General features: G+C 61.1%; 57 protein-coding genes and 1 tRNA gene (1 of these 58 running past the window's edge). 8 read left to right on the top strand and 50 right to left on the bottom strand.

Annotated features, from left to right (window positions below):
* The 41 genes from B3M58_RS03675 to B3M58_RS03475 form a co-directional block, all read right to left on the bottom strand.
* Nucleotides 1–1,059, bottom strand: the 5' portion of a protein-coding gene (locus tag B3M58_RS03675) for a sensor histidine kinase (protein WP_296217213.1). The gene continues 396 nt to the left of window position 1, outside the view; the window shows 1,059 of its 1,455 coding nt (coding positions 1–1,059); it begins with the start codon at nt 1,057–1,059; its stop codon lies off the left edge, out of view.
* 50 nt (nt 1,060–1,109) lie between these two features.
* The gene (gene flhB, locus B3M58_RS03670; protein WP_296217212.1) at nt 1,110–2,243 is read right to left on the bottom strand and encodes a flagellar biosynthesis protein FlhB; all 1,134 of its coding nucleotides are present in this window, start codon (nt 2,241–2,243) and stop codon (nt 1,110–1,112) included.
* A gap of 2 nt (nt 2,244–2,245) precedes the next feature.
* Complete coding sequence (gene fliR / locus B3M58_RS03665) at nt 2,246–3,022, bottom strand: flagellar biosynthetic protein FliR (protein WP_296217211.1); 777 nt, start codon at nt 3,020–3,022, stop codon at nt 2,246–2,248.
* 1 nt (nt 3,023) lies between these two features.
* Nucleotides 3,024–3,293, bottom strand: a complete 270-nt coding sequence (fliQ, locus tag B3M58_RS03660; protein ID WP_296217210.1) for a flagellar biosynthesis protein FliQ — start codon at nt 3,291–3,293, stop codon at nt 3,024–3,026.
* Nucleotides 3,294–3,295: 2 nt separating this feature from the next.
* A complete protein-coding gene (fliP, locus tag B3M58_RS03655) occupies nt 3,296–4,051 on the bottom strand; it encodes a flagellar type III secretion system pore protein FliP (RefSeq protein ID WP_296217209.1) in 756 nt (251 codons plus the stop codon).
* Nucleotides 4,051–4,482 (bottom strand): flagellar biosynthetic protein FliO, encoded by a 432-nt coding sequence (gene fliO / locus B3M58_RS03650; RefSeq protein WP_296217208.1) that lies wholly within the window; start codon nt 4,480–4,482, stop codon nt 4,051–4,053. The genes fliP and fliO overlap by 1 nt, the downstream gene beginning before the upstream one ends.
* A 20-nt stretch (nt 4,483–4,502) precedes the next feature.
* Complete coding sequence (fliN, locus tag B3M58_RS03645; protein ID WP_296217207.1) at nt 4,503–4,973, bottom strand: flagellar motor switch protein FliN; 471 nt, start codon at nt 4,971–4,973, stop codon at nt 4,503–4,505.
* A gap of 42 nt (nt 4,974–5,015) precedes the next feature.
* Nucleotides 5,016–5,987 (bottom strand): flagellar motor switch protein FliM, encoded by a 972-nt coding sequence (gene fliM / locus B3M58_RS03640; protein WP_296217206.1) that lies wholly within the window; start codon nt 5,985–5,987, stop codon nt 5,016–5,018.
* A 14-nt stretch (nt 5,988–6,001) separates the two neighbouring features.
* Nucleotides 6,002–6,526 (bottom strand): flagellar basal body-associated protein FliL, encoded by a 525-nt coding sequence (gene fliL, locus B3M58_RS03635; RefSeq protein WP_296217205.1) that lies wholly within the window; start codon nt 6,524–6,526, stop codon nt 6,002–6,004.
* A 321-nt stretch (nt 6,527–6,847) separates the two neighbouring features.
* Nucleotides 6,848–8,122, bottom strand: a complete 1,275-nt coding sequence (locus B3M58_RS03630; RefSeq protein WP_296217204.1) for a flagellar hook-length control protein FliK — start codon at nt 8,120–8,122, stop codon at nt 6,848–6,850.
* 82 nt (nt 8,123–8,204) lie between these two features.
* Nucleotides 8,205–8,558 carry an Hpt domain-containing protein gene (locus B3M58_RS03625; RefSeq protein ID WP_296217203.1) on the bottom strand — a complete coding sequence of 118 codons (354 nt, stop codon included), beginning with the start codon at nt 8,556–8,558 and terminating at the stop codon, nt 8,205–8,207.
* Between the two features lie 30 nt (nt 8,559–8,588).
* Nucleotides 8,589–10,286 carry a fused response regulator/phosphatase gene (locus B3M58_RS03620; RefSeq protein WP_296217202.1) on the bottom strand — a complete coding sequence of 566 codons (1,698 nt, stop codon included), beginning with the start codon at nt 10,284–10,286 and terminating at the stop codon, nt 8,589–8,591.
* A 16-nt stretch (nt 10,287–10,302) separates the two neighbouring features.
* Nucleotides 10,303–10,608 carry an STAS domain-containing protein gene (locus tag B3M58_RS03615; RefSeq protein WP_296217201.1) on the bottom strand — a complete coding sequence of 102 codons (306 nt, stop codon included), beginning with the start codon at nt 10,606–10,608 and terminating at the stop codon, nt 10,303–10,305.
* Between the two features lie 116 nt (nt 10,609–10,724).
* Entirely contained in the window at nt 10,725–11,174 is a 450-nt protein-coding gene (fliJ, locus tag B3M58_RS03610) for a flagellar export protein FliJ (RefSeq protein WP_296217200.1), read from the bottom strand.
* A 3-nt stretch (nt 11,175–11,177) separates the two neighbouring features.
* The gene (fliI, locus tag B3M58_RS03605; RefSeq protein ID WP_296217199.1) at nt 11,178–12,542 is read right to left on the bottom strand and encodes a flagellar protein export ATPase FliI; all 1,365 of its coding nucleotides are present in this window, start codon (nt 12,540–12,542) and stop codon (nt 11,178–11,180) included.
* A complete protein-coding gene (fliH, locus tag B3M58_RS03600) occupies nt 12,532–13,338 on the bottom strand; it encodes a flagellar assembly protein FliH (protein ID WP_296217198.1) in 807 nt (268 codons plus the stop codon). The genes fliI and fliH overlap by 11 nt, the downstream gene beginning before the upstream one ends.
* Before the next feature lie 3 nt (nt 13,339–13,341).
* On the bottom strand, nt 13,342–14,358 hold the full coding sequence (gene fliG / locus B3M58_RS03595; protein ID WP_296217197.1) for a flagellar motor switch protein FliG: 1,017 nt from the start codon (nt 14,356–14,358) through the stop codon (nt 13,342–13,344).
* Entirely contained in the window at nt 14,351–16,138 is a 1,788-nt protein-coding gene (gene fliF, locus B3M58_RS03590; RefSeq protein WP_296217196.1) for a flagellar basal-body MS-ring/collar protein FliF, read from the bottom strand. Before fliF ends, fliG begins: the two co-directional genes overlap by 8 nt.
* 16 nt (nt 16,139–16,154) lie before the next feature.
* Nucleotides 16,155–16,484 carry a flagellar hook-basal body complex protein FliE gene (fliE, locus tag B3M58_RS03585; protein WP_296217195.1) on the bottom strand — a complete coding sequence of 110 codons (330 nt, stop codon included), beginning with the start codon at nt 16,482–16,484 and terminating at the stop codon, nt 16,155–16,157.
* A gap of 279 nt (nt 16,485–16,763) precedes the next feature.
* Complete coding sequence (gene fleR / locus B3M58_RS03580; protein WP_296217194.1) at nt 16,764–18,167, bottom strand: sigma-54-dependent response regulator transcription factor FleR; 1,404 nt, start codon at nt 18,165–18,167, stop codon at nt 16,764–16,766.
* A 4-nt stretch (nt 18,168–18,171) separates the two neighbouring features.
* Nucleotides 18,172–19,386 carry a sensor histidine kinase gene (locus B3M58_RS03575; protein WP_296217193.1) on the bottom strand — a complete coding sequence of 405 codons (1,215 nt, stop codon included), beginning with the start codon at nt 19,384–19,386 and terminating at the stop codon, nt 18,172–18,174.
* 182 nt (nt 19,387–19,568) lie between these two features.
* Nucleotides 19,569–21,044, bottom strand: coding sequence for a sigma-54 dependent transcriptional regulator (locus B3M58_RS03570; protein ID WP_296217192.1), 1,476 nt, complete (start codon nt 21,042–21,044; stop codon nt 19,569–19,571).
* A 257-nt stretch (nt 21,045–21,301) separates the two neighbouring features.
* Entirely contained in the window at nt 21,302–21,598 is a 297-nt protein-coding gene (locus B3M58_RS03565) for a flagellar protein FliT (protein WP_296217191.1), read from the bottom strand.
* A 27-nt stretch (nt 21,599–21,625) separates the two neighbouring features.
* Nucleotides 21,626–22,006, bottom strand: a complete 381-nt coding sequence (fliS, locus tag B3M58_RS03560; RefSeq protein ID WP_296217190.1) for a flagellar export chaperone FliS — start codon at nt 22,004–22,006, stop codon at nt 21,626–21,628.
* Between the two features lie 150 nt (nt 22,007–22,156).
* Nucleotides 22,157–22,543, bottom strand: a complete 387-nt coding sequence (gene fliS / locus B3M58_RS03555; RefSeq protein WP_296217189.1) for a flagellar export chaperone FliS — start codon at nt 22,541–22,543, stop codon at nt 22,157–22,159.
* 3 nt (nt 22,544–22,546) lie between these two features.
* On the bottom strand, nt 22,547–23,941 hold the full coding sequence (gene fliD / locus B3M58_RS03550) for a flagellar filament capping protein FliD (protein WP_296217188.1): 1,395 nt from the start codon (nt 23,939–23,941) through the stop codon (nt 22,547–22,549).
* Nucleotides 23,942–24,008: 67 nt separating this feature from the next.
* Nucleotides 24,009–24,398, bottom strand: coding sequence for a flagellar protein FlaG (locus B3M58_RS03545; RefSeq protein ID WP_296217187.1), 390 nt, complete (start codon nt 24,396–24,398; stop codon nt 24,009–24,011).
* An 81-nt stretch (nt 24,399–24,479) separates the two neighbouring features.
* The gene (locus B3M58_RS03540) at nt 24,480–25,946 is read right to left on the bottom strand and encodes a flagellin (RefSeq protein WP_296217186.1); all 1,467 of its coding nucleotides are present in this window, start codon (nt 25,944–25,946) and stop codon (nt 24,480–24,482) included.
* Between the two features lie 554 nt (nt 25,947–26,500).
* The gene (flgL, locus tag B3M58_RS03535) at nt 26,501–27,748 is read right to left on the bottom strand and encodes a flagellar hook-associated protein FlgL (RefSeq protein ID WP_296217185.1); all 1,248 of its coding nucleotides are present in this window, start codon (nt 27,746–27,748) and stop codon (nt 26,501–26,503) included.
* Nucleotides 27,749–27,864: 116 nt separating this feature from the next.
* Complete coding sequence (gene flgK / locus B3M58_RS03530) at nt 27,865–29,883, bottom strand: flagellar hook-associated protein FlgK (RefSeq protein ID WP_296217184.1); 2,019 nt, start codon at nt 29,881–29,883, stop codon at nt 27,865–27,867.
* Nucleotides 29,884–29,892: 9 nt separating this feature from the next.
* Nucleotides 29,893–31,068, bottom strand: coding sequence for a flagellar assembly peptidoglycan hydrolase FlgJ (gene flgJ / locus B3M58_RS03525; protein WP_296217183.1), 1,176 nt, complete (start codon nt 31,066–31,068; stop codon nt 29,893–29,895).
* A gap of 13 nt (nt 31,069–31,081) precedes the next feature.
* Complete coding sequence (locus tag B3M58_RS03520) at nt 31,082–32,179, bottom strand: flagellar basal body P-ring protein FlgI (protein WP_296217225.1); 1,098 nt, start codon at nt 32,177–32,179, stop codon at nt 31,082–31,084.
* A gap of 83 nt (nt 32,180–32,262) precedes the next feature.
* On the bottom strand, nt 32,263–32,958 hold the full coding sequence (gene flgH / locus B3M58_RS03515) for a flagellar basal body L-ring protein FlgH (RefSeq protein WP_296217182.1): 696 nt from the start codon (nt 32,956–32,958) through the stop codon (nt 32,263–32,265).
* A 61-nt stretch (nt 32,959–33,019) separates the two neighbouring features.
* Nucleotides 33,020–33,805 carry a flagellar basal-body rod protein FlgG gene (flgG, locus tag B3M58_RS03510; RefSeq protein WP_296217181.1) on the bottom strand — a complete coding sequence of 262 codons (786 nt, stop codon included), beginning with the start codon at nt 33,803–33,805 and terminating at the stop codon, nt 33,020–33,022.
* 46 nt (nt 33,806–33,851) lie between these two features.
* Nucleotides 33,852–34,592, bottom strand: a complete 741-nt coding sequence (locus B3M58_RS03505; RefSeq protein ID WP_296217180.1) for a flagellar basal body rod protein FlgF — start codon at nt 34,590–34,592, stop codon at nt 33,852–33,854.
* 206 nt (nt 34,593–34,798) lie between these two features.
* Nucleotides 34,799–36,226 (bottom strand): flagellar hook protein FlgE, encoded by a 1,428-nt coding sequence (locus B3M58_RS03500; RefSeq protein ID WP_296217179.1) that lies wholly within the window; start codon nt 36,224–36,226, stop codon nt 34,799–34,801.
* 44 nt (nt 36,227–36,270) lie between these two features.
* Nucleotides 36,271–36,945, bottom strand: a complete 675-nt coding sequence (flgD, locus tag B3M58_RS03495) for a flagellar hook assembly protein FlgD (protein ID WP_296217178.1) — start codon at nt 36,943–36,945, stop codon at nt 36,271–36,273.
* Between the two features lie 20 nt (nt 36,946–36,965).
* A complete protein-coding gene (gene flgC, locus B3M58_RS03490) occupies nt 36,966–37,409 on the bottom strand; it encodes a flagellar basal body rod protein FlgC (protein WP_296217177.1) in 444 nt (147 codons plus the stop codon).
* Between the two features lie 14 nt (nt 37,410–37,423).
* Nucleotides 37,424–37,831, bottom strand: coding sequence for a flagellar basal body rod protein FlgB (gene flgB / locus B3M58_RS03485; RefSeq protein WP_296217176.1), 408 nt, complete (start codon nt 37,829–37,831; stop codon nt 37,424–37,426).
* Nucleotides 37,832–38,081: 250 nt separating this feature from the next.
* Nucleotides 38,082–38,909, bottom strand: coding sequence for a protein-glutamate O-methyltransferase CheR (gene cheR, locus B3M58_RS03480; RefSeq protein WP_296217175.1), 828 nt, complete (start codon nt 38,907–38,909; stop codon nt 38,082–38,084).
* 168 nt (nt 38,910–39,077) lie between these two features.
* The gene (locus tag B3M58_RS03475; protein WP_296217174.1) at nt 39,078–40,013 is read right to left on the bottom strand and encodes a chemotaxis protein CheV; all 936 of its coding nucleotides are present in this window, start codon (nt 40,011–40,013) and stop codon (nt 39,078–39,080) included.
* Nucleotides 40,014–40,089: 76 nt separating this feature from the next.
* Here B3M58_RS03475 and flgA point away from each other — a divergent pair, with 76 nt between their 5' ends.
* The 4 genes from flgA to B3M58_RS03455 all read left to right on the top strand — a co-directional run bounded on the left by flgA (nt 40,090) and on the right by B3M58_RS03455 (nt 42,683).
* Nucleotides 40,090–40,848 (top strand): flagellar basal body P-ring formation chaperone FlgA, encoded by a 759-nt coding sequence (gene flgA / locus B3M58_RS03470; protein ID WP_296217173.1) that lies wholly within the window; start codon nt 40,090–40,092, stop codon nt 40,846–40,848.
* A 143-nt stretch (nt 40,849–40,991) separates the two neighbouring features.
* Nucleotides 40,992–41,333, top strand: coding sequence for a flagellar biosynthesis anti-sigma factor FlgM (flgM, locus tag B3M58_RS03465; protein ID WP_296217172.1), 342 nt, complete (start codon nt 40,992–40,994; stop codon nt 41,331–41,333).
* 50 nt (nt 41,334–41,383) lie between these two features.
* A complete protein-coding gene (locus tag B3M58_RS03460) occupies nt 41,384–41,851 on the top strand; it encodes a flagella synthesis protein FlgN (protein ID WP_296217171.1) in 468 nt (155 codons plus the stop codon).
* A gap of 82 nt (nt 41,852–41,933) precedes the next feature.
* The gene (locus tag B3M58_RS03455) at nt 41,934–42,683 is read left to right on the top strand and encodes a flagellar brake protein (protein WP_296217170.1); all 750 of its coding nucleotides are present in this window, start codon (nt 41,934–41,936) and stop codon (nt 42,681–42,683) included.
* On the opposite strand, the gene B3M58_RS03450 is transcribed toward B3M58_RS03455, so the two are convergent.
* The 4 genes from B3M58_RS03450 to B3M58_RS03435 form a co-directional block, all read right to left on the bottom strand.
* Nucleotides 42,680–43,297, bottom strand: a complete 618-nt coding sequence (locus tag B3M58_RS03450) for a TIGR04282 family arsenosugar biosynthesis glycosyltransferase (protein WP_296217169.1) — start codon at nt 43,295–43,297, stop codon at nt 42,680–42,682. The two genes, B3M58_RS03455 and B3M58_RS03450, sit on opposite strands and share 4 nt — an antisense overlap.
* Nucleotides 43,294–43,986, bottom strand: coding sequence for a TIGR04283 family arsenosugar biosynthesis glycosyltransferase (locus B3M58_RS03445; RefSeq protein WP_296217168.1), 693 nt, complete (start codon nt 43,984–43,986; stop codon nt 43,294–43,296). The genes B3M58_RS03450 and B3M58_RS03445 overlap by 4 nt, the downstream gene beginning before the upstream one ends.
* Complete coding sequence (locus B3M58_RS03440) at nt 43,983–45,305, bottom strand: MFS transporter (protein ID WP_296217167.1); 1,323 nt, start codon at nt 45,303–45,305, stop codon at nt 43,983–43,985. The genes B3M58_RS03445 and B3M58_RS03440 overlap by 4 nt, the downstream gene beginning before the upstream one ends.
* A gap of 116 nt (nt 45,306–45,421) precedes the next feature.
* On the bottom strand, nt 45,422–46,663 hold the full coding sequence (locus B3M58_RS03435; protein ID WP_296217224.1) for a glutamine synthetase family protein: 1,242 nt from the start codon (nt 46,661–46,663) through the stop codon (nt 45,422–45,424).
* A 442-nt stretch (nt 46,664–47,105) separates the two neighbouring features.
* Here B3M58_RS03435 and B3M58_RS03430 point away from each other — a divergent pair, with 442 nt between their 5' ends.
* Entirely contained in the window at nt 47,106–47,516 is a 411-nt protein-coding gene (locus tag B3M58_RS03430; protein ID WP_296217166.1) for a phage infection protein, read from the top strand.
* Nucleotides 47,517–47,613: 97 nt separating this feature from the next.
* On the opposite strand, the gene B3M58_RS03425 is transcribed toward B3M58_RS03430, so the two are convergent.
* Complete coding sequence (locus B3M58_RS03425) at nt 47,614–48,261, bottom strand: YceH family protein (protein WP_296217165.1); 648 nt, start codon at nt 48,259–48,261, stop codon at nt 47,614–47,616.
* 284 nt (nt 48,262–48,545) lie between these two features.
* On the opposite strand from B3M58_RS03425, the gene sstT reads away from it, so the two are divergent.
* Nucleotides 48,546–49,790: a serine/threonine transporter SstT gene (gene sstT / locus B3M58_RS03420; protein WP_296217164.1), complete on the top strand. Its 1,245-nt coding sequence runs from the start codon at nt 48,546–48,548 to the stop codon at nt 49,788–49,790.
* A gap of 57 nt (nt 49,791–49,847) precedes the next feature.
* Here sstT and B3M58_RS03415 read toward each other — a convergent pair.
* A tRNA-Arg gene (locus B3M58_RS03415) sits at nt 49,848–49,922 on the bottom strand.
* 122 nt (nt 49,923–50,044) lie between these two features.
* Between B3M58_RS03415 and B3M58_RS03410 the strand changes: the two genes are divergently transcribed.
* Nucleotides 50,045–50,527 carry a GNAT family N-acetyltransferase gene (locus B3M58_RS03410; protein WP_296217163.1) on the top strand — a complete coding sequence of 161 codons (483 nt, stop codon included), beginning with the start codon at nt 50,045–50,047 and terminating at the stop codon, nt 50,525–50,527.
* Nucleotides 50,528–50,696: 169 nt separating this feature from the next.
* On the opposite strand, the gene B3M58_RS03405 is transcribed toward B3M58_RS03410, so the two are convergent.
* Nucleotides 50,697–51,749, bottom strand: a complete 1,053-nt coding sequence (locus tag B3M58_RS03405) for a Glu/Leu/Phe/Val dehydrogenase dimerization domain-containing protein (RefSeq protein WP_296217162.1) — start codon at nt 51,747–51,749, stop codon at nt 50,697–50,699.
* A gap of 265 nt (nt 51,750–52,014) precedes the next feature.
* The gene (locus tag B3M58_RS03400) at nt 52,015–55,482 is read right to left on the bottom strand and encodes an indolepyruvate ferredoxin oxidoreductase family protein (RefSeq protein ID WP_296217161.1); all 3,468 of its coding nucleotides are present in this window, start codon (nt 55,480–55,482) and stop codon (nt 52,015–52,017) included.
* 199 nt (nt 55,483–55,681) lie between these two features.
* On the opposite strand from B3M58_RS03400, the gene B3M58_RS03395 reads away from it, so the two are divergent.
* A complete protein-coding gene (locus tag B3M58_RS03395; protein WP_296217160.1) occupies nt 55,682–56,149 on the top strand; it encodes an Lrp/AsnC family transcriptional regulator in 468 nt (155 codons plus the stop codon).
* Nucleotides 56,150–56,514: 365 nt separating this feature from the next.
* On the opposite strand, the gene B3M58_RS03390 is transcribed toward B3M58_RS03395, so the two are convergent.
* A partial coding sequence (locus tag B3M58_RS03390) for an MFS transporter (RefSeq protein ID WP_349677137.1) occupies nt 56,515–56,873 on the bottom strand: 359 nt, incomplete at its 5' end.

Raw genomic sequence — 56,873 nt, 5'->3', positions numbered from 1 at the left:
CTCGGCCAGCCAGGGCGACAGGGCATTCGGCTGCACGTCCAGGCGCAATTGCTGGGTCATGGCCAGCAGCGCGCGCGTCAGACGCTCCAAGCGCTCCACCTGGCCGAGCAGAAAGCTCAAAGCCGCAGTGCTGGACGCCGCATCCGGCTGCGCCAGGGCGTTTTCGGCCTTCAATCGCATGGCGGCAATCGGGTTGCGGATTTCGTGGGCGACCCCCGCCGACAATCGCCCGAGCGCGGCCAAACGGTCCGCGCGCGCCAAGTCCCCGGCCAAGGCTTTGGCCGACTCGCGCTCGACCGCCAAACGCTGCGACAGCAGATTGACCGCACTGACGATGCGGTTCAGCTCGACTTCACCGACCATCGGCAGCGCCGGTAAGGCGTCCACCGGGTAGTTGGCCAGGGCTTTCTCGATGCGGCGCAGGCGATTGCTCCAGCGCGTCATGTTCCAACCGAGCCAGCCACCGGAGATCAGCACAAAAGCCAACAGCAAGCCGAGCCCGAGCAACAGATGCTCATAGCTTTGCGAGCTTTGCGCTTCCCGCTTGAGCACCCAGACCACCTGGTCGGTCGGTGCCCCTGGCAACGGGCAGGCGGTCAGCAGCAAGGTTTCGCGTTGGCCTTCACGCAGCAACTCGACGCGTTCGGCGGTTTTCGTCGCACGCTCGACCGCTTCGACAATCAACGGTTGCTCCGCCACCGGGATATCGGTCTTGCGGCTGGCGCTGCCATGGGTAGGGTAGCCGTAGGCGATAAAGCCCTGCGCGGCACTCCAAATGCCCCCTTCGATACCGGGGAACGGCAATAGGCTGGCATCCATCAGGCGCTCCAGTTGCGGATCGCGCCCAGCGCTTGAGAGCGCCGGCCGATAGGCGCCGTCGAGCGCGCTGACGTAACGCGCATGCACCGCCTCGCACGCGGCGTGCAAAGTGGCCTGGGCCTCCCTCACGCGGACATCGACGCCCTGTTGGTACACCCCGTAGAGGACAATCGCCAGCGCCAGGGAAATGCCGGAGAACGCCAGCCACAAGATGAATAAACGGGTACGCAGAGATGACACGTGGCGCTTTCCTCAGACAGAACATGCCGCCCCGCCCAGGCGGATGCGACTCAGTCGTGACGTAAATCGGCCGGGATCGGCAGGTCCGGCAACGGTGCCGGGCGTTTACCCTTGCCCGCCTGATACTGACGGATCTGGTAGACGTAGGCCAACACCTGGGCCACGGCGAGGTACAGGCCGGCGGGGATTTCCTGATCCAGTTCGGTGGAGTAGAACACCGCCCGCGCCAACGCCGGCGACTCCAGCAGCATGACTTGGTGCTCCTGGGCGATTTCGCGAATTTTCAACGCGGTGAAATCGCCCCCCTTGGCCAGCAGCACCGGGGCATTGCCCTTGCTCGGGTCATATTTCAGCGCCACGGCGAAGTGTGTCGGGTTGGTGATCACCACGTCGGCCTGCGGTACGGCCTGCATCATGCGCCGCTCGGCCATCTCGCGTTGCAGCTGGCGAATACGTTGCTTGACCTCAGGTTTGCCCTCGCTGTCCTTGTACTCGTCGCGTACTTCCTGCTTGGTCATCATCAGCTTCTGCTTGTTGTCCCAGAGCTGAAACGGCACATCCACCGCGGCGATCAGCACCAAGCCACAGGCCATCCACAACGCGCTCCAGCCGACCACCAGGGCCGCGTGGATGATCGCCGTCTCCAGCGGTTCGTGGGCCATCGCCAGCAAATCGTCGCGGTCGGCGGACAGCACCGCCAGGGCCACCAGCAGAATCACCACAAACTTGGCCAGGGCCTTGAGCAGCTCGACCAATGCCTTGGCCGAGAACATTCGTTTAAGGCCCGCCAACGGGTTCATCCGGCTCAACTTGGGGGCCATGGCTTCGGCCGAGAACAACCAGCCGCCCAAGGCAATCGGGCCGATGATCGAGGCGATCAACACAATCAGAAACAGCGGCAGCAAGGCTTCCAAAGCGACCTGCCAGGACGCCATCAGCCAGATCCCCATGCTGCGCTCGTCCATCACCACTTCGCGCGGCAAGGAGAAGTTGCCGCGCATCACGTCCAGCAACGAATTGCCCAAGGCGCCGCCATAGATCAGCAGCCCCCCGGCGCCGGCCAGCATCACCGCCAGGGTATTGAGCTCTCGGGAGCGGGCGATCTGGCCTTTTTCACGGGATTCACGGAGACGTTTCTCCGTGGGTTCCTCGCTTTTATCGGCACCGCTTTCGGATTCAGCCATGGTTAGCTCGCTCGCGCCATTTCACGCAGCAATTGCAGGGCCTGGGTGGCGAACACCTGGTACTGCGCGAGGATATCCGCCATACCGATCCACACGATCACCAGGCCCAAGACCAGGGTCATTGGAAAACCGATGGCAAAAATATTCAATTGCGGCGCCGCGCGGGTCATCACACCGAACGCCAGGTTGATCACCAACAACGCGGTGATTGCCGGCAGCACCAGAATCAAGGCCGCACCGAGTACCCAGCCCAACTTGTTGGCCAGCTCCCAGTAATGTTCGGTCAGCAAACCGCTGCCGACCGGCAGGGTGACGAAGCTCTCGGCCAGCACCTCGAATACCACCAAATGGCCATTCATGGCCAAAAACAGCAAGGTCACCAGCATCAGGAAAAACTGCCCGATCACGGCGACCGACACGCCGTTGGACGGGTCGATCATCGACGCGAACCCCAGGCCCATCTGCGTCGCCACGATCTGGCCGGCGATCACGAAGGCGTGAAAGAACAGCTGCAAGGTGAAGCCCAGCATCACCCCGATGAGGATTTCCTGGGCGATCAACACGAAGGCTTGCACGCTGATGGCATCGACTTGCGGCATCGCCGGCAGGTTGGGCAGCAACACCAGACAGATCGCCAACGCCAGGTACAGACGCACCCGCGTGGGCACCAGCTGAGTACCGATGATCGGCATCACCATCAGCAACGCGGCGATGCGAAAAAACGGCAGCAGGAAAGACCCCACCCAACCGCCGATCTGCGCATCGCTCAGTTCGAGCATGTCAGCCGATCAGCAGCGGAATGTTCATGATCAGGGTCTGCGTGTACTCCATCAGTTCGCGCACCAGCCAAGGACCGGCGAAGATCAGGGTCAGCAGGATCACCAGCAGACGCGGCAGAAAGCTCAAGGTTTGTTCGTTGATCTGCGTGGCCGCCTGGAACATCGCCACCAGCAGACCAACCAATAGGCTGGGCACGACGATCACCGCGACAATCGTCGCGGTCAGCCACAACGCCTCGCGAAACAGGTCGACCGCTACTTCCGGGGTCATGCCTAAGTCCCTCCGAAACTGGCGGCGAGCGTGCCCATGATCAGCGCCCAGCCATCGATCAAGACGAACAGCATGATTTTGAACGGCAAGGAAATGATCAGCGGCGACAGCATCATCATGCCCATCGCCATGAGAATGCTGGAGACCACCAGATCGATGATCAGGAATGGAATGAAGATCATGAAGCCGATCTGGAACGCGGTTTTCAGCTCGGAGGTGACAAAGGCCGGCACCAGGATGACCAGCGGCGTATCTTCCGGCGCGGCGATGTCCGTGCGCTTGGACAGGCGCATGAACAGATCCAGGTCGCTTTCGCGGGTCTGCGACAGCATAAAGTTCTTGATCGGCACCTCGGCCTTGGCAATCGCCTCCTGGGCCGGCAGCTGTTCGTTAAGGTACGGCTGCAAGGCATCGCGATTAATCTGCTCGAACACCGGCGCCATGATGAACAGCGTGAGGAACAGCGCCAGGCCGACCAGAATCTGGTTCGACGGCGTCTGCTGCAAGCCCAGGGCCTGACGCAGAATGGAAAACACGATGATGATGCGGGTGAAGCTGGTCATCAGCATGACGAAGGCGGGAATGAAGCTCAGCGCCGTCATGATCAGCAGAATCTGCAGGCTGACCGAGTATTCCTGCTGGCCTTCGGTGTCGGTGCTCAGGGTGATCGCCGGGATCGACAGCGGATTATCGGCACCAAGCGCCAGAGGGGCGGCCAGGCAAAGCAACAGGACCCACAGCAGGCGCAACGCGCTCATCACGACTTGTCCTTCTGATCCTTGCCCAACAGCTCCATCAGCCGCTGGGCGAACTCTGTCGAAGCCGGCGCACCATCAGGCAAGTGCACCGGCTCCGCCATCACGTGCAGCGGGGTAATCCGCCCAGGCGTCAAGCCGAGCAAAATCTGCTCGCCGCCCACCTGCACCAGCACCAGCCGATCACGCGGCCCCAGGGCCTGGCTGGAGAGAACCTTGATGACCTGGCCGCCGCGCGGAGTGATCTGCTGTACCCGGCGCATCAGCCAGGCCAGCAGGAAGATCAGCCCGATCACCAACAGCAACCCCAACAGCAACTGCCCCAACTGCCCGGCAATGCCACTGCTGGCCATCGGCGTAACCGCCCTGGCAACTGGTTCGGCAGCCAGGGCGGTTAAAGGCAGCATCAGGATAACGCCAAGAAACGTGTGCATGGTTAGGCTCTGTAGGCGTCTTAACGCAGCTTTTTGATGCGCTCGCTCGGGCTGATCACGTCGGTCAGGCGGATGCCGAACTTCTCGTTGACCACCACCACTTCGCCATGGGCGATCAGCGTGCCGTTGACCAGCACGTCGAGCGGTTCGCCAGCCAGGCGATCGAGTTCGATCACCGAGCCCTGGTTGAGCTGCAACAGGTTACGGATGGTGATGTCGGTGTTGCCGACCTCCATGGAAATCGACACCGGGATGTCGAGAATCACATCCAGGTTCGGCCCATCCAGGCTCACCGGCAGGTTGACCTTGGGCATGCTGCCGAATTCTTCCATCGGCGCACGCGACGCGGCCGACTCGCTGACGCCGCCAGCGGCGAGCATGGCATCGATATCGTCCTGACCGGCAGTGTCGCCGGCCTCGGACAAGGCAGCCGCCCACTCATCGGCCAGCGCCTGCTCCTCGGGGGAGGTGTTTTCGTCTGTATCTGCCATCGTTTGTCCTCGGCTGGCGTGTAACGGGGTTGGCGAGCGCAACTAGCGCTGGCGGTCGATCGGTTCCAGCACTTGCAGCGCCAGGTTGCCTTTATGGGCACCCAGCTTGACCTTGAAAGACGGCACGCCGTTGGCGCGCATGACCACGTGATCGGGCAATTCCACCGGAATCACATCGCCGGGTTGCATGTGCAAAATGTCCCGCAGCTTCAGTTGCCGCCGCGCCACGGTGGCGCCGAGCGGCACGCTGACGTCGAGAATGTCTTCGCGCAGCGCCTTGATCCAGCGCTCGTCCTGGTCGTCGACATCGGATTGGAAACCGGCGTCGAGCATCTCGCGAATCGGCTCGATCATCGAATACGGCATGGTGATGTGCAGGTCGCCGCCACCGCCGTCCAGTTCGATATGAAAGGTCGAGACGACGATGACTTCGCTGGGGCTGACGATGTTGGCCAGCGCCGGGTTGACTTCCGAGTTGACGTACTCGAAGTTGATATCCATCACCGCATGCCAGGCTTCTTTCAAATCGACGAACGCCTGATCGAGGACCATGCGCACCACGCGCAACTCGGTCGGGGTGAACTCGCGGCCTTCGATCTTGGCGTGACGGCCGTCGCCGCCGAAAAAGTTGTCGACCAGTTTGAACACCAGCTTGGCGTCGAGGATGAACAGACCGGTGCCGCGCAGCGGCTTCATCTTCACCAGATTGAGGCTGGTCGGCACGTACAGCGAGTGCACGTATTCGCCGAATTTCATCACCTGCACCCCGCCCACCGCCACGTCCGCCGAGCGGCGCAGCAGGTTGAACATGCTGATACGGGTGTAGCGGGCAAAACGTTCGTTGATCATCTCCAGAGTCGGCATGCGCCCCCGGACGATGCGATCCTGGCTGGTCAGGTCATATTGTTTGACGCTACCGGGTTCAGCGGCGTCCTCGGGTTCGACCAGGCCATCGTCCACGCCATGCAGCAGCGCATCGATCTCATCCTGGGACAGCAGGTCTTGCACAGCCATTGACGGGCTCCCGACTACTGCAACACGAGGTTGGTGAACAATACTTGTTCGACGGCCAACTGGCCCGTCTCCTTCTGCGCCAATTCCTGCACGCTGGCCGTGGCTTGCTGACGCAGCATTTCCTTGCCCACCGGCGTGACCAAGGCTTCGAAATCCTGCCCGGAAAACAGCATGACCAGGCGATTGCGCAACACCGGCATATGCACCTTGAGCGCATCCAGCGCCACCTGGTCGCGCGCCATCAGGGCGACGCTGACCTGCATGTAGCGGGCCCGCCCGTTGTGGTTGAAATTGACCACGAAAGCCGGGGCCAGCTCTTCATAGATCGCCGCCTGCTTGACCGGCGCGGCACTTTCGGCCGAGGCCTCGGCCGCAGACGCATCCTTGGGCGCATCTTTGCTGAGCAAGAACCAGGTACCACCGATCGACAAGCCCACCGCCAAGAGCAAGGCCACGACAATCAAGATGATCAGTTTCAACTTGCCGGCCGGTTTCGCCTCAGCACTTGCTGAGTCTTGCGGCGCGTTTTTCTTAGCCATGCCAATAATCCGTCACTAATCGGAGTTCTATCCGTTTTCAAAGGGTTAGCAGCAAGTGTTATGCCAGCTTGTAATTGCGCCGACGGCTGCAAGCACCCGAGATGGGCTGCGGGTATAACAGGCCCGCCGATTACTGTCACCCGAAAACACGCTCGCCCGGCACTCTTGCGAGAGCCGGGCGAGGTACAGCCTAGTGCCGCCGGAACATTGCAGCGTGGGTTACGGCGCAATGGACCTTGCTGAAAGCATCGCTATCGGCAGCCTGCACCTAACCTGCGCGGCCCGAGGGCTGCTCAACTGCCGCGACACTAGCCCGGCGGTTCAGGCGTAGTAATCGACCATGCCGCGTCCACCGCTCAGCGGGCTGTGCGTGAGTTCGATGCTGCTCGTTGCCAGCTCTTCATCACTCGCGCCGAGCAGCTCATTACCTGCACTGCCGCGGCCTTTGCCGTCATTCTCCTGGCCTTGCCAGCCGCGACTCAGCGATTGGTCGGAGACGTTGACGTCGAGCAGGTTCATGCCTTGCTGCGTGAATAATTCGCGCAGACGGTGCATTTGCCCTTCCAACGCTTCACGCACCCCGGCATTGGCGCTGGCGAAGGTCACCTGGGTCTGATCCTGGTTCAGGCTGATGCGCACTTCCAGACGACCGAGCTCCACCGGATCGAGCTGAATCTCGGCGGATTTGAGGTTTTGACTGGAGAGCAGCATCACCCGATCCACCACCGCCTCACTCCAACCGGCCTGCTGCATCGGTACCGGCTGCCCCGGAATCAGCGGGGCACGCGCGGTCAACGCGGCTTGCTGGCCAACTGCCTGACTCAGCGCGCTGAGCTTGCTGACGAAGTTTTCCGGGCGGGTATCGGCAGCGCTTTCCTTGAGAGCCTCAAGGCCTTCGGCGGTCAGCTCGATCAGCGGTAAATCGGTCAGTTCGCCCGCTTCGGCTTGCGGCTGCTGGGCACTCATCGCCGCCATGGCACTGGCAAAGCTTTGCCCGGCATTGACTGTCGTTTGCGCCGCCAGGGCGCTCGGATTGCTCTGCTCCGCCGCAGCCTTGGCCTTGGCGCCCAGCTCCAGCGCCATGCGCACCGCCGGCAGTTGGTTCAAGGCATCCAGTTCAGGATCGAAGCTCGCCTCGGTCATACCGGCGGGCCCAGAGCTGACCAGGCTGCCCGCAGGTAACGTCAACGACTCAGCCTCACCCGCCAGACCGAAACCGGCGGTTTCGCCGTCGAGCGGCGGCTGACCGCTCATGCCGAGCAACAACAGCGGATCGATGACGGCATCCTCGGCTACCGGCTCATTCGGCAAAGACTTGCCGCTATCGGCAAGCGGCGGCGGCTCAGCGGCAGCAGCGGCAGCAGCGGCAGGCGCAGCACCCGCCCCCGACGCCTCGGTTCTCGCCTCGCGATCGGATTTTGCCGCGGCATCGCTGCGCTCCGCAGCTTTCGCCTGGCGCTCCTTGGCATACACCTGGGCGAAGCTGGAGGCTTCATTCTTGTTGGGTTCTGCCGGTTTCGCCGGGGCGTTGGCCACAGACGCTTTGGGCTTTATCTCTGGCGCCGATTTAAGCAGCAGATCGGGGGCAACGGACATGGGCACTCTCCGCGAGGGATGGGTCGTGCCTGGGGATTTGCAAAGGATGGGCCAACTTCTGCGGGGTGTGCCTGCCGCATGGCTATAGACGGTAACGCTGGCGCTCGGACTTCATCAAAATGCGCACGATGGCGAATTCGCGTTCGACCTGCTCGATCAACTCCGGTGCTTCGTGCATCAGCTCACGCCGGCCGATCTCCTCCAACTGCTTGCACAGGCTCGCCAGCATCAGGGCGCCCATATTGCTGCAGCTGCCTTTGAAACTGTGCGCGGCCAACCGCAGATTGTGCGCATCCGCGGTCCGCTGGGCCTGGCGTAGCAAGCGCAGGCGCTCTTCGGAGTCCGCCAGGAAGGTATCCAGCAATACCGGGTACTCGTCTTCCATGACGTCCTGCAACGCAGCCAACACAGCACTGTCGAGATGAATATCGGACAACGGGTCGACCCCTGGGCAAAAGACGCAGGATTATGCCTCAAGCGACCAGGAAAACTCCACGCTCACCCCCTGCCCGTCCGCCGGCCAGGTGCAACGCTCGCTCAACTGGCGCACCAGCGCGAGACCGCGCCCGCTCAGGCTGTCGAGGCGTAATTGCTGGTCGAGAATTGCCTGCCCATCGAAGCCCGCACCGCTGTCCTCGACCCGCAAGATCAGGCGCCCGCCCGCCGCCTCGGGGAGCAATTGCAGGTGAAAACGCACGTAGCCCTCGCGCAAGCTGGTCAGGCGTATGCTGCGCTGCCGGTAATACTCGGCAAAGCCGTCGGCATCGCACTTCAAGGCCGAGTCCAGCCCCAGCACGCCATGCTCCAGTGCATTCGAGTAGAGCTCGGCAAGCACGCTGAACAGCGCACTGCCCTGCGGCCGTAAACCCGGCACCCCCAGCAGCAGTTGCAGGAGCTGCGGCAGCGGGTTGAAACGCTGTAAGGTTTCGCCGCGAAATTCGAAGCTTGCCGACCAATCCAGCGGGCTGTTCTGGCCGCTGTCGAGGAAGAGCAATGGCGGTGGCGCCAGGGCATGTTCCTCGACCATGCCAATTTCGACCAAGCTGACATCGTCTTGCTGCTCGCCACGAAAACGCGCCAAGGCCTGCTCAATCTCTGCGAATAAATCGGCCGGCTCACGGTTGTCGGCAAACACCTCAAGCATGCGCGCCTCGCCAAACAACTCGCCCTGGCTGTTACACGCCTCCAGCACCCCATCGGACAACAGAAACACCCGGTCGCCCAACGCCAGCGGATAAACCTCGTACTTGTCGCTGAAGGATGCCGTGTCGAGTACACCCAGCGGCAGATGTCGCGACACCAGCGGCACCCGCGCGCTGCCGTCGGCACGCAGCAGGTAACCGTCCGGCAAGCCACCGTTCCACACCTCGACCACCCGACGCTGGAAGCTGATGTTCAGCAACGTGGCGCAGCAAAACACGCCGAGCGGGAGGATGCGTTTGAGCTTGGTATTGATCTCGCGAAGGATCTCCACCATGGAATGCCCCTTGGCGGTCATGCCGTAGAACACTTCGGCCAATGGCATGGCGCCAATCGCCGCGGGCAAGCCATGGCCGGTGAAATCGCCCAGCAGCACATGCATGCCGCCGGAGGGCTTAAATGCAGCCAACAGCAAATCGCCATTGAACAGCGCATAAGGCGATTGCAGGTAACGGATATTCGGGGCATTCAGGCAACCGGTATGCGCCACCTTGTCGAACACCGCCTTGGCCACACGCTGCTCGTTGAGCAGATGCTCGTTGTGCTTGGCGATCAGGTCGCGCTGCTGCAGCACGGTGTCCTGCAGGCGGCGCAGACGCTCCATGGCGTTGATCTTGGCTTCGAGGATCACCCGGTTATAGGGCTTGGCGAGAAAGTCGTCGCCGCCGGCCTCCAGGCAACGCACCAGCGCTTCGCTCTCGGTCAATGAGGTCAGGAAGATGATCGGCACCAACTCCTCACCGGCCATCTGCTTGATCCGCCGCGCCGCTTCGAAGCCATCCATCAACGGCATCAAGGCGTCCATCAAGACCAACTGCGGGCGCTCCTGCTCGAACAAGGCGAGCGCTTCCACGCCATTGCTGGCGGTCAGGGTACGGTGGCCCTGACGGCTGACGATGGTCGACAACAACATGCGGTCGGCCGCGTTGTCCTCGGCGATCAGGATGGACAAGCGCGCAGGCATGGCTCAGTGCCCCGAGTTAGGCAATCTGGAATAACTGTTCGAAATTCGAGATGGCGAGGATTTTGCGCACATCCGGGTTGCAATTGAGCAGGCGGATCTGCGCGTGATCGCCGCCAGCGTGATCGCGCAGCAACAGCAGCATGCCCAGCGCTGAGCTGTCGAGGTATGTGGTGCCCTTGAGATCGACGACAAAGCGTTTGGGGGTGAGATTGACACGCTCATAAGCGTCGCGAAACTCTTGGTGCGCGCCGAAATCGAAACGTCCTTGAATCACAATGGTCAACTCTTGCCCATCAGGCGAGGGCAGCGAGGTGATGGCCATGAATCACTCCTTTATCCAACAAAACCGTCAATGGTGGGCCCAGGCGTGAACATGCCTGCGCACTCAATCCGTGTGTTCAAGATGTAGCACTCAGAACCGCCAGCGGCAACTGGCAATCACTCAGAACCACGCACTGGCAAGCGCTGCGCCAGTTCGTCGAGCAGCTTTTGTTCGCGTTTATCCTCGCTCAGCCGCGCTTCTTCGAGGTACCGCTGCACCAGCTTGCGCAAACCTTCGAGTCGCGCATAACGCTGCTGCCAGGCGGCACGTACTTTATCCAGGTTAGTGCGGTGCCAGGCCAGCGTTTGCCGCTGCTGACCGATAGCCACCTCCAGTTGCGAGAGAAAACGCTGGTAGTTCATCAGCCATTGCCCGGAGACGCCACGCTGGCCTTCGCTGATCCATTGCTGCTGGTAATCGCCGCGGTAGCGTTCCAGCTCGCCCAATTTGACCTCTGCCTGGCTCACCAAACCCTGACAATGGCCAAGCTGCACAGCCGCCTCGCGCTCGGCGCGTTCGGCCATTTCCACCACGGGCGCCAGACGCGCGGCACGGTTTTGCGCCACGGGTTAAGACGCCGGCCCGGCGGCTGGATTGAAGGTTGCCGCCAGCAGCACACTGCTGCGCTCGATGCTTTCGCTTTCGTCGAGCCCCTGGCGCAGGTACTTGACCATCGCCGGACGTCTGGCGATGGCCAAGTCGGTATCGGCATCGCCACCCGCCACGTAGGCACCCACGCTGATCAAGTCGCGGCTCTGCTGATAGCGTGACCACAGTTGCTTGAACCGCTGCGAATGACGCAAGTGCTCGGCCGACACCACTTGCGGCATCACCCGGCTGATCGAGGCTTCGATATCGATGGCCGGGTAATGCCCCTCCTCGGCCAGGCGCCGCGAAAGCACGATATGCCCGTCGAGCACACCACGCGCGGCATCGGCGATCGGGTCCTGCTGGTCGTCGCCTTCGCTCAGTACGGTATAGAACGCGGTGATCGAGCCGCCACCCTTCTCGGCATTACCGGCGCGCTCGACCAATTTCGGCAGTTTGGCGAACACCGACGGTGGATAGCCCTTGGTCGCTGGCGGCTCGCCAATCGCCAAGGCAATCTCGCGCTGGGCCTGGGCGAAACGCGTTAGCGAATCCATCAGCAGCAGGACGTTCTTGCCCTTGTCGCGGAAATATTCGGCGATCCGCGTGCAATACATCGCGGCACGCAGGCGCATCAGCGGCGCATCGTCGGCCGGCGAAGCCACCACCACCGAGCGTTTGAGCCCCTCGTGGCCGAGGATCTCGTCGATAAACTCTTTAACTTCACGACCGCGCTCGCCGATCAGCCCGACCACGATGATGTCGGCCTCGGTGAAGCGCGTCATCATGCCCAGCAGCACCGACTTACCCACGCCGGTACCGGCGAACAGGCCGAGACGCTGGCCACGGCCGACGGTCAGCAGGCCATTGATCGAACGGATGCCGACATCCAGCGGCTCGCTGATCGGGTGGCGGTTGAGCGGGTTGATCGCCGGGCCGTCCATCGGCACCCAATCCTCGGCTTTCATGCCACCTTTGCCATCCAACGCGCGCCCGGTGCCATCGAGCACCCGGCCGAGCATCGACATGCCCATCGGCAAACGCCCGGTATCCGGCAGCGGCACCACGCGCGCGCCGGGGGCGATGCCGGCCAGGCTGCCGGCCGGCATCAGGAAGATTTTGCCGTTGGAGAAGCCCATCACCTCGGCCTCGACCTGCACCGGGTGATAGCTGTCGTCGTTGATCACCAGGCAACGGCTGCCCAGGGCGGCACGTAGGCCTTCGGCTTCCAGGGTCAGGCCGACCATGCGCAGCAAGCGCCCCTCGACCACCGGCTGGCCAGGCAACTGCACCGCATCGCTGTAACCGGCCAAGCGCTTGGCAAAACTGGTGCGCTCAAAGCGCATGGGGCGGTTCCTCGGCGGCATCCAGTTCGACCGGCAGATCGCCCGGCAACGGATGCGCGGCTTGCTCGCGCTGCTGCTCGAACAGTTGCTTGATGGCCTGACTCAGGCGGGTTTCGATACTTGCGTCGATCCGACTATGTTCACTTTCGACCCGGCAACCACCGGGTAACAAGGATTCGTCTTCGAGAATGCGCCAGCTTTCTTCATGGCGCTCACGCAGGGCTTTGACTATCTCGAAATCCTGCGGATTGAGGTGAATGCGGATGTTATCGGCACCCATCGGCAGCAATTTCAGGGCCTCGCGCAGCACCTGACGAATCTGGCTGGAGTCGCTGCTCAACTCACGCTGAATCACCTGGCGCGTCATGTGACTGACCAGGGTGATCAACCCAGCCTCAAGCTGCTGATCCTGCTCGGCGATCGGCTCGAACAACTGGCTCATCAGACGCTCCAACCCTTCCAGCTTGGCGGCGAGGGCTGTATCGGCCTCCTGCTTGGCTTTCAGCTGGCCGGCGCGGAAGCCGTCTTTTTCACCCGTGCTGAAGCCTTCGTTGTAAGCGTCCTGGCGGATCGCCTCCAGCTCATCCAAGGTCAGGGGTTTGACGTCTTCCAGCGCCACGTCTTGGCTTTCCGCCGGCTCAGCCGCAATCGCCTCAGCGTCGGTTTCGCCGGCCTGGGCCACCGGCTCGGCCTCGGCGCCCTCGACCAGCGGGTCGAAACTGGGCAGTGCCCAGCGATCAAACGCGTTGACGTCTTTGGCGCGAATCAGATCGCTGGGCGCATCCTTGGCAACCATGGCTTAGACCATCTCTTCGCCGCCTTTGCCACCGAGGACGATTTCCCCGGCTTCGGCCATGCGGCGGGCAATGGTGAGGATTTCCTTCTGCGCCGTTTCGACGTCGCTGACCCGAACCGGGCCCTTGGCCTCCAGGTCGTCGCGCAGCAGTTCGGCGGCGCGCTTGGACATGTTCTTGAAGACCTTTTCCTTGATCGCCTCGTCGGCGCCCTTGAGCGCCAGCACCAGCACATCGGAGGACACCTCGCGCAACAGCGCCTGGATGCCGCGGTCGTCGACATCGGCGAGGTTGTCGAAGACGAACATCAGGTCTTCGATCTGCGACGACAGGTCTTCGTCGACTTCGCGGATCGAGTCCATCAACTGGCCTTCGATCGAACTGTCGAGGAAGTTCATGATATCGGCGGCGCGCTTGACCCCACCCATGGTGGCGCGGGTGGTGTTGGCGCTGCCGGAGAACTGCTTCTCGAGAATCTGGTTGAGTTCCTTGAGCGCCGCCGGCTGCACGGTATTCAACGAGGACACGCGCAAGACGATGTCCAGGCGCACCTTGTGGTCGAAGTGGCCAAGCACTTCACCGGCCTGGTCGGGGTCGAGGTAGGCGACGACGATGGCCTGAATCTGTGGGTGCTCGTAACGGATCACATCCGCCACGGCGCGCGGTTCCATCCACTTCAGGCTGTCCAGGCCGCTGGTGCTGCCGCCCAGCAGGATGCGGTCGATCAGGTTGCCGGCTTTGTCTTCGCCGAGCGCCTGGGTGAGCATCTTGCGGATATAACCGTCGGCACCCACACCCAGACTGGTCTGGTCGCCAACGATGTCGACGAACTCGCCCATCACCTGCTCGACTTGCTCACGGTGCACATTGCGCATGCCGGCCATGGCCACGCCAACGCGCTGCACTTCCTTCGGTCCGAGGTGGCGCAAAACCTGCGCCGCATCGGTTTCGCCGAGCGATAGGAGCAGAATCGCGGCCTTTTCGACCTTGTTCAACTTAGCGGCTGTACGGTTCTCATTCATCGGCGTTGATCCACTCTTTCACCACTTGCGCAACCCGACCCGGGTCTTCCGCCACCAGACTCTTGATCGCGTTCAGTTGCGCATCATACCCCTCGCTCGGGCTGGGCAGGAGGATGCTTTGCGGGCCACCAAGGCTGACCCGATCGGCCGCCAACTCGCCGTCCAAACCACCCATTTCGCCCAACTCGACATCGCCATCGCGACCGCCAGCCAGTTCCTTGCCTTTGCCGCCGCCGGTGATGTTGTTGAGCACCGGACGCAGTACACCAAACACCAGCACAAGGATGAACAGCACGCCGAGCACTTGCTTGACGATGTCCCAGAACCACGGCTGGGTATAGAACGGAATCTCGATAATTTCTTCGCCAACTTCGGCGGAGAATGGCGTATTGATCACGCTGACGCTATCGCCACGGCTGGCATCGAAACCGACCGAGTCTTGCACCAGCCGGGTAAAACGCGCCAGCTCGTCAGTGGTCCACGGCACGCGGCTGGTTTCGCCGGTGGCGGCATCGAGTTTGAGCTGATCGTCGACCACCACCGCGACCGACAGACGGCGCAAGCGCCCCTGCTGCTGCTTGGTGTAGCTGATCGAGCGGTCCAACTCGAAGTTGCGCGTGGATTGCTCGCGCTTGTCGGCCGGAAACGGCGCCAGCATCGGCTGACCGGTTGCCGGATCGATAACCTGTTGGCCGTTGGCATCCAATAACGGCTGGCCTGCGGCGACTGGCCCAGCGACAGCTGGCGCCGCAGCAGCTTGTTGCGGAGCGGCGGCCGGGCCCGGCGGTTGATTGCTCAATGCGCCCGGCACGCCTTGCGGCGGCAGGCTGCTGCTGCGTTGTTCGTTGACTTGCTGCTCGCTGCGCAGCGCCGGCTGATCGGGGTTGAACATTTCCGAGGTGGATTCCACCGCGCTGAAATCCACATCCGCCGACACTTCGGCCTTGTAGCGCCCAGCGCCCAGCACCGGTTGCAGAATATTGTGCACGCGCTGGGTGAACAGGCTTTCCACGCGGCGGCTGTAATCGAACTGCTTACCGGCCATGCTCAGCTCGGACAGTTCCTGCTGGTCGGAGAGCAGATTGCCCTTCTGATCGACCACCGTGACCTGCGACTTATCCAGCTCAGGCACGCTGGTGGCAACCAGATTGACGATGGCCATCACCTGGCTCGGCTCCAGGCCACGCCCCGAATACAGCTCGACCAGCACGGAGGCGCTGGGCTTGCGCTCATCGCGCACGAACACCGAGCTTTTCGGAATCGCCAAATGTACGCGGGCCGCCTTGACGTTGTTCAGGCTCGACACGGTGCGCGCCAACTCGCCTTCCAGACCGCGCCGGTAGCGCGTGGCTTCCATGAACTGGCTGGTGCCGAGGCCCTGCTCCTGGTCGAGAATTTCGAAACCGATGTTTTTATCGCTTGGCGCCACACCCGCGGCAGCCAGGCGCATGCGCGCCCGCGCCAGATCCTCGGCTTTGACCAGCAACGCCCCGGAGTTGGGTTCTACGGTGTACTTGATGTCGGCGGCGGATAACGTCTCCATCACCTGAGACGCATCCATACCATCCAGGCTGCCATACAGCGGGCGATAATCCGGTTGCTGCGACCACAGCACCACGGCAAAACCAATCGCCACGCTGGCGGCCAAGCCGACCAGCAGACCGATTTGCCGCAACATCGACATATCGGAGAGATTTTCCAAAAACGTCAGGCCAAAGAGTGGCTTCTTCGGCTCACCGGCGGTGGTGGCAGGTACGTTTGCGGCGAGAGCTTCGGCCATGATTCAGAACCTACCTTTAAACCGGCATCTGCATGATGTCTTGATACGCCTGGACCAGCTTGTTGCGCACCTGGGTCATGGCCTGCATAGACACGCTGGCTTTCTGCGAGGCGATCATCACGTCGGTCAGGTCTACGCCGCTTTTACCCATTTCAAAGGCCGTGGCCAGTTGACTGGAGGCCTGCTGGGTTTCGCTGACTTTGTTCACCGCCTGCCCGAGCATGTCCGAGAAACTCGGCATCCCCGGTTCCGGGGCGCTGACAACCGGCTTCTGCCGCGCCATTGCCTCGGCCTGCATGGATCGCATTTCCAACATCAGGCGATTGAATTCAATACCCTGGCTCATGACCTTCCTCCACTGACCGCAGTTTTTTGACGCTGCGCGGTGCTTTGCTGAGGTATTTGCAACAAGGGTGCCAGGTAGCGGGCCCGGCAAATAAGAACCGTAGGGTGAGTTAGCCGCATGCAGCCATTACCCGGCATCACGACACAAGGGACGCGGCGTAACCCACCATCGGCGCAACGCGGTCGATCACTGGGTGGGTTATGCGCCATGATCGCGTTCGGGTTGTCGGCCGGCGTACCGCGCCGCCAACCCACCCTACGAAACTTGCCGCTGCCAGCGCTAGCTGGCGTACAGATAGGCTTCCACATCCATGCCGGCATCGCGCATCTGCGCCAGCTTGTAACGCAGGGTGCGCGGGCTGATGCCCAGACGCTCGGCCGCCTCTTTGCGCCGACCACGCTCGGCGCGCAGGGTGTCGATGATCATCTGAAACTCGTGCCGTCGCAGGTCATCACCCAGGGCGCCGGCTTCCGCCGCCGACTCAGACGCCAGCGGCGCACTCGTCGGCACCACAGCCAGCTGGGGCTGCGCTGGCGTGACAGGGGCAAAGCCGATGGGCGTGGTCAGACACAGATCCTGCGGCTGGATCAAACCGCCCTGCTGCAAGATCAACGCACGCTGAATGGCGTTATCCAACTCACGCACGTTACCGGGCCAGGCGTGGCCCAGTAGGCTCGCCTGCGCCTGTGGCGACAGACGAATCGGCGCGTGATTCATTTTTTTGACGTACTTGGCCAGCAACCGCTCGGCCAACGGCACGATATCCGCCGGGCGTTCGCGCAACGGCCGCCAGGCCAATGGAAACACCGACAGGCGATAGTAGAGGTCTTCGCGAAAACGCCCGGCCGCCACTTCGCCCGCCAGGTCGCGGTTACTGGTGGCCAGCACGCGAATGTCCAGGCTGATCGGCTTGCGCGCGCCAACCCGCTCCACCTCGCGTTCCTGCAAGACACGGAGCAGCTTGGCCTGCAAGCCCAACGGCATCTCGGATATTTCATCGAGCAGGATAGTGCCGCCATCGGCCAGCTCGAACTTGCCCGGCGCACTGGCAATCGCACCGGTAAAGGCCCCCTTCTCGTGGCCGAACAACGTGGCCTCGAGCATGTTGTCGGGAATCGCCGCACAGTTGATCGCGATAAAGGGTTTGGTCGCGCGCGGCGACTGCTGGTGGATATAGCGCGCCAGCACTTCCTTACCGGTCCCCGACTCCCCCGTGATCAACACCGTGGAATCGCTCTGCGCGACCCGCGCGGCCAACTCCAGCAACTGCACACTGGCCGCATCCAGCGCCACTGGGCCGTCCTGTTCGCCGCTAGTCAAACGCCCAAGCGCATGACGGTCGACCAATGTCAGCAGGGCTTTCGGCTCGAACGGCTTGACCAGGTAATCCACCGCGCCCTGGCGCATCGCATCCACCGCACGCTCGACCGCCCCATACGCCGTCATCAATAACACCGGCAATTGCGGCTGGCGCTCACGAATCAGCGCCAGAAGCTGGTGGCCGTCCATGCCCGGCATGTTCACGTCGCTGACCACCAAGCCAAACGGCTCTTGGGCAATCGCCAGCAGCGCCGCCTCGGCACAATCCACCGCCCGGTAAGCATGCCCCCCGAGCGACAGGGTATCGGCCAGGGCTTCGCGCAGGGCGCGGTCGTCTTCGACCAGCAGGACTTTGGCAGCCACGGGGTTACTCCTGAATCAACGGTTGTGCCGCAGGAATCAGCGGCAGGATCAACAAGGCGCATGTGCCTCGACCGGCGCGCGAGTGCAGTTGCAGCTCGCCTTGATGAGCGCGCGCCACGGCCTTGACCACCGCCAGCCCTAAGCCAGTGCCGGTGGTTTTGGTGGTAAAGAAAGGCTCGCCGAGGCGCGCCAGGGTGACGCCATCGATGCCGGGACCGTTATCGCTGATACACAAGCGCAGCGAAGTGCCGCGCTGGTACAGGTGAATTTTCAAGCGCGCCTCGCGCCCAGCCGCCTGAATGGCGTTTTCGACCAGGTTGAGCACGCTACCGACCAGGGTGTCGCGATTGCACAGCAACTCACCGTCACGACTGTCGCACTGCCAACGCACCGCCATGTCCATGACGTGCGGCTCACCCGCCGAACGCAGGGCATCGAACAACGCCTTGGGCGTCAAGCGATCCGGCAACGGCAATTCGCCACGCGCGAAGATCAGCATGTCGCGCACTTGATGCTCCAGCTCATGCAGGCGCTCCTTCAAACGCCCGGCAAAGCGCTGCTGCTGCTCGGCCGGCAGCACCTGCTCGGTCAAATGGCTGGCATACAGCAAGGCGGCGGAAAGTGGTGTCCGAATTTGGTGGGCCAGGGAAGCGACCATCCGCCCCAAGGCCGACAAGCGTTCATGACGCGACAGCTGATCCTGCAAGCGCCGGGTTTCTGTCAGGTCTGTCAAAAGCACAAGCTGCCCCGGCTCGCCACGCAGTGAGCGGGTGGCGATGGATAGACGACGCCCGTCTTTTAAGGAGATTTCGTGGCCATCGTCTTCGCGCGGGGCGAAATTGCGCGCAATCACCTCGCGCCAGAGCATGCCGGCCAAGGGTTGACCGAGCAGGTTGCGCGCCACTGGATTGGCCTCACGCACCACGCCTTGACCGTCGATGACAATCACCCCGCCCGGCAGCAGATCCAGCAGACTCTGCAGGCGGTGCGCCAAGCGCTCCTTCTCTGCCAGCTCCTGCATGCGCTGGGCGCTGACCAACGCCAACTGACCTTTCAGCTCAGCGACGCGCGCCTCCAGCATGCTGTAAGACTCGCTGAGCTGGGTCGACATCTGGTTAAACAGGGTAAACGCCTGCTCCAGACTGGCGCGACTGGCCTGCTCAATGGGAGTGGCAGGGGGCGATTCAGGGGTGTCAGCTAGTCGAGCGTTGGGATTCATCGTTCTCTCTCGCGCAGCGAGCCGTCATAAGACAGTCAGTTAACCGAGAGATAGCAATACCCGTGCCTAAAAATTACTACTTACTTTTCAACAACTTAAAAAATAAAGCCGAAGGCTGTGTCAAACCTTCGGCTCTATTGACCCCGTCAGCGCCAAGCCGCTGACTGTATAACCACACAAGATCAGTCGTCGTACTGCCCTTCTTCGTCGCGACGACTCATGCCGTATTTGCGCATTTTCTCCACCAGGGTGGTGCGACGAATACGCAAACGCTCCGCGGCACGTGCCACCACGCCACTGGCATCATCCAACGCCTGCTGAATCAGCCCTTGTTCGAGATTGCCCAGGTAGTCCTTCAAATCCAGCCCTTCGGGCGGCAACATGGCCGGCGAATCCAGGCCCGGCAAACCGGCGACGACAGCCGCTCGCTCCTCCAGCTCATTGCGCAAGCTGGCCGCCAGTTGCTCGTCCTCATCGTCAACATGCCGGAACTTCTTCGGCAACTCGCCCACGCCAATCACGCCATAGGGGTGCATGATCGCCATGCGCTCGACCAGGTTGGCCAGCTCGCGCACGTTGCCTGCCCAGTCATGCCGGCAGAGCGACATGATCGCCGCCGAATTGAAACGGATCGAACCGCGCTTCTCGAACTCCATGCGCGAGATCAATTCGTTCATCAGCAACGGAATGTCCTCGATACGCTCGCGCAGCGGCGCCATCTCAATCGGGAACACATTCAAGCGATAGTAGAGATCCTCGCGGAAGCTGCCCTCCTCGATCATCTTCTCGAGGTTTTTATGGGTTGCCGCGATGATCCGCACATCGGCGCTTTGCGTCTTGTTGCTGCCCACTCGCTCGAAGGTGCGCTCCTGCAAAACCCGCAGCAGTTTGACCTGCATCGGCAGCGGCATATCGCCAATTTCATCGAGGAACAGGGTGCCGCCGTTAGCCAGCTCGAAGCGCCCGGCGCGACTGGTAATCGCCCCGGTGAACGCGCCCTTCTCATGGCCGAACAGTTCGCTTTCCAGCAACTCCGCGGGAATCGCGCCGCAGTTAACCGGCACAAACGGCGCTTCACGACGCTTGGAGTGATAGTGCAGGTTGCGCGCCACCACCTCTTTACCCGTACCCGACTCGCCCAAAATCAATACGCTGGCTTCGGTATCGGCAACCTGCTGCATCATCTGCCGAACTTGCTGAATCGCCCGACTGGTACCAACCAGGCTGCGAAACAGGTTGGTCTCGCGCTGCCGGCCACGCTCGCGGGCCTGGTCGTACATCTCGCGGTAAACCTGGGCGCGGTGCAGGGAGTCGAGCAACTTGTTATAGCTGGGCGGCATTTCCAGGCTGACCAATACCCGGCGGCGCAGCTCTTCCGGCCACTCCGCGGGCACAGGCTCATCGATCAGCAACACGGGTAAAAACTCATCCCACGTAGCCACCTGCTTGAGCAACTCCAAGGCTCCACCTTTGGCACTGACATCGCCGAGCATGACGCTCAGCACATCGCGACTGGATGCCAACTGGGTAACCGCTTCGCGCCAATCGAGGCTGCCACAAGCGAGATGCTCTTCCCCCAGGAAATTCAGAATGACCGCCAACTCGCGACGGCGCTCACTGTTATCGTCAATCAGTAGGATTTTGGTTTCACGCCACATATTGTTTTGATCTGATCCTGGGAGTGAAAGAAAACGCACACCGTCAAATACACGGTAACGCCAGCAATTGGCCACTAGTAAAGTCAATTTTTTGGATGCAGTCAATTTTATGGCGTGCTTTTTTTGCTTTACCCGACAGACAGCCTAAATGGCTGTTTGAGAACACGAGAGATTTGCCCGTTGCAGGCAAAAAAGCACAGAAACGAAACGCTGGAAGCAGGTTTACAAGCGTAACAACCAGCACCCCGAACAAACCGTCAGCCAAACAGCTGATAGACCTTGGCGCCATGCTGAGCTTGATTCAATTGCACCAGCTCACCGGCCAAACGCTGCTGTTCCGCTTGGCACACACTGACCAATTCACGGTAGAGATCCATCAATTCCTGCATGCGTGCACGCAGTACATCTTCGTCATGCACGACTTCGACCATGGCTTCATCGACCGCTTGCCGGCACTGCAAATCGAGCTCGCCGATAGCCGCCCAATCCTGGGTCACCAGAGCAGTACGCAGGGCACTGCCGGTCTCTTGCAGACGCTGGACAGATGAACTCATGAACATGCTCCTAAACGCCTAAACGCATTACTGACTGATCGCGTCCCAACCGGACTTCACATTGCGCAACAGCTCCGCTACCTCATCGAGCGGCTCGCCGTCATTGTTCACATTGGCCTCAAGCAAACGGGAAACCATGTACTCATAAAGGCTATCCAGATTGGCCGCCAACTCGCCGCCCTGCTGCAAGTCCAGGCCTGCACGCAGGCCGCCGATGATACCGATGGCCTTGCCGATCAGCTCGCCCTTCATCGCCGTCTGCTCGCGTTCCATGGCGCCACGTGCCTGGGCGATACGCGTGAGGCCACCTTCCATCAGCATCTGGATCAACCGATGCGGGCTGGCATCCACAGCCTGGGCCTGGGTGTTGACGGATTGATACTGCCGCATTGCTGCCATCGCGTTCATGCTGCATGTACTCCAATGTAGTGCGGGAATACTTCATGTATCGGCAGTGCCGGCGGCAGCTTTAGACCTACTAGTAAATAACTCAACTGATTGATTTAAATCGTTAAACAGTAACTGATAAGCGACTTTCCAGGCGCGCCGCGAATAGACTCAGGTAGCGACTGGCTCGACTTCAGGGCCGATAGCGACCCAGGCATCGCGTATCTGTACCAGCAAGCCCTGTACCTCTTCCAGGCTCTGCGGAGTTTTGTCCAGTGCCACGCCAGCCAGACGCCGGGTCATGTAGTCGTATAACGAGTCCAGATTTTCCGCCAGCTCGCCTCCAAGCTGTTTATCCAGGCTGCCTTGGAGAATGCCGATGATGGACAGAGTGCTGCCCACAGCTTCGCCGCGCACAGCGGGGCTACCTTGTTGCTGGGCGTGCAGCGCCAGGGAAATACGCTCCAGCGCACCATCGAGCAACAAGTGCACCGCTCGATAAGGGCTGACGTCCTGACTGATCTTGACGGTTTTGTAGGTATTGATCGGGCTGTTCACAGGTTATTTATCCTTTCTCACGAAGCCTGGCAGATTGGCCAGCGATTGAGTCAGCCGCTCGCTGGTCTGATTCAACTGCCCCACCAATGCATCCATCGCATTGAACTGGGCAAACAGGCGGGTCTGCATCATCTCGACACGGCGGGCCAGGGTTTCACGCTGTGTGTCGATGTCGGTGAGGGTGGACTGCAAGCCAGTCATTCGCTGCTCAAGCACTCCACCGGCCTGAATAAAGCCGCCGATGCGCTTATCTACCCGGCTCATCAAACCGTTATCGCCAGTGAAGAAGGTGCCGACAGCATCGAAATTGTCTTCTAGCGCGATCTTCAGCTTGTCGTCATCAATCTTCAGGGTGCCGTCTTTCTGAGTAGAAATACCCAGGTCGGCCAGCACACGCACCCCCCCTTGGTCGGAAGGGTTAACCAACTCGTTGCGCATTCCGCTGAGCAGGTTACGCACTGTCGCATCGCCTACCAGACCGCCGACCACTGGCGCTTTACCCTCGCCAACCTGAGTGACATTGGTCAGTTGGCTGGTTGTGGCAATCAGTTTGTTATAGGCATCGACAAACTTCTTGATATTGGCCGTGACTCCAGATTTATCCTGGCCCACAGTCACGGTCAACGGCTTGTCCGCCTCGGTTTTCCCGAGCAGGGAAAAGGTCACGTCGGGAATAGCACCCTCGACGGTGTTGCTCGGGCTTTTCAGCGGCAGGCCGTCGATAGTGAACTCGGCATCCGCCGCCTGCTGCAGATAACCGGCGCCGTCGCCCAACGACTGGCTGCCGCCATCGACAGCCAACGCAGCCAGGGCCGGATCGGCAGTTTCGATAGAGATATCCTTACCGGTACCGGTGTCCTTGGCAGTCAGTACCAGGCGCGACTTACCGTCGGACGGGTTGTTGACGATATTGGCCGTAATGCCCTTATCGGCCAGGGCAGTATTGAGCTTGTCGCGGATGTTTACCAACGTGTCGTCAGTAGCAATGTCGACCTCGACGCCGACGTCGGCAGTGCCGAGCTTAACGGTCAGTTTGCCGTCCGCAGAAGCCGAGAAATCGCTGGCCAGTGCAGCCGTGGCCACCTTGCTACTGCTGGCCAGGCGCTCGACCGTCAACTGGTAACTACCGGCCAACGCGGTCTTGCTAGCTGACGCCGTCAGCGCACTGGTATTGGAGGAGGTTGCCGTACGCTTCTCAAACAGCGCCAGGCTGTTGAGATCCTTCATGGCGGTCTGGAATTCGCTCAACGCCCCCTTGAGTTGGCCAAGCGCGGAAAATTTGGTAGTGGACGCTTTCTCCAGGCGCGCCAGTTGCGCCTCTTTGGGCGCCTTTTCCGCATTGACCAACGCGCCAACGATGCTGTCGATATCAATGCCGGAACCAATACCGGTTATCATGTTGACCACCTCGTCATGGGCTTGACGCTCGTGTGTGAAAAACAAGAACTATCAAAAATCATGCCGCTTACGCTTCTGCCTTGAATAGCAGGCTACGTACTTCTTGCAGATTCTCAGCCAATTTCAGCGCATCTTCCGAGGGGATCTGTCGAATCACATCCCCCGACACCGCGTCGGTCACCTTGACGACCACCCGCCCCGAGGAATCGTCCAGATCGAAGCTTAGCTCGCGACGAATCGCCTGCACAAAGCCCTGAATGGAAGCTATCGCCTGCTCGACCGGCTCCCTGCCAGGCTCTTTTGCAGGGTCAATTTTTTCGGCCGCCTGGGTAACGCTAGCTGACTCGACCGAGAGCGATGCAGCGGGCTGCAAAACGGCAGACGACGCAACCGATACCGCCCGCGACTTGCTCCCTGCCGTCACCGCCGACAGTGCATTGTTAATTCCTACGTCCATCGTTATTACCTCTCACTAGGCAAAACGGGGAGAAGTGCTGTGCACTTCCCCCCGCAGTCTAACGCAGACCTGCTATTGAGCTTACTGCAGGAGGCTGAGCACCGCCTGCGGCAACTGGTTGGCCTGAGCCAGGATCGCGGTGCCGGCCTGCTGCAGAATCTGGTTTTTGCTCAGATTCGCGGTTTCGGCAGCGAAGTCGGTGTCCTGGATACGGCCACGGGCGGCGGAAACGTTTTCACCAATGTTTTGCAGGTTAGAGATGGTGTTCTCAAAGCGGTTCTGCACGGCACCGAGAGCAGAACGCTGGTTATCGATTGAGGCCAGAGCACCGTCGATGACCGAGATCGCACTGTTGGCGCCTTCACGAGTACCTACGTTGATAGCATTCACGCTGGCCAGCGTGCTGGTGTTAGTTTGCGCGACCAACAGACTGTTAGTGGCATCGTCAGAGCCAACAGTGTGGCTACCCGACGAGTTGAACGTGATCTCGCCTTGCACAACGGTAGAGTTAGTACCACCTTCAGTCAGCGTTCTCAGAGCACCGAAGTTGGCGGTGTTGTCGGTGTTGCGACCTTGAACAGTGATGGTCTGGGCGGCAGCCGTGTTGTTTGTATAACCTTCAATGGCAATGTTCGAGCCATCGACCGCAACCAGATCCAGGCTATTGCCGTTGGACACTGCAGTCACACCAGTGGTCGAGGCGAACTCATTGATTTTCGAGGCCAACCCGGAAAGATCCGAGGCGTTCGAAACGTTGACCGAAATCGCCTGACCGTTCAGGTTGAAACTGCTGGTGCCTGTAGTAAAACCACCGACTTGGGCACGGGTGATGGCACTGGCGCTGACACCCGTGTTGGCAGTCTGTGCATTAACGGCTGCGACAATCGCCTTGGATGAGTCTCCCGCACCTACAGCAGCGGTGGCTGTGCCGGTTCCGCCGGTGATGGTCAGGGTTTGCGCCGCAACAAGTGACGTTGCCGTACCGGCCGTCTCAGTTGAAGCACCGGCAGACAAGCCGGCGGTCAAGGTGCGGTTGGCCCCCAGATTGGTGGCGTTGGCGTTGCTCAAGCTGACGCTGATGGTTTCGTTGGCGTTCGCACCGACCTGGAACTGCGCAGTACCGAAGCTGCCGTCCAACAACTTACGACCACCAAAACTGGTGGTGTCGGCGATACGGGTTAGCTCGTTCTTCAGCTCAGTGACTTCTTTCTGCAGGGATGCACGATCGGTAGCACTATTGGAATCGTTGGCCGACTGCAAGGACAGATCGCGCATACGCTGCAGAATATTGGTGGACTGCTGCAAAGCTCCTTCAGCGGTTTGCGCTAGGGAGATGCCGTCGTTGGCGTTACGCACCGCCACACCCAGACCGTTGATTTGACTGGTCAGGCGATTGGAAATTTGCAGACCCGCGGCATCGTCCTTGGCGCTATTGATACGAGAACCGGTGGACAGACGCTGCAGGGAAGTCGCCAGCGCATTGGAAGATGCACCCAGGTTGCGCTGGGTGTTGAGGGACGCAATGTTGGTGTTGACAGTAAGGGCCATGGTGTTTGCCTCCAATGGGCTGGTACTTAAGGTAGCCGGGTGTTGCGAGCGTTTGGGCGGTTGCCTTGCTCAGGCACCCAGTTACTTCGCATTCGTAGTCTTTATCGGCGCTAACCAGGGATGCTTTAGGGGTTTTTTGCCATATCCGGCGGAAATTTTTTCTTCAGGAGCAACAAGCGGTTAGCTCGGCCAGGCGTGTCATCTAGATGATTTTGCCAGGTTTTCGGCGGATATTCGGGTGGATTAGTCCGTAGATTGGGTCGGGGGGCGTAGCCTGAGGCGGGCCTCTATCCCGAATCAAATCCAGTCTTCAACCGCCGCGTAACCCAACAGGGCGTCAGCCGGTGCGCCGCCCATGATGGGTTACGCCGCACGCAAAAAACTGACTTGATCGAAGCGCTGTGGCGGCTAACCCATCCTACGAGTCTGTGTGCCGCGCCGACAAACCATGGCCCGCTGCCGGCGACGCGAGACACCTACGGGTTGCGGGCTGCTCCAGCAGGGCGATCAAACGGCGGCCCGGCCCGCCTTGAAGGGCACTAAACGCCGAGCCCTCAGCGCAACTGGTTGAACAAATTGAGCCCGGCGATCTTTACATAGCTCTGCTGCGCCGCCTCCAGCACGATGGTCTGGAACGACAAGCGCGATAACGCTTCGGCGTAATCCAGCTCGCGCAAATCGGCCTGCACGGACTTGTTGACCAGACTGACGTCTTCGTTGTCGGTCTGGGTCGATTCGATGATATTCAGCCGCGCGCCGATTTCGCCGCGCACACCGTCCACCGTGGTCATGCCGTGATCGAGGTTGGTCAGGGCCACCGCCACCGCATCGCGAACCTGCGAGCCAGTGGCCGGATTTTCCAGAGCCGTACGCAGGTTAGCGATGGTCGACAGAACGCCTTGCTTCTGCCGCGTCGGATCGACGGTGAGCGTGACACGCTCACCGCCCAGCGGAATGCCGTCGAAGTGCAGGGTCACGCCGCGAAAGATCAATTGGTCGCTGCTATCCGGCTGATCGTCGAGGCTACCGCTGGCCAGCACCGGCGCCGGTGCCGTGACTCCGATCTCGAACACCTCGTAGCTACCGGCATCGGGATTGCCGAAGACGATTTCCACGCCTGCTGCTGGGAACGGAGGAGTTCCGGAAAAGGCCACTTCGTCCTGCACCAGCGGTGCGGACATGCTCAGAGTGGAGCCCGGCGCCGCACTGATATCCAACACGCTGTCAAGGCGCCCGGCATTGGTGATGTTCTCGAATATCTTCTTGCCGCTGTCGCTGATCGCCAGATCCAGCGAGCTGGCCACCTGCAATTTGCGCTGCCCCTCGTCGCCTTCGTAGCTGTAGCTGCCATCGGCCTGGCGCACGAAGGGCTGGGTCTTGCCCTGAAAACCGGCGAACAGGTATTCGCCACGGGCATTGCGGGTATTCATCAGGCTAAGCAACTCGTTCTCGCGCTCGCCCAACTCGGCACCGATGGACTGACGGTCGGCAGCACTGAGCGCACCATTACCGGCCTGCACGGCCAGTTCGCGCACACGCTGGAGGATGGTGTTGACCGAGTTGAGGGTGACTTCCTCCTGGGTCAGGCTATTGTTCGCCGCGGTGAGGTTGTCCTTGTACTGGGTCAGCACATTCTGCTGTTGCTCCAGTTGCAACAGGCGCACCGACGCCACCGGATCGTCGGCCGGGGTGAGGATGCGATTGCCGGTGCTGATTTGCTCCTGGGTGCGGGTGACATTGGCATAGTTGCGCTGCAGACCCTGGACGCCGTTGTTGAAGGCTTGGATGGTGGAGATGCGCATAGTTGAGCCTCTTGTTGCAATCTCGGGCCTGGCTGCTTCTCAGCAACCCCTGACCCTAATCCTTTCCCGGAGGAGAAGGGATTGTTCTGTGCTGGCGCCTGCATTGCAGTGCGGACTTATCTGAATGTGCTGATCAGGGTATCGAACAACGAGCGCGCAACTTGAATGACCTGCGCCGAGGCGTTGTAGTACTGCTCGAATTTGATCAGGTTGGCCGCTTCTTCGTCGAGATTGACTGCCGACAGCGAGTCGCGGTTATCCGTGGCCTGCTTGAGGATGGCCCCCGTCGCTTCGCTGTCCTGCCGGGCCTGGGCCGTCAGGGTGCCGACGCGTTCAACCAGATCGCCATAGCCATCGGAAAAATTGACCCCAGTGGTGGCCGGTGAATTCGGGTCAATCCCCACAGTGGCCTTGGTTTGCAGATCAACCAGCTTGAGGCCATTGCGGTTATCCGATACGCCATTGGTGTTGAAGTCCAGGGTGAAGCTATCGGTATTTTCCGGGCGACCGCTGAGGGTAAAACTCACCACGTTGCCCCCGCCCAGGTCCAACTCATAGGTATTCAGCTGGCCCGGCACGAATGCCCCGGCGGGAACCCGGACCAAGCCGGCGACCGGGGTGCCCGGCGGGTTTTCAAAAGCGCCAGCGCCGTCATAAATCAACGCCACCGGCAGGGCCGCCGCAATGGCAGCGCTATCGATAGGGCTGGCGCCGGCCGCGATCAAATCGGGCTGGGCAATCGAGCCGTTACCACTGTTCTGCAACGCTGCCTCTGCCCTGACCGGCGCGGCAAAAGCCAATTGGTCGGGCTGATCCAGTACCGCCGTGATACTGCCAGCACCGCGCCGGGTGGGCTGCAGCAGAAACTTGTCGCCCACGGCAGGCGCCGAATCGATCAGCAACTCAAAGCCTTGATCCTTACCGGCGGCATCGGTGAAGGCCAGCGTGGCTGGGTAAGCGCCTGGTGGATTAGGCGCCAGAGTCAACGCCGCACCATCGCTCAAACGACGCGCGGTGTACTGGCTACCGTCATATTCGATTTGATAGTCGCTAGTGCTCAGCACACTACTATTGGTGATGTTCAGCGCCGGCTGGACGTTACTGGTATTGCTCGTGAAAGCTCGCACCCGCAGCGCTGCCTGTGCCGCATCGTTGAAGTCACCGAACAACGCGGTGCCCACCAGCCCTTTCAAGTCCAGCCCCTCGCCGAGCTGAGTATTGACCTGATCGCTGACCGCCAAAGCCAGTCGACCGAGCGAGTTGAGGGTCGGATCCAAGGACTCGGCGCGGTAGCGGATCAGCCCGCCCAACTCGCCACCGGTAAGCAGGGAGGTGATGCCTTGGCGCGAGCCGCCGCTGACGAAGCTCACTTCAAAACGCGTCGGGTCGCCCTGCCCTGGCCCGACTTCCAGGCGGCTGGTGGTGCTGCCTACCACCAGCGGCTGACCGGAGCCGACAAACAGGTTGAGCGAGCTGTCATCCTGCGCGACGACCGTCACGCCGACATAGGTGGACAGCTGGCGGATCGCCTCTTCGCGCGCATCGAGCAGGTCGTTGGGCTGCTGGCCGTTGGACGCGGCAACGGCGATGGCCTCGTTATAGCTGGCGATCGAGGTGGCCAGGCGGTTGATCTGATCGCTGACGGCCACCATCTGCTTATTGATGAACTGGTTCTGCTCGTTGATCCGATCGGAAACCGTATTAAAACGTTTGGCCAGGCCCTCCGCCTCGGACAGCACCAGTTGCCGTGCGGGAATGTTGGCCGGGTCTTCGGCGGCGGTCTGCAACGCGGAGAAAAATTTCTGCAACGAGGGCGTGATGCCGGTGGTGGAGCCGGCCAGCAACGAATCGAGCTGTTCGATCTGGCTTCTGTAAGCCTCGACATCGGCGCTGAGGGCGGTACTGCTGCGCACCTGAGTGGTCAGGAACTCGCTGTAGCTGCGGCGGACATCCGTCAGGGTGGTGCCCGAGCCAATATAGCCGGCACCGCTGAACTGTGGATTACGCGTGACCTGCACGGTGTCCTGCCGAGAAAACCCCGGCGTGTTGACGTTGGTGATGTTGTGCCCGGTCACCGCCAGCGAGGTCTTGTTCGCGGACAATCCGGACAGGCCAATATTCAGTAGGTCAGCCATGGTTCAGCCTCAAGTCCTTGTGGTGGGGCTGTCGGCGGCAGCCACGGCCTGGTAGGTCTGCATCTGCCGGGCGATCTGCGCCACTTTGCGGGCGTAGTTCGGGTCGGTGGCGTAGCCGGCCTTCTGCAACTCACGGGCGAACTGCTCGGGGTTCTCGGTCGCGCTCAGCGCCTTCTGGTAACGGCCGTTACCCTGCAAAAAGCTCACGTAATCTTCGAAGCTCTGGGCGTACGAGTCGTAGGCGCGGAACGACGCGGCTTCTTTCACCGCCTTGCCGCCCTGGTATTCGGTGGTCAGCACCCGTGCCGACTCACCGCCCCAGCTGTTGTGGGTCTTGATGCCAAACAGGTTGTGACTGCTGGAGCCGTCCTGCTGGCGAATGATCGACTTGCCCCAACCGGTTTCCAGCGCGGCCTGAGCCACCAGGTAGCGGGCATCGACACCAATCTTCTCGGCCGCCTGCTCGGCCATCGGCAGCATGGCGGCAATAAACTCGTCCTTCGAGCCAAATGCCGCTTTGCCCGGCGCCAGTGGCGGCTGGGCCAGGCGACGGCCGGTGATCGCATCGCTGCCGGTCAGGCTCAAGCCCTTGTCGTTGGGCGCGGCGAATGCTCTGGCGGGAATCCAATCGTTCTGCGCCAACGGCTGGCCATCCACCGCGCCGGCCGCCGGCACGATGCCAGCCAACAGGCGGTCGGTCAGTTTGCCCGGCAATGACAAGCGACGCTGATTGATCAAGGTCGAGTCATCGCGACTGCCGTCGACCTTGGCCAGGGGTTTGCTCGGCGCGCTCGGCACGGGTTGATCGACCTGGGCAAACGGGTTCGGCCGGTCGCTGGCCTCCTTGATTTTCGACATCTGCCGCACCAGCACATCCGCCAGGCCGATGCCGTTCTGGTTATTCGACAGGGTCACCGACAGCTGCTGGTCGTACATGTCCTGGTAGGTCTTGCTCTCGTTGCTGTTCATGAAGTTGCCTTCGCCGAACGCTTCGTTGGCCGAGCGCATGGCTTTGAGCATTTCATTGAGAAACAGCGACTCGAACTCCTGAGCCACCTTGCGGATGTTACTTTCGTTGTCGCCGCCGACCTTGAACTGGTTGAGGCGATTCAGGTCGGTGAAGGCGCCGCTGTCCAGCGGGCTGTTGCCGCCACCGAGCAGGCCGGCCGAGAGTCGAGAATCCATCGCCGCAGTCTCCTCAGATCACGATCAGGTCAGCCTGCAGAGCGCCGGCTTGCTTGAGCGCCTCCAGGATGGCCATCAGGTCGGAAGGCGAAGCGCCCACCTGGTTCACCGCGCGGACGATTTCATCCAGGGTGGTGCCGGGACCAAACTTAAACATCGGTTTGGCTTCTTCTTCGGCATTCACCCGCGAGCGCGGTACCACGGCCGTTTGCCCGCCAGACAAGGCTTCCGGCTGGCTGACAATCGGGTCTTCGGTAATGGTTACCGTGAGGCTGCCGTGGGTCACTGCGGCAGGCTGCACCCGCACGTTCTGGCCAATCACGATGGTGCCGGTACGCGAGTTGATAATGATCTTGGCCACCGCCTGACCGACCTCGACTTCGAGGTTTTCCAGAATCGACAGGTAATCCACCCGCTGATTGGGATCGAGCGGCGCGCTGACACGCACCGAGCCACCGTCGAGAGCTTGCGCCACGCCCGGGCCAAGCAGGTCATTGATCTGGTCGACGATGTTCTTCGCCGTGGTGAAATCCGGGCGATTGAGGTTAAGGGTCAGTGTGTTGCCCTGATCGAAACCGCTGGGCACCGGCCGCTCGACCGTGGCGCCACCGGGAATGCGTCCGGCCGAAGGCACGTTGACGGTGATCCGCGAGCCATCGCCACCTTCGGCATCGAAGCCACCGACCACTAGGTTGCCCTGGGCAATCGCGTAGACGTTGCCGTCGATACCTTTCAGCGGCGCCATCAGCAGGCTGCCGCCGCGCAGGCTCTTGGCGTTACCGATCGAAGAAATGGTGATATCGATGGTTTGCCCTGGCTTGGCGAACGCCGGCAGATCGGCGTGGATCGATACCGCGGCAACGTTCTTCAGCTGCACGTTGCCGCCCTGCGGCACCTTGATGCCGAACTGCGCCATCATGTTGTTGAAGGTCTGCACGGTGAACGGCGTTTGCGTGGTCTGGTCGCCGCTGCCATTGAGGCCGACCACCAGGCCGTAACCGATCAACTGGTTACTGCGCACGCCTTGGATACTGGCCAGGTCCTTGAGCCGCGCAGCCTGAGCCGGCAGGCACAGCAGCACGCACAGCAGCACGGCGCCGGAACGGGCCATGCGCGAAATCCGCTTGCCACGCGCCACCCAGGCGTTTTCACGGGCATGGCCCATTGCTACGGTCATCATCGGCGTAACCCTGTTCAAAACGGCCACAGCGGGCTGATGAAGAAACGATCCAACCAACCTGGCTGACTGGCATCGGCGAAGGCGCCGGTGCCCGAGTAGGTAATGCGCGCATCGGCGATACGCGTCGAAGGCACGGTGTTGTCCGTCGCCACATCATCGGCGCGAACCAGGCCGGCGATGCGCACCAGCTCATCGCCGGTGTTGAGGGTCATCCACTTCTCGCCGCGCACCGAGAGAATGCCGTTGGGCAAGACCTCGGCCACGGTCACGGTGATCGAGCCGGACAGGCTGTTGCTCTGATCGGCCTGGCTGTCGCCTTGCGTATCGCGGCTGGCGTCATACTCGGCGCCCAATGACAAGGTATTGTCGGAGAACGGATTGGCCGCCGACACTGCGCCGCCGAACAGGGAGGTCAGACCGATATTCGCGGAACTGTCCTTCTGGATCTGCGAGCCGGCATTCTTGCTGGCCTGGGTGCGCTCGTTGAGGGTGATGGTGATGATGTCGCCAACCCGGTAGGCCTTGCGGTCGTCGAACAGGTTGTTCTCGAAACCGGCCTGGTAGATCGAACCGTTGTTCTGCGCAGCCGGCAGCGGCGTGCGCGGCAAAACCGGCGCGTAATAGGGGTCGTTCGGCTTCGGTGGCGGCGATACGCAGCCGCTCAGGGCGGCCACGCCAAGCATCGAAATCACAAGTATCAGCCGGTTCATAACCACTACCTCACGGCGTTGTATTGCACACCAAGGCTGGGCTAGCGCCCCGCCTCAGGCATTAAAGGTTCTGTGTGACGAAGGCCAGCATCTGGTCGGCGGTGGAGATGACTTTCGAGTTCATCTCGTACGCGCGCTGGGTGGTGATCATGTTCACCAACTCCTCGACCACGCTGACGTTGGAATTTTCCAGGGTGTTCTGCAGGGTAGTGCCCAAGCCGTTGAGGCCCGGCGTGCCGACCTGCGGCGCACCGCTGGAGGCGGTTTCCAGAAACAGGTTGTTGCCGATCGCTTCCAGGCCCGCCGGGTTGATGAAATCGGCGGTCTGCAGGTTGCCGACGATCTGCGGTTGCGGGTTACCGGCAGTGGTCACCGACACGGTGCCGTCTTCGCCGACGGTAAAGGTACGCACTTCGTTCGGCAGCACGATGGCCGGCTCCAGGGCGAAGCCCTGCGAGGTAACGACCTGACCATCGGAGTTCAGGTGAAAGCTGCCATCGCGGGTGTAAGACACCGTGCCATCGGGCATCAGCACCTGGAAGAAGCCACGGCCGTTGATCGCCATGTCCAGCGGCTGCTCGGTGGTTTGCAGGCTGCCGGCGGTGAAGATCTTCTGCGTGCCGACCACGCGCACCCCGGTACCCAGCTGCAAGCCAGACGGCAGTTGGCTGTCCTGGCTGGACTGACCGCCGGGTTGACGACGGATCTGGTACAGCAGGTCTTCGAACTCGGCGCGATCGCGCTTGAAGCCGGTGGTCGAGACGTTGGCCAGGTTGTTGGAAATGGTGGTCAGGTTCATGTCCTGAGCGGACAAACCGGTTTTGCTGACCCACAGTGCCGGAAGCATATTTATTCTCCTCGGGCGTCGTTTTCACGGCGCCGCGTGCTGGTAATTAGCTCATCTGCAAAACACGCGCCATGGCGGTCGCGTTGTCTTCGGCAGTACGCATCATCTTCACTTGCAGTTCGAATTGACGGGACAGGGAGAGAATCGCCGTCATCTCTTCCACCGCATTGACATTGCTCGACTCAAGAAACCCCGAGGTCACCTGCACCGTGGCGTCAGCCAGCAACGGCTGCTGGCCCTTGAAGCGAATCAGGCCGTCGGTGCCCTTCTCCATCTGCTTGAGGTCGGGGTTGACCAGCTTCAGCCGATCGACTTCCGCCAGCACGTTCGGCGCCTCGCCGAGGGCACGAATGCTGATGGTGCCGTCCTGGCCGATCTCGATTTTCTGCTCTGGCGGCACGGCAATCGGCCCGGCATTGCCCATCACCGGCAAGCCGTTGCCGGTGCGCAACACACCCAGGGCATCGACATTCAGGCTGGCCGTGCGCACGTAGGCTTCGCTGCCATCCGCGGCCTGCACCGCCAGCCAACCGCGCCCGCCGATGGCCACATCCAAGTCGCGGCCGGTTTCCTGCAACGAGCCTGGGGTGAAGTCGGTACCAGGGCGCTCGCTTAGGGCGTATACCCGCGCCGGATAACTGTCGCCAAACACCTGCATCGAACGCGCCTGCTCGAAATCACGGCGAAAGCCGCTGGTCGAGATATTCGCCAAGTTGTTGGCGTGGGCACTCTGCGCCAGGCTGTTGTGGTGGGCTCCAGTCATGGAGACGTACAGCATCTTGTCCATGGTTACTCTCCGAGGTGGGCTTGCCGCCCGCTGCTCTATACAAGCTATTCAGCAAGCGCCGTGCCAGCCTCGAAAAATAACAATAAGATTATGATTTATAAGGATTTTAAAATACAAAAAAGGCTCCCGAGGGAGCCTTTTAAACACCAGCCGGCGAACCATTGCCGCTGACGGCAACGGCTCTTGCCCCTGCCGCCGCCGCACCATCAACGCAGGTTGATGATGGTCTGGGTCACCGCGCTTTCGGTCTCGATGGTTTTGGCATTGGCCTGGTAGTTGCGCTGCGCCACGATCAGGTTGACCAACTGATCGGACAACTCGACGTTGGAATCCTCCAGGGCGCCTGCCTGCAACGCACCGAGCGTGCCGCTGCGCGGCGTCCCCACTACCGGCTCGCCGGATTCGAAGGACTGCACCCAGGCAGTCTTACCCACCGGCGTCAGCCCCTGCACGTTGGCAAAGTTGGCCAGAATCACCTGCCCCTGCACATTCGACTGCCCGTTGGTGTAGCGGGCGAAAATCACCCCGCTATCGTCGATTTCCAGACCGGCCAGTTGGCCGGTGGTGTAACCGTCCTGGCTGACGCTATTCACCGCAAACGAGCTGGAGAACTGCGTGGAGCTGCGCAGATCGACCTGAATCCCGGTGGCATTGGCATTCGCACCGTTGCCCGACCACACCGGCGGGACCGAGTCATCGGCTGCCGCTGGCACCCAGCCGTCCAGGGTGAACCGCCCGGTGGCGGGATCGACGGTGAAGTCGGCGGCACCGGCGCCGTCATAGTTGCCGGAAACCAGGCTGGCGGTATTCAACTGACCGCTGGCGGTAAAGCCCACCGCCATCGAATACGGCACTGTAGAAGTCGGATCGGCCGGGTTGCGGCCGTCGATCAACACATTCATCTGCCAGTTGTTGGCCCCGGTCTTGACGAAATACTGCGTCAACACGTGAGCATTGCCCTGGGTGTCGTAGACGTTGGTCGAGGTCGACGAGTTGTAGCTGGTCGGGTCCGCCGGATCGAAGGTGGCATTGGCTGCCGCCTCGGCAGCCGCGATTTCCGCGGCCGTGGGGTTGAGTGGATCGACAGCACCGGCAATCGAGTTATCGTAAGCCCCCTGCCAGGCGGTCGGCACCGTATTGCTCGAGTTCAGGTTGAACGTCTGGCTCAGCTCGGTAGTCGCCCGCGGCGCCTGGCTGGCCGTTTCGATGCGCAGGTCGCTGATCACGCCATTTTGCAGGTTGTTATTGGCATCCACCGCGTAACCCTGCAAGCGATAACCGAAGTTATTCACCATAAAACCATCGCGGTCAGTACCGAAATACCCGGCACGGGTGTAGCTGACTTCGCCGTTGTTGCTGGTCTGGAAAAAGCCGTTGCCGTTGATCGCCAGATCCAGGGCATTCTGCGTGTAGTTGATGTTGCCCTGATTGTGCAACTGAGACACATCGCCGAGCAGCACACCGCTGCCCTGGGAGTTCTTGCCAGAGCCCAGCACCGATGCCGCATAGACGTCGGCAAACTCGGCGCGCGACTGCTTGAAGCCGGCCGTCCCCGCGTTGGCGATGTTGTTGCCGGTCACGTTGAGGTCGCTGGTCGCCGCGCGCAGGCCGCTAAGACCGATATTGAACGCCATGGAAGTCTCCTTTGCCGGCACGGCCGGCGATTAAAGCCTGTTGATTACTGACCAATGACCTGCACCTGAGAGAGCGGCACACTGCCGAGCCCCGCCAGGTTGAGCATCAACTCGCTGCCGCCCAGGGTGACGCTGTCGACGTTGGCCGGGAGCATGGTGTACAGCCCCTTGGTTTCACCGTTGTAGGTCGCCTGCGCCTCGAACTTGTAGGTGCCGGGCGGCAAGACTTTGCCGCTGGCATCTTTGCCGTCCCAGATGAAGCTGACATTGCCGGCCGCCTGCTCGCCCATGTTGACCCGGCTGACCACCGAACCTGCGCTGTCGTAGACGTTGACGTAGACGTTGCTGCTGGTCGCCGGCAACACCAGGCTGGCCTTGAAGCTTTCGCTGGTATCGACCACCGCCTTATCGGTCGGCACGATGACCTTGCGCCCGACCAGGGACGAGGCCTGCAGCGCCTGGGATGACTGATATCCCGAGAGCAACGAGCTCATGCTGGTGTTCAATTTCTCGATACCCTCAACCTGGCTGAATTGCGCCAGCTGGGCGATAAACTCGCCATTGCCTTGCGGCTCCAGCGGGTTCTGGTTATTCAATTGGGCCACCAACAAGTTGAGAAACTCGTTCTTGCCCAGCTCTTTGCTGGCGCCCGTCTCGTTCTTGATCTGGTATTGATCGAGTGCCGAGCTGGTGACGTCGCCGGTGCTAGTAATGCTCATGCGCTTCCCTCGATGACGGCTTACTGACCGAGGGTCAGTACGCGCTGCAACATTTGTTTGGCGGTATTCATCATTTCAACGTTGCTCTGAAAAGCCCGGCTGGCAGAAATCATGTCCGCCATTTCCTCGACCACATTGACGTTGGGGTAATACACATAGCCGCTGTCATCGGCTGCCGGATGATCCGGCTGGTAACGTGGCACCAGGTTGCTTTGATCCTCGACAATGCCGAGCACCTGCACGCCGCGACCGGCTTCATTCTGCTCGGCGAACAACGAACCGCTGCCCCCCTCCAGCGACTGCTGGAACATCGTGGCAAACACCGGATGACGTGCACGGTAAGTCTGGTCGACGCTCGACGAGACCGTTTCGGCGTTGGCGATGTTGCTGGAAATCGTGTTCAGACGAGTGCTCTGGGCACTCATGCCGGTTCCGGCGATGTTGAAGACACTGGCGAGTGACATGGCATCAGGCTCCTTTAATCGCCGCGCAGGGCGCTGACCAGCCCTTTGAACTTGCTGTTGAGGAAAGTGAAACTGGCTTGGAAGTTCACCGCGTTTTCCGCGTAGCTGGCCTGCTCAATCTGCAGGTCGACGGTGTTCTGGTCGAGCGACGCATGAAAGGGAATGCGGTACGCCAAGCTGGCATCGCCCATGGCCACGCCATCGGCAGCAATATGCCGGCTGTCCGTGCGATTCAGCCCGGCCGTGCCACGCTGAGCCTTGGCGCTTTGCTCGGCGAGCACCGAGGCGAAGTCCAGGTCACGCGCCTTGTAATTGGGCGTATCGGCGTTGGCCATGTTGTTGGCCAGCACCTCGGCACGCTGGGAGCGAAAGCCCAGTGCCTTTTCATGAATGCCGAGTGCGCTATCGAAACTGATGCTCATGGTCAGGAACCTTTGCCGTTTGGCTTGCCTGTTTTCCGTGCAAGACATTTAGCAAGGTACGTGCCATTTAATTTTTTACTTAAATATCAATAACTTGAAAATAAATAGAAGCGCTTCATCAGGAAAAGCGGCAAGGCTTTTCCGCCTGCGGCCAGGCCAAGCGGCAATTCACTTCAGCCGGTTGCCGCCGCACCAATGAAAACGGGAGACCACTGGCCTCCCGTTTTAGGTTCGATCGCTGCCTGACTGGCTATTTGACCTTGTAGATGATTCCAGGGCTGCACTGCACCATCTGGTAATGCTCCGGCAGGCCATTGAGCGCCTCGGACGCGCCAAGGAACAGGTAACCACCCGGTTTCAACATGGCATGCATGCGCGTGAGGATGTCTTTCTTCACCTCGGCGGAGAAGTAGATCAACACATTGCGGCAAAACACGATATCGAACTTGCCAAGGCTGGCGTAACTGTCCAGCAGGTTCAACGGGCGGAATTCGACACGGCTCTTGATCGCCGGCTTGACCATCCAACGGCCCGGCCCTTTCGGCTCGAAATAACGCTGCAAGCGCTCCTGCGACAGACCCCGCCCCATGGCCAGGCTGTCGTATTCGCCGGACTTGCAGTTGGCCAGCATCGACGGCGAAAGATCGGTGGCAACAATCTGCAAACCGGCCTTGAGCTGGCCAATATTGGTTTTCTCGAACTCGTCGATGCTCATCGACAGGGAATAAGGCTCCTGACCGGAGGAACATGCCGCCGACCAAATCCGCAAGCGCTGACCGGGACTGGCCTTGATCAGCTCGGGCAGCACACGGTTCTTCAGCACTTCGAAGGGATAGGTGTCACGAAACCACAGCGTTTCGTTGGTGGTCATGGCATCCACCACCAACTCGCGCAACCCGCTGCGCGGCTGGGTTTGCATGCGCTGCACCAATTCGCCGAGGGTCTTGATGCTGTGTTGCTCCATCAACTTGTTCAGCCGACTGGAAACCAGGTACTGCTTATTAGTACCCAATAGAATGCCGCAGGCTTTTTCCAGGAAAGTCCGGAACTGCTCGAAATCCAAATTACCTGAAGACACTAACGAGGCCTCGCCAATCATAGTGTTGTGCCGAGAGATATCCCCTCAACCCCCATCCCAGGCAGTGTGCAAGCTCTGCGCTCGGTGATACAGCGTTAAAACGGGTGCAGCACTGCTGCGCGTCATTCATGTGCCTGCACACAGCGTATCGCCGGGCCCATCACGCACTCATGCAGCCCCATCCGCGGCCTTGATACGCTCGACCACCCGCGATGCCAAATCGTCCGGGCGGAACTTGGCGAGAAAATCATTCGCACCCACTTTCTTGACCATTGCCTGGTTAAACACGCCAGACAGCGAAGTATGCAGGAGGATATGCAATTTCTGCATGCGTGGGTCGCTGCGAATTTCCGCGGTCAGGGTATATCCGTCCATTTCCGGCATTTCGATATCGGAAATCAACATCAGCAACTCTTGCTCGGGATGCCTTCCGGCGTCGGCCATCTTGCGCAGGTACTCCAACGCCTGACGACCATCGTTCAGCGCCGTGACCTCGACACCAACGGTTTGCAGACAACGGGCAACCTGCTTACGCGCTACCGAGGAATCATCGACAATCAATACATGCTTGCTGAGCGCCTTAGCCTGGGTTTCAACATCGACGACCCCGACCGAGATCACCTCGGAGGTTGGCGCCACCTCGGCGAGGATTTTCTCCACGTCGATGATTTCCACCAGTTGTTGATCCAGACGCGTCACCGCCGTGAGGTAATGGTCGCGCCCAGTGCCCTTGGGTGGCGGATGGATTTCTTCCCAGTTCATGTTGACGATGCGCTCTACCGAGTGCACCAGAAAACCCTGCACCTTGGTGTTGTACTCGGTGATGATGACGAAGCTGTTTTTCAGATCGGTAAGCGGCGCCCGGCCAGTCGCCATGGACAAATCCAGGATAGGAATAGTGCCGCCGCGAATGTTAGCGACCCCACGCACCACAGGGCTGGATTTGGGCATGATGGTGAGCTTTGGGCATTGCAGCACCTCTTTCACCTTGAACACGTTGATCCCGTACAGCTGCTTGCCATCGAGACGAAACAACAGCAACTCCAGACGATTCTGTCCAACCAACTGCGTTCGCTGGTTAACCGAATCCAATACTCCGGCCATGCTCAAACTCCTTTGTTTGAGTAGCGCACATTGTGCTTAGCGTAGCAGGCGGCACGGGCCTTGCTTTTCACTCGGCATGAATGCAAAAACGACAACTTCTCGGCGCGTGCTGGCAAAAAGCCGCCAATTCATGGCTGTTTTACCTGCTTTGTTCGCGCTCGGCTATAGCCCCCTGGCAGCTGCCACAGCAACCTTGCCTGAACAGCTTATCGGCGCTACCCAACGCTTTCTTGAGCAGGCGGTTAGCGACTATTTGCAGCGCAGCAGCATTCAAGGGCGGCATGAAATCCAAATCAATCGACTCGATCCGCGGCTACGCCTGCCGCTGTGCGACAAGGAATTGACGACCACCTTGGAAAGCCCCGCCGAACCGATTGGCCGCGTGACCATGCGCGTGCGTTGTGAGGGCTCCTCGCCCTGGACCGTTTTCGTGCCTGGGCAAGTGCGCCTGTACCGCGAAGTCGTGACAGCCAGGCGCCCGCTCAAGCGTGACAGCGTATTAAGCGAAATGGACATCGCCTTGGCGGAACGTGATGTCGGCCTACTCAACCAAGGCTACCTGAGCGCCCTGAAACAAGCCGTAGGCAAAAAATTGACACGCCCCCTGCTGCCGGATCAGGTGCTGGCGCCAGTGCATGTCGAACAGGCCGAAGTCATCCGCAAGGGCGATCAGGTAGTGATCACTGCGCGCAGCGGTTCAATCAATGTGCGCATGCCCGGCGAAGCCCTGTCGGACGGGGCTCTTGGCACACAGATCAGCGTGCGCAACCTCGGTTCGCAACGCGTGGTCAAAGCCCGTATAACTGGTCCTGGGCACGTTGAAGTGGCAATGTAGGCATGATTCTTGTTAGGCATTTAGCTGACGATTTTCTACACTGTGTTTAGACTGTTCCTGACGCCTCATTTATTGCCCTAAAGTTTTTTCAAACATGGCCGACAACCAGGCAAGCGTCCAAACACTGTTCGAGGTTTTGCATCATGGTCATCGACTTCAACCGGCTTAATAATGCCGCCACGCCAGCCAACTCGGGGCGTACCGGCAGTGCCCAGTCCGGTGCGCCCAATGAAGCCATCGGCAGCAAGCAGCCCAGCGCCACAGCGGCGGCAAGCGAACAAGCAGCCACCAGCAAAAGCGGTGAATCGGTTCAGTTCAGCCGTGAAGCGCAACAACTGCAAAAACTCAGTGACAAGCTGCGTGACTTGCCGACCGTCGATAAAGAACGTGTCGCCCAGCTCAAGCAAGCGATTGCCGACGGCAGCTACCAGGTCGATAGCCAACGCGTTGCCAGCAAACTGCTCGATTTCGAATCCCAGCGCTAGTCTCAGGGCTGCGCTGGGGGTGTTGGACGCCTAACCCCCAAGAGCCCGCGATGCACACCACTTCCCTGCTTGAACTGTTCAACGACGATATCGGCACCGCCAAGCAGTTGCTTGAGCTGATCGATAGCGAATTCCAAGCCCTCAGCGACCGCGACCTAACGCGCTTGCAAACTATCCTGGCAGACAAACAGCCGCTTCTGGCCCTCCTCGACCAGCACGGCAAAACCCGCAGCCAGCTGTTGCTCGATATGCAACTCACTGCCGACCGCAGCGGCCTGCAGACCCTGGCCGAACGCTCCAGCCAAGGCGCCGAATTGCTCGCCAGTGGCGATGCGTTGAACGCCCTGCTCGAAAGCTGCCAAGCGGCCAACCTGCGTAACGGACGGCTAATCCGCTCCGGTCAAGCCTCGACCAATAGCATGCTCGGCATTCTTCGCGGTGGCGAAACACCAAGCCTCTATGACAGCCGCGGCAGTGCGGCTAGAATCGCCCAGCAGCGCCCGCTCAGCCAGGCCTGAACCCTATAACAAGGCACAAGGGACATACCGGCACAATGCCAGTATGCTAGTGCCGCAGTATTTGCCCGGAGAGCTCTGGACCGTGTCCAATCCCTTTAACGAGGAAGATGGTCCGCAACCGCCCAAGGTGCTCAAGGCACCTGTGGAAATCGTTGCCAACCTACGCCAACTGCAACAGAACCACGATCCGCTGATCATCACTTTCCATGAACGCAACCAGCGCTTTCAGAGCTATCTGATCGAAATCGACCGCAACAATAACCGCCTGATTTTCGATGAGATGATCCCCAGCGATGGCGAACGCTTTCTGCAAAATGGCGAGCCATTTCGCATCGAAGCCTTTCATGATGGGGTGCGCGTTGCCTGGGAATGCCAGCAAACGACACAGATCGGCGAACACCAAGGGGCACGCTGTTACTTCAGCCCGATGCCCCAGGAAGTGCATTACCACCAGCGCCGCAATGCGTTCAGAGCGCCGCTCAAACAAGCCGAGCTGATCAAGATCGAACTTGCCGGCGACAAGCTGCGCAGCCCCCTTCAGGGCCAGTTGCTGGATATTTCCGCCACGGGCTGCAAATTGCGCCTACCGGGCAACGTCACCAACAGCCTGCAAGCGGGACAAGTCTACGAGCGCTTCACTGCGCAACTGCCTTTCGGCGCGATGACCACACCGCTCGAATTGCGCCATGTGCAGTACGAAGAAAAACTCGATATCACCTTTGCCGGCGCACGCTTCTACCGCATGAGCGGCCTGGTGCAACGGCAGGTCGAGCGCTTCGTCTACCAACTGCAACGCGAAGCACGGCGCTTCGACAGCGACGGCCTGTTCTAGACCTCAACCCGAATCCCCAGCGTCGCCAGACGCGGCAGGTCTTCCGGGCGGTCGACATCCCACAGCACCGGCAGCAGCTGATGAGTCCACTCCAGCTGCTGCAGGCGCTCGCAGGTCATGGCCAAGACCCGATCGGTGCCCCAGGGCATGGCGCTGAACAACAGCGGGTCGACACGGCGCAGCCCGAGCAACACATACCCGCCATCCTCGGCCGGCCCCAACACCACCGGCTGACCATGCAGCGCCGCACAGGCGCCGCTCAAGTACTCGCCGTCCAAGGCTGGACAGTCATTACCGATCAACACCACGGCATCGCTTTCCGCCAAACCCAATGCCGCGATGCGCCGCATACGCTCGCCCAGGTCGCCCGCCGGCTGCTCCACCAGCGTCCAATCCAGCGCATCGGCAAGCGCCTGCAAACTGACGTCTGGCCCATCGTCCAACCACAGAAAGCGCTGACTGAAGCCTGCCGCCGGAAGTTGCAGGGCGCGCTCCAGCAACAGCCGCTGCAAATCGCACGCGCCTTCGGCTCCTAACGCCGGGATCAAGCGGGTTTTCACTCGCCCAGGTACAGGTGAGCGAGCCAGCAGATGCAACGAAATCGACAGACTCATAGCGGCGGCCCTCGGTGATACTGTCGCGCCAACTGATCCGGGCTGGCGCCACAATAGTAGGCCAGCCGCAAACGCCACATGAGTAATACGGTACGCCAAACGCCATGCCGCTCCCAGCGCCGGCTGGAAGTCGACAGCGGCGGGCGCAGGCAATACGGGCGGGCCAGCGCCTTCAACCGACGGCTGAGCTGAAGATCCTCCATCAGCGGCATATCCGCATAGCCCCCCAACGCCTCGAATGTTTCACGGGCGACAAAGATGCCCTGGTCGCCCGACGCCACACCGCTCAGGCGCGAGCGCACACTGATCATCATGCCGATCAGACGCAAGCTCAGGCTGCGCCCCGAGAGCCGTACATCGAAGCGTCCCCAGACCGGCCGCTCGACCAATACGTCCTGCAAGCGCTGGATCGACCCAGCGCCAATTCGCGTGTCGGCATGCACGAACCACAGGTAATCGCCACGGGCGAGCGCGGCCCCGGCATTCATTTGCCGGGCGCGGCCAGCTTCGACCTGGATCAACCGATCGACCAGGGGCGCGGCCAATTCGCGGGTAGCGTCGCGGCTACCGCCATCGACCACAATCAACTCTGCGCCGGCCTCGCGCAGGTGCGCCAAATCCGCCAGCAACAGCGGCAAGGCATGCGCCTCGTCACGCGCCGGAATGATCACGCTGAGCAGTGGGATCACGGCCGCAGTGCCGGCTCAGCAGAGCTGATGGGATCATCGTCGGGTAGCGGCGGCGGATTGCCGTCCTGCATCTGCTCCTGCACGACGTGCTCATCCACGCGCGGATCGAGGGCGGCAACCAGCGGCGAGCTGGTCATGTTGTCGGGCATTGGAATGTGGTGCAGCGGCGCATCGTCGACCTGGTGCAGGTGAGTGACTTTCTCCGAACGCACGCGCCAGACCGGGATCAACGCGCAGACGCAGAAGAATGCATAGAGCATGTTGGCGCCGTAGAAACGCATCAGCACTCCCGCCAACAGCGGACCGATACTCGCGCCTACACCGAAGGTGACCAGCAACATGGCCGTCAGCGATACACGCCGCTCGCCTTCGACATGGTCATTGGCAAACGCCACCGCCAGCGGATAGAGACTGAACAGCAACAGGCTGACGACGAAACCGACGCCAATCAACACCCACAAAGACGCTTCAGGCATCAGCGCCAAGGGCAATGCCGCCAGCCCCAGCAATGCCGCCGCACCGCGAATCAGCTTGGCCCGGTCGTAGCGATCCGACAACCAGCCGAGCGGCCACTGCACCACCAGACCAGCCAGGATGCAGCTGCCCATGAACAAACCGACCTGTTCGGTGGGCAGCCCCATGCGCGTGGCGTACAGCGGCGCCAGGCCGTAGAACGCCCCGATCAGCAGCCCCGCCACGGCAATCGTGGTCAACGACATCGGCACCCGTGAAATAAAGAAGCGCAGCTCCAGTGGGGCCGGATGCAAGGCTGCCGGGTGCAGCCGGCGGGTCAGCGCCACTGGCACCAGGCACAGGGCGAAACACAGGGCGACCAGCATCAACAACTCCAGCCCCAGTGTCGGATGCACCACCAACACCAGTTGGCCGAGGATCAGTCCCAGGTAAGAAGCGCCCATGTAACCGGCGAACACCTGGCCACGCTGGCTGGTTTCCGCCTGCTCGTTGAGCCAGCTCTCGATCACCATGTATTGGCACATCATGCCCAGGCCGACCACCATGCGCAGCAGCAGCCAACCCGGCAGCCAGTCGGTCAGGCCGTGGCCGAGCACCGCCGCGGTCACCACCCCGGCGCAGGCGACATAAGCACGGATATGGCCGACCCGGGCAATCAGCCGATGGCCCAGCTTACCGCCCAGCACCAGGCCGAAGTAGTTGGCCGCCATCAACGCGCCCACCCACAGACCATCCACCGTGTCCGCCAGGCGCAAGGCCAGGTAGGTGCTCAGCAAACCGGAGCCGAGCAACATCAACAACGTGGCGAAATACAGCGAACTAAATGACTTCCAAATTCGGCGCATGAGGCTACGAATGACTCCTTGATTAACGGCTGAAGCGCTTAGGGAAGCTCTCCACCCTTATAGATGCAGGGACACAGCGTAGCGCGCAACGCACGCCATCGCTCGGCAGCCGCCAGTCACACCTGAGTGGCGAGAGTACGGCGCTCCCAGGGGGTGATTTCATCGAAGAAACTGCTCAGCTCCATGGTCTTGCTCGCAATGTAGCCTTCGATGAACTCCCTGCCGAACAGTTCCACCGCCAACGGGCTACGTTTCAGACGCCCGATAGCCGCATGCAGGGTACAGGGCAGCGTCAATTCCTCCGGCACCACGAATTCCCCCTGCATCGGCGCACTCGGTTGCAACTGCTGCTCGATCCCGTACAAACCCGCCGCCAGGCTGGCCGCCACGGCCAAATAAGGGTTGGCATCAGCGCCTGGCAGACGATTTTCCACCCGTCGCGCCTCCGCCGAACTGGCCGGAATACGCAGGCCGGCGGCGCGGTTGTCTTCCGACCAGCAGGCATTGTTCGGCGAGGCAAAGGGATGGCATAGGCGTTGATAGGAGTTCACGTGCGGGGCGAACAGCAAGGTGAAATCGGCCAGTGCCGCCTGCTGGCCGCCGATGAAGTGGTAGAACGCCGGCGTCGCCTGGCCGTCCGCGGCGCTGAAGATATTCGCACCACTGCCCTGCTCGACCACGCTCTGATGGATGTGCATGGAACTGCCGGGGGTATGCGCCAGGGGCTTGGCCATGCACACCACAGTCAATCCATGCTTGAGCGCCACCTCCTTGAGCAGGTGTTTGAACAGGAAGGTCTGATCGGCCAGCACAAGCGGATCGCCATGCAGCAGGTTGATCTCGAACTGACTGACGCCCATCTCATGCATAAAGGTGTCACGCGGCAAGCCCAGCGCCGCCATGCACTGATAGACCTCGCTGAAGAAGGGCCGCAAGCCATTGTTCGAGCTGATACTGAACGCCGCGCCACCGCCCTCTCGTCGTCCATCCACGCCCACGGGCGGTAGAAACGGCTGCTGTGGATCGGCATTCGGCGCAAACACGAAAAACTCCAACTCGGTCGCCACCACCGGCTGCCAGCCATGCGCGGCATACTTCGCCACCACCTGTTTGAGCAAACCGCGGGTGGACAGACCGCAACTGCGGCCATCCAGCTCATCCGCATCGCAAATCGCCAAAGCACGCGGGCTGCTGCTCCAAGGCAAGCGGTGAACCTGCGTCGGCTCGGCATTCAGCGCCAGGTCGCCGTCATCGCTGCCGTAGAAACGCGCCGGCGGATAGCCGCCCATGATGCACTGCAACAACACCCCGCGAGCCAACTGCAAGCGCCGCCCCTCGAGGAAGCCCTCAGCCGTCATCACCTTGCCTCGTGGCACGCCGTTGAGATCCGGAGTCACGCATTCGATTTCATCAACGCCGCGCAGTCGTTCTTCCAGTGCAATGCGGCTAGCGGTGGTCATTTGCTGGTGTCCTTATGTGCGCAAAGCCGTAGCAAAACGGCGAGACGTACAAAATACGCACCGCCCGTTCAAAATTTCAAGCAGAGCACCCAACTGCGCCTACCAACAGACGCTTGAGCCGCAATTCAATCTAATAATTAGATATTAATAAAGTAGACATCACGCCTTCTACCCCAGCCATTTACTACCCTATAAATCTATTAAGCACTTGATTATTAATGAATAAAAACCAATATCGATAGCATCGATTATTACCATGCCTCCTCCAGACTTTTTCATCAAATTATCTTGAGTAATATGGCCCCCGTACTCACTTACCGCCCTCACGAGGAGCCTCAAGATGAAAAAGCAAATACTCACCAGCCTGATCCTGGCCAGCTTGTCCGCTAGCGCTTTTGCCCTGCCGCAAACCGTAGCGCAGCCCTTGCAATACGACACCCAGGCACGCAGCACGATTGCCGCAGACGGTAGCGACCGCACCGGCGCCAACCGCGTCGCCGAAGGTGGTGCCGACCGCCTCAACGAACGCCTGCGCCTGGCCGAAGACGGCGCCGACCGCACTGGCGGCCCTAACCGCGTTGCCGAAGGTGGTGCAGATCGCCTCAACGAGCGCCTACGCCTGGCCGAAGACGGCGCCGACCGCACTGGCGGCCCTAACCGCGTCGCCGAAGGTGGCGCCGACCGCCTCAACGAGCGCCTGCGCCTGGCTGAAGATGGCGCCGACCGCACTGGCCCCCGCCGCATCGGCTAAACCTGACCCGCTGGCCACGCCAGCCCTGCACAGCCCAGAAATGCTAAAGGCGCCTTATCCGGCGCCTTTAGCATTTCTACACCAGTGGATCGTCACATCATTCCAGGCTGGCCAACCGCGCTTCCAACTCGGCCACACGGGCTTCCAAGGCCTCCAGGCGACTTTCATAGTGCGCGCTGCCGGAAGGACGCTCGGCCTGGGTCAGGCGCGCGTCCAGCGCCGCTTGTAAGTCATCCGGATCACCCAGCAAGTGCATATAACGGTCTTCACGTTGTCCTGCTTGGCGCGGTAGCTGGCAGACCAGCCCGCGCGTGATCAGCCGTTCGAGATGGTGCTGCAACTGCTCGGCATCCTCGAAATCATGCATGCGGTTGCTGCGCGTGAGCAGCTCGTTAACCGTCTGCGGGCCGCGCAACAACAGCAAGCCGATCAGCACCACCTGAGCCGTCACCAACTCTAAAGTCTTGTCCGTGCGGTGCTCCCAGCGGTCGGCTCGACTGCCCATTACCAACCGCGCCAAACCATGGCCTTCCAGGCTGCGCAGCCCCTGCCCCACTTGTCCGGCACTGAGGTTCATCAATGGCTCGCGGCTGGTTTTCTGATTGCAGGCCAGCACCAGGGCATTCAGGGTCAGCGGATAGACTTCCGGCGTGGTCGCCTGCTTTTCGATCAAACAGCCCAAGATACGGGCTTCGGCGGCAGTCAGCGGTGTGGTGCCGGACGGGGTAGCGGTCTCGTTGGACATAACAGCCTCTCTTTGGCTCAAGCGTGCCGCTAGCCTAGCCTGACTGACCGCCGCTGGACATGCTCAGGTGCCATTTAGCGGTTGCTCGGGGCAGAACGGGCCGGCATGCGCCGCTCTGTGCTAGAGTCGCGCGCTGTTTTTTCCTGCTCGCCCTGCCGAGCCTTCCAGCCACTCGCTTGACGCCGCCCAATCCCAGCGCACCCAGCGCACAGCGCTTGGTGCCGATACCCGCCGTTGCCGGCCATGCCGGACAGACCACACGCCGACTATCTGAGACGCATGCCATGACCGATGCTCAACACCCTTTGCTACAGCTGCTCAACCGCACCAGCCTGGTTGTACAGATTCTCATCGGCTTGATCGCCGGGATTACCCTGGCCTTGTTCTTCCCGCAAGCGGCGTTGAGTGTCAGCTTCCTCGGCGCGGTTTTCGTTTCCGCGCTGAAAGCCGTGGCGCCGGTGTTGGTATTCGTCCTGGTAGCGGCCTCGATCGCCAATCACCAGCGCGGCCAGCAAACCCATATCCGCCCGATCCTGTTGCTCTACCTGCTGGGTACTTTCAGCGCCGCCGTGATTGCCGTGATTGCCAGCTTCAGCTTCCCGTCGAGCCTGACCCTGGCGAGTAATAGTGCCGAACTGACGCCACCGGGCGGGATCGGCGAAGTGCTGAAAACCCTGCTGCTGAATGTGGTCGACAACCCGATCAACGCCCTGCTCAACGGCAATTTCATTGGCATCCTGGCGTGGGCCATCGGCCTGGGTTTCGCTTTCCGCCATGCCACGCCAAGCAGCAAGCAGATGCTCGCCGACCTCTCCGCCGGCGTGACCTCGATCGTCAAGCTGGTGATCCGCCTGGCACCGCTGGGGATTTTCGGTCTGGTCGCCGCAACGCTGGCCGAGTCGGGCATGGGCGCCCTGCTCGACTACCTGCACCTGCTGCTGGTACTGATCGGCTGCATGCTGTTCGTTGCCCTGGTGGTCAACCCGGCCATCGTGGCCTGGAAGATCCGGCGCAACCCTTATCCGCTGGTGTTCACCTGCCTGCGCGAGAGCGGCCTGACCGCCTTCTTCACCCGCAGCTCGGCCGCCAACATCCCGGTCAACCTGCAACTCTGCCAGCGCCTGAACCTGCACGAGGAAACCTACTCGGTGTCGATCCCGCTGGGCGCGACCATCAACATGGCAGGCGCGGCGATCACCATCAGCGTGCTGACCCTGGCCGCGGTGCACACCCTGGGCATCGCCGTGGACATTCCCACAGCGATCCTGCTGAGCATCCTGGCCTCGATCAGCGCCTGCGGCGCTTCCGGCGTAGCAGGCGGTTCGCTGCTGCTGATCCCCCTGGCATGCAGCCTGTTCGGCATTCCCAACGAAGTGGCCATGCAAGTGGTAGCGGTCGGCTTCATCATCGGCATCCTCCAGGACTCGGCGGAAACCGCGCTGAACTCCTCCACTGACGTGCTGTTCACCGCCGCAGCCTGCCTGGCTGAAGAACGGGCCAACGCACCGCTATCGGAGCAGGCACGCTGAACCAGCGGCAGCCCTGAAATGCAAAAAGGCTTACGCAGTGCGTAAGCCTTTTTTGTTTGGCGTCCCCTGCTGGAGTCGAACCAGCATCTAGCCCTTAGGAGGGGCTTATTCTATCCATTGAACTAAGGAGACTCGGTCAAGCAGGCTGACGATCGTCGGCAGCCGGGCGGCATGTTAACGAGCATGAGCGCATTTGTCATGCCACTGCCATCAGAGCGCAGCCATACTTTCAGCAGTTCGCCAAGGAGACCATCATGCCCCAGCCCGCCGCCCAGCAGCACCTGCCCGACTCGCCTTTCGCCCATTACAGCGTGCGGGCCGCCTGCAATACCGACGCCCCGGCCCTGGCGGCGCTGCTCCAGCAATTGGGCAGCGACGAACCGCGCGCCGACCCAACCCTGCTGGCCCTGCGCCTGAGCGAACTGCCACTCAACCGCGTGGTGCTGGTGGCCGAGCGCGACGGCAAGTTGCTCGGCACCTGCACGATCAATCTGATTGAGCACCTGGCGCACAATTTTGCCCGCTCGGCGATTCTGGAAGATGTGGTGGTGGATGGTGAGGCGCGCGGCCTGGGGATTGGCCAGGCGCTGATGGCCAAAGCCATCGAACGCGCCCGCGCCTGGGGGTGTTACAAGGTGGCGCTGTCCAGCAGCCAGAGCCGTGAGGCCGCCCATGCCTTTTATGCCAACCTGGGCTTTAAGCCGCATGGGATTAGTTTGGCGCTGACGCTGGACTAAGAAGCTGTCAAAGGCCTTTGTAGGAGCGGGGGGACGCCTAGTTCCTTGCCCGCGAACCGAGGTCACCGGAAAAACATCGCGGGCAATAACTAGGCGTCCCCCCCCGCTCCTACAGGTTTTGTAAAACGTGCCAGTAGTGCGGGTTACGTTTAGCTGTTGTTAACAGCGACTAACGGCCGAATCGCTCCTCGGCTAATTGATCGGCAATCTCCACGGTTGTTCTGCCGCCTGCATCGGCACGCTGGAAGATCTGTTCCAGGGTCGCGCCGATGCCTTCGATATGCGCCTTGAGCTGTGCGGCGCTGCCGCCGGTGCGTTCGTAGCAGACATCGATAATGCCGCCGGCATTGATCGCGTAATCCGGCGCGTACAGGCATTCGTTGCGGCGCAGGGTTTCCGCCAGGCTGGCATCGGCCAGCTGATTGTTGGCGGCCCCGGCGATAATCGGCGCGCGCAGGGCTTCCAAGGTTTGCTGGTTGATAATGCCGCCCATGGCGCATGGCGCGAATACATCGACATCCAGGCCGAAAATCACCTGTTGCGGCACAGCGGTTGCGCCCAGCTGCTCGACCGCACGCCGCACATTGGCCTCGACGATATCGGTGACCCACAGCTCGGCCCCAGCGGCTTTCAGCTGGCGCGCCAGGTCGAAGCCCACCTGCCCTACCCCCTGGATCGCGACTTTCAAACCGTGCAGATCATCACGGCCCAGGCGGTGTTTGACTGCGGTCTGGATGCCGATAAACACCCCGTAAGCGGTGGACGGTGACGGATCGCCATTACGCGTGCCGCCGGCGAAGGCCTCGCGCAGCTCAGCGCCGGAAACGTGGCGCGTGCGCTCGGCCATGATCTGCATTTCCGCCACGCCGGTGCCGGAGTCGGCGGCAGTGATATAGCGCCCGCCGAGGCTGTCGACAAAATCACCCATGGCCTGGAACAGCGCCGCGCTCTTGCCGGTGTGCGGGTTGCCGATGATCACTGCCTTGCCGCCGCCCAGCGGCAGGTTGGCCAGGGCCGATTTGTAGGTCATGCCGCGCGACAGGCGCAGCACATCGCGCAGCGCTTCATCGTCATTGGCGTAGGGCCACATGCGACAACCGCCGAGGGCCGGGCCGAGGTTGCTGTTGTGAATGGCGATAATCGCCTTCAGGCCGCTGGCCTTGTCGTGGCCGTAGACCACCTGTTCGTGGTGGTCGAAATCGATATGGGAAAACACGGACATAGGGTGCCTCGTTTTTTTGTTGTAAGAGGTCGCCCTCTCCCGGTTAAGGAAGAGGGTGAAGGTTATAAATGTCAGGTGGGAGAGCCTGTTCACGATCTCGCGAGCTAGAGCGAGACAAGGCACTACGTTAGTAACAGCCTCCGGCTGGTCAAAACGCCGAGGAAACGGACTGGGCTCGCACGCGAGTTTACGGAGCTGTAAATGAGCATTCCGAGGCTGTTTTTAACGCCGTATCGCCGACGCGCAGCAGATCGTGGGCAGGCTCTCAAGCGGCCGGTTCGAACAACTGCACCGCCTGGATTTCGCTGGCTGTCATCCGCTCGCGCAGTTGCACACTCTGCTCGCGCACCTTGGCCAGGCTGCGCTCCTTGACGTGGCCATAGCCGCGGATCTGCTCCGGCAGCTCGGCCAAGGCCAGCGCCGTGCGGTAGTTGTCGGCGTTGAGCTCCTTGAGCAGGTATTCCAGGTTCTGCTCGTAGTCGTCGATCAACTCCAGCTCCAGCTTGCGTTCGGCGCTGTAGCCGAACAGGTCCAGCGGGGTGCCACGCAGAAACTTGAACTTGGCCAGTACGCCGAAAGCCTTGAGCATCCAGGCGCCGAACTGACGCTTGCGCGGCTCGCCGGTACTGGCATCCGGCTTGCTCAGCCAGCTGGGTGCCAGGTGGAATTCCAGGCGGTAATCGCCGCTGAACTGCGCCTCCAGCTGACGGATAAAGCTGCCGTCGCTGTACAGCCGCGCCACTTCGTACTCGTCCTTGTAGGCCAAGAGCTTGAAGTAGTAGCGCGCTACGGCCTTGCTCAGGGCTTGGTCAGCGCTCTTGTCGACCTGCTGCACCCGCGCCACCTGCTCGCGATAGCGCTCGGCGTAGGTGGCGTTCTGGTAGGCGGTCAGGCGCACCACGCGGTCGGCAACGATCTCTTCCAGAGTCTGGCAATGGGTTGCCTCGATCAGCTCAGGCTTGGCCAGACGTTCCACGGCAACCGCATCATGGGCGGTGCGACGGCCCCAGAGGAAGGCCTGCTGATTGAGCTGCACCGCCACGCCGTTAAGCTCGATGGCCTTGTTGATCGCCTCGGCGGATACCGGCACCAGGCCCTTCTGGTAAGCGAAACCGAGCATAAACAGGTTGGTAGCGATGCTGTCGCCAAGCAGGCGGGTGGCCAGGCGGCTGGCATCGACAAAGTGGGTTTTGCTCGCGCCCACCGCCTCGATCAGCGCCTCGCGCATAGCCGCGCCTGGCACTTGGGCATCGGGGTTGCGGGTGAATTCGGCGGTGGCCGCTTCATGGCTGTTGACCACCGCATGGGCGATCTTGTCATTCAGCTTGGCCAGGGCCTCTTCGCTGGCAGCCACCACCAGATCGCAACCGAGTAGCAGATCGGTTTCCCCGGCGGCGATGCGCACGGCAAAGATGTCGTCCTGCTTGGCCGCGACGCGGATATGGGTAATCACCGGGCCGAATTTCTGCGCCAGGCCAGCCTGATCGAGCACGCTGCAGCCCTTGCCTTCGATATGCGCGGCCATGCCGAGCAACGCGCCGACGGTGGTCACGCCGCTGCCACCGACACCCGGCAGCAGGATATTCCACGGCCGTTCCAGGGTCGGCTGGCGTGGTTCCGGCAGGGCAATAAACAGCGCACTCAAACCCACGGCTTCCGGTTTGCGCAGGCTGCCGCCGTGCACGGTGACAAAGCTTGGGCAGAAGCCTTCAACGCAGCTGAAATCCTTGTTGCAGGAGTTCTGGTCGATCTCGCGCTTGCGCCCCAGTTCAGTTTCCAGCGGCAGTACCGACAGGCAGTTGGACTTGACGCTGCAATCGCCACAGCCTTCGCACACCGCCGGGTTGATAAAGGCGCGCTTCTGCGGATCGACCAGCTTGCCGCGCTTGCGCCGACGGCGTTTCTCGGTGGCGCAGGTCTGGTCATAGATGATCACCGAGCAGCCCTGGAACTCGCGCAGCTCGCGCTGCACGGCGTCCAGATCGCGGCGATGGTGGAAGGTGACGATGGGCGCGAAGGTGGCGCGGGCCGGGTATTTCTCCGGCTCATCGGTGACCAGAGCGATGCGCTTCACCCCTTCGGCGTACACCTGCTGGCTCAGTTGATCGACGCGCAGCTCGCCGTCGATGGGCTGGCCGCCGGTCATGGCCACCGCATCGTTGTAGAGAATCTTGTAGGTGATATTCACTCCGGCAGCCACGGCGGCACGCAGGGCCAGCTGACCGGAATGGAAGTAGGTACCGTCACCGAGGTTCTGGAAGATATGCGGGGTGTCGGTAAACGGCGCCTGACCGATCCAGGTCGCACCCTCGCCACCCATCTGGGTAAAGGTGTCGGTGTTACGGTCCATCCACTGGGTCATGTAGTGGCAACCGATACCGCCCTGGGCGCGGCTGCCTTCCGGCAGTTTGGTCGAGGTGTTGTGCGGGCAACCCGAGCAGAAATGCGGGGTGCGCACGGTGGTGTGCTTGGGCGCGGCCAGGGAGGCTTCCTTGGCTGCCAGAAAGGCCAGGCGCTCTTCGATCTGCGGACTGCTGTAGATCGGCGCGAGGCGCTTGGCGATGGCGCGGGCGATCATCGCCGGAGTCAGTTCGGAGAGGTTCGGCAACAGCGAATGGCCGGCTTCGTCAAACTCGCCAACCACCACCGGGCGCTTGCCCACTGGCCAGTTGTAGAGCTGACCGGTGAGCTGGTCTTCAATAATGCTGCGTTTCTCCTCGACCACCAAAATCTCGTCCAGGCCTTCGGCAAATTCATGCACCGAGACCGGTTCCAGCGGCCAGCTCATGCCAACCTTGAGCACGCGCAGGCCGACCTGGGCGCACAGCGCTTCATCCAGGCCGAGGTCATCGAGTGCCTGGCGCACGTCGAGGTAAGACTTGCCGGTGGTGATAATGCCCAGGCGCGGGTTGGGCGAATCGAGCTTGATCTGGTTGAGGTTGTTGGCCAGCGCAAAGGCGCGGGCGGCGTAGATCTTGTATGTGTTAAGGCGCGCTTCCTGGGCCAGGGGCGGGTCCGGCCAGCGGATATACACACCGTCTTGCGGCAGCTGGAAGTCCTCGGGAATCTTCACCTGCATGCGCAGCGGATCGACATCCACCACGGCGGAAGAGTCGACGTTCTCGGCGATGGTTTTCAGCGCCACCCAGCAACCGCTGTAGCGCGACAGCTCCCAGCCGATGATGCCGTAGTCGAGAATTTCCTGGACGTTGGCCGGGTTGAGCACCGGGATCGAGGCAGCGATAAACGCATGCTCGCTCTGGTTGGCGATGCTGGAGGACTTGCAGCCATGGTCGTCGCCGGCCAGCAGCAACACGCCGCCATGCTCGGAAACCCCGGCCGAGTTGCCGTGCTTGAACACATCACCGCAACGGTCCACACCCGGGCCCTTGCCGTACCACATGGCAAACACACCGTCGTAGCGCGCGCCGGGGAACAGGCTGGTCTGCTGGCTGCCCCACACCGAGGTGGCGGCCAACTCTTCATTGACGCCGGGCTGGAAGTGGATGTGGTTGTCTTTGAGGTACTGCTTGGCGTCCCACAGGCTCTTGTCGAGGTTGCCCAGCGGCGAGCCGCGGTAGCCGGAAATAAAGCACGCGGTGTTCAGGCCATGAGCTGCGTCGCGTTGCTTCTGCAGCATGGGCAGGCGGGTCAGCGCCTGGGTGCCGGTCAGGTAGAGGTGACCGGTAGCAAGGCGGTACTTGTCATCCAGGCGGATCTCGGCCAGAGACATGGGGCGCTCCTTTTATTATTTTGGCGAGCTGGGCGGCAACGGTGAGTGCCAACCTTGTTAAGCCTAGTGCGGGATCACCACACCAGGCGCATGGCCAAGAATATGACCGAGCGGTACGGAGATTTTCTTTCTATTTTTGGGATGAAAAGCCAATACTGCGCATGACCTTTCCAACAAGAACAAGAATCCAGGAGAAATCATGCAAGACTTGCTCAGCCCCATCGACCGCAAGATTCTCCGCCTGCTGCAACACAACGCCGACCTCTCCGCCGCCGAGATCGCCGAGAAGGTGGAGTTGTCACAATCGCCCTGCTGGCGGCGGATTCACCGCATGCAGGAAGACGGCATTATCGAGCGCAAGGTAGCCCTGCTCAGCCACAAGCAACTGGGCTTTAGCATCACCGTGTTTGTCGACATCAAACTGTCGGCGCACGGGCGCGGAAATCTGGAGGAATTCGAGCAGGCGGTGGTCGGTTATCCCCAGGTGCTGGAGTGCTACACCATGGCCGGCGGCTCGGACTACCTGCTCAAGGTCGTGGCCAAGGATATCGCCGACTACGAGCGCTTTCTGCGCGACCACCTGCTGCAACGCCCACACGTCCAGGAAGCGCACTCGCATATCGCCATGAGCGAGGTCAAACGCACCACTGAGTTGCCGCTGGATTAAGCAATTTTGTAGCCCGGATGTACTCCGGATATTGGCGGCACGACTTCCCGGATTGCATCCGAGCTACAGATGATTTATCGCGGCTAAAGCCCCTCCCACAGGTGTTTGGCGATGACCCGTAGGGTGGGTTAGCGACGCCGAGTACTGCTCGATAATTCAAATGCGGTCGCGGCGCGGCGCGTAACCCACCAGGCAATCGAACGCGTTGCGCCAATGGTGGGTTACGCCGCGCCCTAACTCGCGCGACGCCTGACAAGAGCGTTAGGCGGCTAACCTACCCTACAAACCGCACATCGCGGCTAAAGCCCCTCCCACAGGCCAACGCATATTCGTGGGAGGGGCTTTAGCCGCGACAAGATTTGGCCTTATATAGTCTGTGCACGCTGCAGTAAGGCGCTGTCTGGCTGCGCTTTACCCGCCCACCACAACGCCAGCGGGCCGAGCAGCAGTAGCAGGCCCATCAGGGCAAACGCTGCCCACCAGCCGAGCAGGCTCTTGTCGCCCAATACATCCAGGCTGATGCCAAACAGCAGCGGGCCGAGAAAGGCACCGCTAAAGCCAGTGCAGGAGTACAGCGCCATCGCCGCACCGCGATGGCTGGCTGGCGCGACGGCAATCAAGCCAGCGGTCAACGACGCCGAATCGGCGGTGACGGTGATGCTGTAGAGCAGCACCAGCACCAGCATCAGCCAGAACGGCAAGGCTGCGGATTCCACGCCATTCG

Source organism: Pseudomonas sp. UBA2684, assembly GCA_002354655.1.
In the GTDB taxonomy this organism is placed as follows: Bacteria; Pseudomonadota; Gammaproteobacteria; order Pseudomonadales; family Pseudomonadaceae; genus Aquipseudomonas.
Note: the sequence above shows the minus strand (reverse complement) of the source record. Positions and strands in the feature narration are given on the sequence as shown.

Bases quoted from the DNA above. Each gene is read 5' to 3' on its own strand.
- flhB (WP_296217212.1), bottom strand. From the start codon at position 2,243: ATGGCTGAATCCGAAAGCGGTGCCGATAAAAGCGAGGAACCCACGGAG.
- fliR (WP_296217211.1), bottom strand. From the start codon at position 3,022: ATGCTCGAACTGAGCGATGCGCAGATCGGCGGTTGGGTGGGGTCTTTC.
- fliQ (WP_296217210.1), bottom strand. From the start codon at position 3,293: ATGACCCCGGAAGTAGCGGTCGACCTGTTTCGCGAGGCGTTGTGGCTG.
- fliP (WP_296217209.1), bottom strand. From the start codon at position 4,051: ATGAGCGCGTTGCGCCTGCTGTGGGTCCTGTTGCTTTGCCTGGCCGCC.
- fliO (WP_296217208.1), bottom strand. From the start codon at position 4,482: ATGCACACGTTTCTTGGCGTTATCCTGATGCTGCCTTTAACCGCCCTG.
- fliN (WP_296217207.1), bottom strand. From the start codon at position 4,973: ATGGCAGATACAGACGAAAACACCTCCCCCGAGGAGCAGGCGCTGGCC.
- fliM (WP_296217206.1), bottom strand. From the start codon at position 5,987: ATGGCTGTGCAAGACCTGCTGTCCCAGGATGAGATCGATGCGCTGCTG.
- fliL (WP_296217205.1), bottom strand. From the start codon at position 6,526: ATGGCTAAGAAAAACGCGCCGCAAGACTCAGCAAGTGCTGAGGCGAAA.
- B3M58_RS03630 (WP_296217204.1), bottom strand. From the start codon at position 8,122: ATGTCCGTTGCCCCCGATCTGCTGCTTAAATCGGCGCCAGAGATAAAG.
- B3M58_RS03620 (WP_296217202.1), bottom strand. From the start codon at position 10,286: ATGCCTGCGCGCTTGTCCATCCTGATCGCCGAGGACAACGCGGCCGAC.
- B3M58_RS03615 (WP_296217201.1), bottom strand. From the start codon at position 10,608: ATGGCCATCACCTCGCTGCCCTCGCCTGATGGGCAAGAGTTGACCATT.
- fliI (WP_296217199.1), bottom strand. From the start codon at position 12,542: ATGCGCTTTGAGCGCACCAGTTTTGCCAAGCGCTTGGCCGGTTACAGC.
- fliH (WP_296217198.1), bottom strand. From the start codon at position 13,338: ATGGTTGCCAAGGATGCGCCCAGCGATCTGATTCGCGCCAAAGACGTC.
- fliG (WP_296217197.1), bottom strand. From the start codon at position 14,358: ATGAATGAGAACCGTACAGCCGCTAAGTTGAACAAGGTCGAAAAGGCC.
- fliF (WP_296217196.1), bottom strand. From the start codon at position 16,138: ATGGCCGAAGCTCTCGCCGCAAACGTACCTGCCACCACCGCCGGTGAG.
- fliE (WP_296217195.1), bottom strand. From the start codon at position 16,484: ATGAGCCAGGGTATTGAATTCAATCGCCTGATGTTGGAAATGCGATCC.
- B3M58_RS03575 (WP_296217193.1), bottom strand. From the start codon at position 19,386: ATGAATCCCAACGCTCGACTAGCTGACACCCCTGAATCGCCCCCTGCC.
- B3M58_RS03570 (WP_296217192.1), bottom strand. From the start codon at position 21,044: ATGTGGCGTGAAACCAAAATCCTACTGATTGACGATAACAGTGAGCGC.
- B3M58_RS03565 (WP_296217191.1), bottom strand. From the start codon at position 21,598: ATGAGTTCATCTGTCCAGCGTCTGCAAGAGACCGGCAGTGCCCTGCGT.
- fliS (WP_296217190.1), bottom strand. From the start codon at position 22,006: ATGAACGCGATGGCAGCAATGCGGCAGTATCAATCCGTCAACACCCAG.
- fliD (WP_296217188.1), bottom strand. From the start codon at position 23,941: ATGATAACCGGTATTGGTTCCGGCATTGATATCGACAGCATCGTTGGC.
- B3M58_RS03545 (WP_296217187.1), bottom strand. From the start codon at position 24,398: ATGGACGTAGGAATTAACAATGCACTGTCGGCGGTGACGGCAGGGAGC.
- B3M58_RS03540 (WP_296217186.1), bottom strand. From the start codon at position 25,946: ATGGCCCTTACTGTCAACACCAACATTGCGTCCCTCAACACCCAGCGC.
- flgL (WP_296217185.1), bottom strand. From the start codon at position 27,748: ATGCGCATCTCCACCATCCAAGCCTTCAACAACGGCGTCCAGGGTCTG.
- flgK (WP_296217184.1), bottom strand. From the start codon at position 29,883: ATGGCTGACCTACTGAATATTGGCCTGTCCGGATTGTCCGCGAACAAG.
- flgJ (WP_296217183.1), bottom strand. From the start codon at position 31,068: ATGGATTCTCGACTCTCGGCCGGCCTGCTCGGTGGCGGCAACAGCCCG.
- B3M58_RS03520 (WP_296217225.1), bottom strand. From the start codon at position 32,179: ATGGCCCGTTCCGGCGCCGTGCTGCTGTGCGTGCTGCTGTGCCTGCCG.
- flgH (WP_296217182.1), bottom strand. From the start codon at position 32,958: ATGAACCGGCTGATACTTGTGATTTCGATGCTTGGCGTGGCCGCCCTG.
- flgG (WP_296217181.1), bottom strand. From the start codon at position 33,805: ATGCTTCCGGCACTGTGGGTCAGCAAAACCGGTTTGTCCGCTCAGGAC.
- B3M58_RS03505 (WP_296217180.1), bottom strand. From the start codon at position 34,592: ATGGACAAGATGCTGTACGTCTCCATGACTGGAGCCCACCACAACAGC.
- B3M58_RS03500 (WP_296217179.1), bottom strand. From the start codon at position 36,226: ATGGCGTTCAATATCGGTCTTAGCGGCCTGCGCGCGGCGACCAGCGAC.
- flgD (WP_296217178.1), bottom strand. From the start codon at position 36,945: ATGAGCATTACTAGCACCGGCGACGTCACCAGCTCGGCACTCGATCAA.
- flgC (WP_296217177.1), bottom strand. From the start codon at position 37,409: ATGTCACTCGCCAGTGTCTTCAACATCGCCGGAACCGGCATGAGTGCC.
- flgB (WP_296217176.1), bottom strand. From the start codon at position 37,831: ATGAGCATCAGTTTCGATAGCGCACTCGGCATTCATGAAAAGGCACTG.
- B3M58_RS03475 (WP_296217174.1), bottom strand. From the start codon at position 40,013: ATGGCCGGAGTATTGGATTCGGTTAACCAGCGAACGCAGTTGGTTGGA.
- flgA (WP_296217173.1), top strand. From the start codon at position 40,090: ATGAATGCAAAAACGACAACTTCTCGGCGCGTGCTGGCAAAAAGCCGC.
- flgM (WP_296217172.1), top strand. From the start codon at position 40,992: ATGGTCATCGACTTCAACCGGCTTAATAATGCCGCCACGCCAGCCAAC.
- B3M58_RS03460 (WP_296217171.1), top strand. From the start codon at position 41,384: ATGCACACCACTTCCCTGCTTGAACTGTTCAACGACGATATCGGCACC.
- B3M58_RS03450 (WP_296217169.1), bottom strand. From the start codon at position 43,297: ATGAGTCTGTCGATTTCGTTGCATCTGCTGGCTCGCTCACCTGTACCT.
- B3M58_RS03440 (WP_296217167.1), bottom strand. From the start codon at position 45,305: ATGCGCCGAATTTGGAAGTCATTTAGTTCGCTGTATTTCGCCACGTTG.
- B3M58_RS03435 (WP_296217224.1), bottom strand. From the start codon at position 46,663: ATGACGGCTGAGGGCTTCCTCGAGGGGCGGCGCTTGCAGTTGGCTCGC.
- B3M58_RS03430 (WP_296217166.1), top strand. From the start codon at position 47,106: ATGAAAAAGCAAATACTCACCAGCCTGATCCTGGCCAGCTTGTCCGCT.
- B3M58_RS03425 (WP_296217165.1), bottom strand. From the start codon at position 48,261: ATGTCCAACGAGACCGCTACCCCGTCCGGCACCACACCGCTGACTGCC.
- sstT (WP_296217164.1), top strand. From the start codon at position 48,546: ATGACCGATGCTCAACACCCTTTGCTACAGCTGCTCAACCGCACCAGC.
- B3M58_RS03410 (WP_296217163.1), top strand. From the start codon at position 50,045: ATGCCCCAGCCCGCCGCCCAGCAGCACCTGCCCGACTCGCCTTTCGCC.
- B3M58_RS03405 (WP_296217162.1), bottom strand. From the start codon at position 51,749: ATGTCCGTGTTTTCCCATATCGATTTCGACCACCACGAACAGGTGGTC.
- B3M58_RS03400 (WP_296217161.1), bottom strand. From the start codon at position 55,482: ATGTCTCTGGCCGAGATCCGCCTGGATGACAAGTACCGCCTTGCTACC.
- B3M58_RS03395 (WP_296217160.1), top strand. From the start codon at position 55,682: ATGCAAGACTTGCTCAGCCCCATCGACCGCAAGATTCTCCGCCTGCTG.